61 protein-coding genes and 1 pseudogene (1 of these 62 only partly in view) are annotated in these 57,384 nt (G+C 48.5%); 15 read left to right on the plus strand and 47 right to left on the minus strand.

Going from position 1 to position 57,384, the window contains the following annotated elements; translation table 11 throughout:
* Positions 1–200: the 3' end of a YwiC-like family protein gene (locus L3V45_RS17775; protein WP_003151076.1), read on the plus strand. The gene continues 520 nt to the left of window position 1, outside the view; the window shows 200 of its 720 coding nt (coding positions 521–720); its start codon lies beyond the left edge, outside the window; the stop codon is at positions 198–200.
* A 31-nt stretch (positions 201–231) separates the two neighbouring features.
* Here the strand turns inward: L3V45_RS17775 and L3V45_RS17780 are convergent, their stop codons facing one another.
* The 4 genes from L3V45_RS17780 to L3V45_RS17795 all read right to left on the minus strand — a co-directional run bounded on the left by L3V45_RS17780 (position 232) and on the right by L3V45_RS17795 (position 4,466).
* Positions 232–948, minus strand: a complete 717-nt coding sequence (locus L3V45_RS17780; protein WP_003151075.1) for a fumarate/nitrate reduction transcriptional regulator Fnr — start codon at positions 946–948, stop codon at positions 232–234.
* A gap of 97 nt (positions 949–1,045) precedes the next feature.
* Complete coding sequence (narK, locus tag L3V45_RS17785) at positions 1,046–2,236, minus strand: nitrate transporter NarK (RefSeq protein WP_003151073.1); 1,191 nt, start codon at positions 2,234–2,236, stop codon at positions 1,046–1,048.
* A gap of 134 nt (positions 2,237–2,370) precedes the next feature.
* Entirely contained in the window at positions 2,371–4,041 is a 1,671-nt protein-coding gene (argS, locus tag L3V45_RS17790; RefSeq protein ID WP_003151071.1) for an arginine--tRNA ligase, read from the minus strand.
* Complete coding sequence (locus L3V45_RS17795) at positions 4,038–4,466, minus strand: YwiB family protein (protein WP_003151069.1); 429 nt, start codon at positions 4,464–4,466, stop codon at positions 4,038–4,040. The genes argS and L3V45_RS17795 overlap by 4 nt, the downstream gene beginning before the upstream one ends.
* A 291-nt stretch (positions 4,467–4,757) precedes the next feature.
* Here L3V45_RS17795 and L3V45_RS17800 point away from each other — a divergent pair, with 291 nt between their 5' ends.
* Together L3V45_RS17800 and L3V45_RS17805 are read left to right on the plus strand one after the other, a co-directional pair.
* Complete coding sequence (locus L3V45_RS17800; protein WP_234949492.1) at positions 4,758–5,903, plus strand: response regulator aspartate phosphatase; 1,146 nt, start codon at positions 4,758–4,760, stop codon at positions 5,901–5,903.
* Positions 5,887–6,006 carry a PhrC/PhrF family phosphatase-inhibitory pheromone gene (locus tag L3V45_RS17805; RefSeq protein WP_017418707.1) on the plus strand — a complete coding sequence of 40 codons (120 nt, stop codon included), beginning with the start codon at positions 5,887–5,889 and terminating at the stop codon, positions 6,004–6,006. The genes L3V45_RS17800 and L3V45_RS17805 overlap by 17 nt, the downstream gene beginning before the upstream one ends.
* 122 nt (positions 6,007–6,128) lie before the next feature.
* On the opposite strand, the gene speB is transcribed toward L3V45_RS17805, so the two are convergent.
* Both speB and speE read right to left on the minus strand, forming a co-directional pair.
* Positions 6,129–7,001 (minus strand): agmatinase, encoded by an 873-nt coding sequence (speB, locus tag L3V45_RS17810; RefSeq protein WP_003151054.1) that lies wholly within the window; start codon positions 6,999–7,001, stop codon positions 6,129–6,131.
* Positions 7,002–7,060: 59 nt separating this feature from the next.
* Positions 7,061–7,891: a spermidine synthase gene (gene speE / locus L3V45_RS17815; protein ID WP_003151052.1), complete on the minus strand. Its 831-nt coding sequence runs from the start codon at positions 7,889–7,891 to the stop codon at positions 7,061–7,063.
* A 199-nt stretch (positions 7,892–8,090) separates the two neighbouring features.
* Here speE and L3V45_RS17820 point away from each other — a divergent pair, with 199 nt between their 5' ends.
* Positions 8,091–10,163, plus strand: coding sequence for a transglycosylase domain-containing protein (locus tag L3V45_RS17820; protein ID WP_048367772.1), 2,073 nt, complete (start codon positions 8,091–8,093; stop codon positions 10,161–10,163).
* A gap of 23 nt (positions 10,164–10,186) precedes the next feature.
* Here L3V45_RS17820 and L3V45_RS17825 read toward each other — a convergent pair whose 3' ends face one another.
* The 3 genes from L3V45_RS17825 to L3V45_RS17835 all read right to left on the minus strand — a co-directional run bounded on the left by L3V45_RS17825 (position 10,187) and on the right by L3V45_RS17835 (position 11,952).
* Positions 10,187–10,618, minus strand: coding sequence for a hypothetical protein (locus L3V45_RS17825; RefSeq protein WP_103695198.1), 432 nt, complete (start codon positions 10,616–10,618; stop codon positions 10,187–10,189).
* Positions 10,619–10,761: 143 nt separating this feature from the next.
* Positions 10,762–11,280: a YwhD family protein gene (locus tag L3V45_RS17830; protein ID WP_003151045.1), complete on the minus strand. Its 519-nt coding sequence runs from the start codon at positions 11,278–11,280 to the stop codon at positions 10,762–10,764.
* Between the two features lie 12 nt (positions 11,281–11,292).
* Positions 11,293–11,952 carry a site-2 protease family protein gene (locus L3V45_RS17835; RefSeq protein WP_003151043.1) on the minus strand — a complete coding sequence of 220 codons (660 nt, stop codon included), beginning with the start codon at positions 11,950–11,952 and terminating at the stop codon, positions 11,293–11,295.
* A 105-nt stretch (positions 11,953–12,057) separates the two neighbouring features.
* Here L3V45_RS17835 and L3V45_RS17840 point away from each other — a divergent pair, with 105 nt between their 5' ends.
* On the plus strand, positions 12,058–12,246 hold the full coding sequence (locus tag L3V45_RS17840; RefSeq protein WP_003151042.1) for a 2-hydroxymuconate tautomerase: 189 nt from the start codon (positions 12,058–12,060) through the stop codon (positions 12,244–12,246).
* Between the two features lie 37 nt (positions 12,247–12,283).
* On the opposite strand, the gene L3V45_RS17845 is transcribed toward L3V45_RS17840, so the two are convergent.
* A complete protein-coding gene (locus tag L3V45_RS17845) occupies positions 12,284–12,703 on the minus strand; it encodes a MarR family transcriptional regulator (protein ID WP_003151040.1) in 420 nt (139 codons plus the stop codon).
* A 395-nt stretch (positions 12,704–13,098) separates the two neighbouring features.
* On the opposite strand from L3V45_RS17845, the gene L3V45_RS17850 reads away from it, so the two are divergent.
* Positions 13,099–14,478: an amino acid permease gene (locus L3V45_RS17850; RefSeq protein ID WP_003151037.1), complete on the plus strand. Its 1,380-nt coding sequence runs from the start codon at positions 13,099–13,101 to the stop codon at positions 14,476–14,478.
* 63 nt (positions 14,479–14,541) lie between these two features.
* Here L3V45_RS17850 and L3V45_RS17855 read toward each other — a convergent pair whose 3' ends face one another.
* The 3 genes from L3V45_RS17855 to L3V45_RS17865 form a co-directional block, all read right to left on the minus strand.
* On the minus strand, positions 14,542–15,042 hold the full coding sequence (locus L3V45_RS17855; RefSeq protein WP_003151036.1) for a YwgA family protein: 501 nt from the start codon (positions 15,040–15,042) through the stop codon (positions 14,542–14,544).
* Between the two features lie 39 nt (positions 15,043–15,081).
* Positions 15,082–16,383, minus strand: a complete 1,302-nt coding sequence (locus tag L3V45_RS17860; RefSeq protein ID WP_003151035.1) for an HD domain-containing protein — start codon at positions 16,381–16,383, stop codon at positions 15,082–15,084.
* 160 nt (positions 16,384–16,543) lie between these two features.
* Positions 16,544–16,768: a YuzB family protein gene (locus L3V45_RS17865; protein ID WP_003151034.1), complete on the minus strand. Its 225-nt coding sequence runs from the start codon at positions 16,766–16,768 to the stop codon at positions 16,544–16,546.
* Between the two features lie 204 nt (positions 16,769–16,972).
* Between L3V45_RS17865 and L3V45_RS17870 the strand changes: the two genes are divergently transcribed.
* The 4 genes and pseudogenes from L3V45_RS17870 to L3V45_RS17885 all read left to right on the plus strand — a co-directional run.
* Positions 16,973–17,746, plus strand: a complete 774-nt coding sequence (locus L3V45_RS17870; protein WP_139886742.1) for an RsfA family transcriptional regulator — start codon at positions 16,973–16,975, stop codon at positions 17,744–17,746.
* A gap of 261 nt (positions 17,747–18,007) precedes the next feature.
* Entirely contained in the window at positions 18,008–18,322 is a 315-nt protein-coding gene (locus tag L3V45_RS17875) for a PadR family transcriptional regulator (protein ID WP_014306027.1), read from the plus strand.
* Entirely contained in the window at positions 18,323–18,877 is a 555-nt protein-coding gene (locus tag L3V45_RS17880) for an HAAS signaling domain-containing protein (protein ID WP_069013126.1), read from the plus strand.
* A gap of 97 nt (positions 18,878–18,974) precedes the next feature.
* Positions 18,975–19,262 (plus strand): annotated as a pseudogene (locus tag L3V45_RS17885) (ATP-binding cassette domain-containing protein); the annotation flags it as partial.
* Here the strand turns inward: L3V45_RS17885 and L3V45_RS17890 are convergent.
* A complete protein-coding gene (locus L3V45_RS17890) occupies positions 19,243–20,106 on the minus strand; it encodes an octanoyl-[GcvH]:protein N-octanoyltransferase (protein ID WP_057080302.1) in 864 nt (287 codons plus the stop codon). The pseudogene L3V45_RS17885 and the gene L3V45_RS17890 sit on opposite strands and share 20 nt — an antisense overlap.
* A 46-nt stretch (positions 20,107–20,152) precedes the next feature.
* On the minus strand, positions 20,153–21,052 hold the full coding sequence (locus L3V45_RS17895; protein WP_003151014.1) for a cysJI operon transcriptional regulator CysL: 900 nt from the start codon (positions 21,050–21,052) through the stop codon (positions 20,153–20,155).
* 115 nt (positions 21,053–21,167) lie between these two features.
* Between L3V45_RS17895 and L3V45_RS17900 the strand changes: the two genes are divergently transcribed.
* Complete coding sequence (locus L3V45_RS17900; RefSeq protein WP_015387551.1) at positions 21,168–22,145, plus strand: YeiH family protein; 978 nt, start codon at positions 21,168–21,170, stop codon at positions 22,143–22,145.
* A 36-nt stretch (positions 22,146–22,181) separates the two neighbouring features.
* On the opposite strand, the gene pta is transcribed toward L3V45_RS17900, so the two are convergent.
* Positions 22,182–23,153, minus strand: a complete 972-nt coding sequence (gene pta, locus L3V45_RS17905; RefSeq protein WP_003151012.1) for a phosphate acetyltransferase — start codon at positions 23,151–23,153, stop codon at positions 22,182–22,184.
* Positions 23,154–23,415: 262 nt separating this feature from the next.
* Here pta and hemQ point away from each other — a divergent pair, with 262 nt between their 5' ends.
* Positions 23,416–24,180, plus strand: a complete 765-nt coding sequence (gene hemQ / locus L3V45_RS17910) for a hydrogen peroxide-dependent heme synthase (protein WP_236837133.1) — start codon at positions 23,416–23,418, stop codon at positions 24,178–24,180.
* A 119-nt stretch (positions 24,181–24,299) separates the two neighbouring features.
* On the plus strand, positions 24,300–25,079 hold the full coding sequence (locus tag L3V45_RS17915) for an NADPH-dependent reductase BacG (RefSeq protein ID WP_024085927.1): 780 nt from the start codon (positions 24,300–24,302) through the stop codon (positions 25,077–25,079).
* A 16-nt stretch (positions 25,080–25,095) separates the two neighbouring features.
* Here the strand turns inward: L3V45_RS17915 and L3V45_RS17920 are convergent, their stop codons facing one another.
* From L3V45_RS17920 to L3V45_RS17950, 7 genes are all read right to left on the minus strand, one after another.
* The gene (locus L3V45_RS17920; protein WP_234949493.1) at positions 25,096–26,295 is read right to left on the minus strand and encodes a transaminase BacF; all 1,200 of its coding nucleotides are present in this window, start codon (positions 26,293–26,295) and stop codon (positions 25,096–25,098) included.
* Between the two features lie 12 nt (positions 26,296–26,307).
* Positions 26,308–27,489, minus strand: a complete 1,182-nt coding sequence (locus tag L3V45_RS17925) for a bacilysin exporter BacE (RefSeq protein ID WP_003151007.1) — start codon at positions 27,487–27,489, stop codon at positions 26,308–26,310.
* Positions 27,486–28,904 (minus strand): alanine--anticapsin ligase, encoded by a 1,419-nt coding sequence (locus L3V45_RS17930; RefSeq protein ID WP_003151005.1) that lies wholly within the window; start codon positions 28,902–28,904, stop codon positions 27,486–27,488. Before L3V45_RS17930 ends, L3V45_RS17925 begins: the two co-directional genes overlap by 4 nt.
* Positions 28,905–28,921: 17 nt before the next feature.
* The gene (gene bacC, locus L3V45_RS17935) at positions 28,922–29,683 is read right to left on the minus strand and encodes a dihydroanticapsin 7-dehydrogenase (RefSeq protein ID WP_003151003.1); all 762 of its coding nucleotides are present in this window, start codon (positions 29,681–29,683) and stop codon (positions 28,922–28,924) included.
* Positions 29,680–30,390 (minus strand): 3-((4R)-4-hydroxycyclohexa-1,5-dien-1-yl)-2-oxopropanoate isomerase, encoded by a 711-nt coding sequence (locus tag L3V45_RS17940; RefSeq protein WP_003151000.1) that lies wholly within the window; start codon positions 30,388–30,390, stop codon positions 29,680–29,682. Before L3V45_RS17940 ends, bacC begins: the two co-directional genes overlap by 4 nt.
* Positions 30,380–30,994, minus strand: a complete 615-nt coding sequence (locus tag L3V45_RS17945) for a bacilysin biosynthesis protein BacA (protein WP_003150997.1) — start codon at positions 30,992–30,994, stop codon at positions 30,380–30,382. The genes L3V45_RS17940 and L3V45_RS17945 overlap by 11 nt, the downstream gene beginning before the upstream one ends.
* Before the next feature lie 161 nt (positions 30,995–31,155).
* On the minus strand, positions 31,156–32,394 hold the full coding sequence (locus L3V45_RS17950; protein ID WP_003150996.1) for an MFS transporter: 1,239 nt from the start codon (positions 32,392–32,394) through the stop codon (positions 31,156–31,158).
* Between the two features lie 222 nt (positions 32,395–32,616).
* Here L3V45_RS17950 and L3V45_RS17955 point away from each other — a divergent pair, with 222 nt between their 5' ends.
* Positions 32,617–33,819 (plus strand): multidrug effflux MFS transporter, encoded by a 1,203-nt coding sequence (locus L3V45_RS17955; protein ID WP_025853625.1) that lies wholly within the window; start codon positions 32,617–32,619, stop codon positions 33,817–33,819.
* 32 nt (positions 33,820–33,851) lie between these two features.
* Here the strand turns inward: L3V45_RS17955 and L3V45_RS17960 are convergent, their stop codons facing one another.
* The 16 genes from L3V45_RS17960 to L3V45_RS18035 all read right to left on the minus strand — a co-directional run bounded on the left by L3V45_RS17960 (position 33,852) and on the right by L3V45_RS18035 (position 51,100).
* Positions 33,852–35,267, minus strand: a complete 1,416-nt coding sequence (locus tag L3V45_RS17960; protein ID WP_236837135.1) for an amino acid permease — start codon at positions 35,265–35,267, stop codon at positions 33,852–33,854.
* A gap of 24 nt (positions 35,268–35,291) precedes the next feature.
* Positions 35,292–36,974, minus strand: a complete 1,683-nt coding sequence (locus L3V45_RS17965; RefSeq protein ID WP_043867524.1) for a M20 family metallopeptidase — start codon at positions 36,972–36,974, stop codon at positions 35,292–35,294.
* Positions 36,975–37,045: 71 nt separating this feature from the next.
* Positions 37,046–38,593 carry an L-glutamate gamma-semialdehyde dehydrogenase gene (gene pruA / locus L3V45_RS17970; RefSeq protein WP_003150992.1) on the minus strand — a complete coding sequence of 516 codons (1,548 nt, stop codon included), beginning with the start codon at positions 38,591–38,593 and terminating at the stop codon, positions 37,046–37,048.
* Positions 38,594–38,800: 207 nt separating this feature from the next.
* The gene (locus tag L3V45_RS17975) at positions 38,801–40,087 is read right to left on the minus strand and encodes a Glu/Leu/Phe/Val family dehydrogenase (RefSeq protein ID WP_003150991.1); all 1,287 of its coding nucleotides are present in this window, start codon (positions 40,085–40,087) and stop codon (positions 38,801–38,803) included.
* A 185-nt stretch (positions 40,088–40,272) separates the two neighbouring features.
* Positions 40,273–40,734: a biofilm surface layer hydrophobin BslB gene (gene bslB / locus L3V45_RS17980; protein ID WP_058906425.1), complete on the minus strand. Its 462-nt coding sequence runs from the start codon at positions 40,732–40,734 to the stop codon at positions 40,273–40,275.
* A 215-nt stretch (positions 40,735–40,949) separates the two neighbouring features.
* Positions 40,950–41,405, minus strand: coding sequence for a dTDP-4-dehydrorhamnose 3,5-epimerase family protein (locus L3V45_RS17985; protein WP_015387544.1), 456 nt, complete (start codon positions 41,403–41,405; stop codon positions 40,950–40,952).
* Positions 41,402–42,250, minus strand: coding sequence for a dTDP-4-dehydrorhamnose reductase (rfbD, locus tag L3V45_RS17990; RefSeq protein WP_160249160.1), 849 nt, complete (start codon positions 42,248–42,250; stop codon positions 41,402–41,404). The genes L3V45_RS17985 and rfbD overlap by 4 nt, the downstream gene beginning before the upstream one ends.
* Positions 42,251–42,270: 20 nt before the next feature.
* The gene (rfbB, locus tag L3V45_RS17995; protein ID WP_236837137.1) at positions 42,271–43,218 is read right to left on the minus strand and encodes a dTDP-glucose 4,6-dehydratase; all 948 of its coding nucleotides are present in this window, start codon (positions 43,216–43,218) and stop codon (positions 42,271–42,273) included.
* Positions 43,219–43,220: 2 nt separating this feature from the next.
* Entirely contained in the window at positions 43,221–43,958 is a 738-nt protein-coding gene (locus tag L3V45_RS18000; protein WP_003150981.1) for a sugar phosphate nucleotidyltransferase, read from the minus strand.
* A gap of 27 nt (positions 43,959–43,985) precedes the next feature.
* Positions 43,986–44,990 (minus strand): PseG/SpsG family protein, encoded by a 1,005-nt coding sequence (locus L3V45_RS18005; RefSeq protein WP_234949495.1) that lies wholly within the window; start codon positions 44,988–44,990, stop codon positions 43,986–43,988.
* A gap of 1 nt (position 44,991) precedes the next feature.
* Positions 44,992–45,732, minus strand: coding sequence for a cytidylyltransferase domain-containing protein (locus tag L3V45_RS18010; protein ID WP_015387540.1), 741 nt, complete (start codon positions 45,730–45,732; stop codon positions 44,992–44,994).
* Complete coding sequence (locus L3V45_RS18015; RefSeq protein WP_060387235.1) at positions 45,725–46,846, minus strand: N-acetylneuraminate synthase family protein; 1,122 nt, start codon at positions 46,844–46,846, stop codon at positions 45,725–45,727. Before L3V45_RS18015 ends, L3V45_RS18010 begins: the two co-directional genes overlap by 8 nt.
* Positions 46,846–47,709, minus strand: coding sequence for a GNAT family N-acetyltransferase (locus tag L3V45_RS18020; RefSeq protein WP_024085937.1), 864 nt, complete (start codon positions 47,707–47,709; stop codon positions 46,846–46,848). Before L3V45_RS18020 ends, L3V45_RS18015 begins: the two co-directional genes overlap by 1 nt.
* Positions 47,710–48,879 (minus strand): DegT/DnrJ/EryC1/StrS family aminotransferase, encoded by a 1,170-nt coding sequence (locus tag L3V45_RS18025; RefSeq protein WP_003150976.1) that lies wholly within the window; start codon positions 48,877–48,879, stop codon positions 47,710–47,712.
* Between the two features lie 21 nt (positions 48,880–48,900).
* Positions 48,901–50,325, minus strand: coding sequence for a capsular polysaccharide export protein, LipB/KpsS family (locus tag L3V45_RS18030; RefSeq protein ID WP_015387538.1), 1,425 nt, complete (start codon positions 50,323–50,325; stop codon positions 48,901–48,903).
* Between the two features lie 4 nt (positions 50,326–50,329).
* On the minus strand, positions 50,330–51,100 hold the full coding sequence (locus L3V45_RS18035; protein WP_024085938.1) for a glycosyltransferase family 2 protein: 771 nt from the start codon (positions 51,098–51,100) through the stop codon (positions 50,330–50,332).
* Between the two features lie 280 nt (positions 51,101–51,380).
* Between L3V45_RS18035 and gerQ the strand changes: the two genes are divergently transcribed.
* On the plus strand, positions 51,381–51,926 hold the full coding sequence (gerQ, locus tag L3V45_RS18040) for a spore coat protein GerQ (RefSeq protein WP_003150971.1): 546 nt from the start codon (positions 51,381–51,383) through the stop codon (positions 51,924–51,926).
* A 46-nt stretch (positions 51,927–51,972) separates the two neighbouring features.
* Here the strand turns inward: gerQ and L3V45_RS18045 are convergent, their stop codons facing one another.
* The 8 genes from L3V45_RS18045 to L3V45_RS18080 form a co-directional block, all read right to left on the minus strand.
* Positions 51,973–52,344: a DUF423 domain-containing protein gene (locus L3V45_RS18045; protein ID WP_003150969.1), complete on the minus strand. Its 372-nt coding sequence runs from the start codon at positions 52,342–52,344 to the stop codon at positions 51,973–51,975.
* Positions 52,345–52,407: 63 nt separating this feature from the next.
* Entirely contained in the window at positions 52,408–53,727 is a 1,320-nt protein-coding gene (locus tag L3V45_RS18050) for a purine/pyrimidine permease (RefSeq protein ID WP_069473636.1), read from the minus strand.
* Between the two features lie 18 nt (positions 53,728–53,745).
* Positions 53,746–54,168: a YwdI family protein gene (locus L3V45_RS18055; RefSeq protein ID WP_015387535.1), complete on the minus strand. Its 423-nt coding sequence runs from the start codon at positions 54,166–54,168 to the stop codon at positions 53,746–53,748.
* A gap of 58 nt (positions 54,169–54,226) precedes the next feature.
* Positions 54,227–54,910: a uracil-DNA glycosylase gene (locus L3V45_RS18060; protein ID WP_012118732.1), complete on the minus strand. Its 684-nt coding sequence runs from the start codon at positions 54,908–54,910 to the stop codon at positions 54,227–54,229.
* Positions 54,911–54,924: 14 nt separating this feature from the next.
* Positions 54,925–55,731 carry a glycosyltransferase family 2 protein gene (locus L3V45_RS18065; protein ID WP_025853634.1) on the minus strand — a complete coding sequence of 269 codons (807 nt, stop codon included), beginning with the start codon at positions 55,729–55,731 and terminating at the stop codon, positions 54,925–54,927.
* An 84-nt stretch (positions 55,732–55,815) separates the two neighbouring features.
* Complete coding sequence (locus tag L3V45_RS18070) at positions 55,816–56,343, minus strand: hypothetical protein (RefSeq protein WP_025853635.1); 528 nt, start codon at positions 56,341–56,343, stop codon at positions 55,816–55,818.
* Between the two features lie 44 nt (positions 56,344–56,387).
* A complete protein-coding gene (locus L3V45_RS18075; RefSeq protein WP_024085940.1) occupies positions 56,388–57,023 on the minus strand; it encodes a permease prefix domain 1-containing protein in 636 nt (211 codons plus the stop codon).
* Positions 57,016–57,354: a PadR family transcriptional regulator gene (locus tag L3V45_RS18080; protein WP_003150960.1), complete on the minus strand. Its 339-nt coding sequence runs from the start codon at positions 57,352–57,354 to the stop codon at positions 57,016–57,018. Before L3V45_RS18080 ends, L3V45_RS18075 begins: the two co-directional genes overlap by 8 nt.
* Positions 57,355–57,384 lie beyond the last annotated feature (30 nt).

Raw genomic sequence — 57,384 nt, forward strand, 5'->3', positions numbered from 1 at the left:
GGTCGTGGGGATATCACCTCTTGCTCCCCTTTTTATCGGCTCTTCTCGGGGCAGGCTGGGCGTTTCTCGCTTTTATCCCAAGCAGTCTGCGGGCCTGGTTTTTTCACGGAAGAGACTGGCCGGTGAAAACGATCGGCATTCTGGAAATCGTAAATGCCGGCTTCTTTTTCGCCGTCATGTGTATATGTATCACAAGCTGAAAAACAAGGACATCGGCTGCCCTTGTTTTTTTCAGTCAATATTGCAGATCTCAAGCGGACAATTTTCACACTCGATCTCGCATCGTAAATAGTCCCGCTTGTGCAAAATAATTTTTCCGGTTTCGTCTATCGAAATAACCCCTTGTTTGCGGAGGTCTCCCAGCATGCGGTTGACGCTCTCCCTTGCCGCCGCACAAAACTTAGCCAAATCCTGATTTGTCAGCACAATGTTAATCAGAATCCCGTCGCTTCGTTCCACCCCGTAGCTGTTTGATAAGCGGATAAGGGTGGAATAGAGCGCCCCTTTTTTGCCGTGAAGAAGCAGATCCCTGATCTTAGACTGGATTTTTCGCAGGTGGGTGCTCATCCATTTCATAAATTCAAACGTCAAAACACCGTTTTGGATCAATTCCTTTTCCAGCCTGTTTTTATTAATGACGAGCACCTCCCCGTCCTCTAACACTTTCGCACTGAGCATATATCTCGGCTCATCTGTGAATAGCGTCAATTCTCCGACAATATCGTGTTTTTGGCAGATTCTAAGTGTCAGGTCTTTTCCGTCAGATGTCAGCTTGCCGATTTCAATGAGTCCTGATTGAATCAGATAAAGCTCTTCTGCATCCATTCCTTCTTGAAACAAATACGTGTGTTTTTTCATTTTCCTTTTCGTACTGATCGATTCCAGCAATTCATGCAGTTCGCGGGAAAGAAGTTCTTTATCAGATTTTCGGAAAGAGAGAATATTCATGAGCTCACCTCGAAGAAAGTCACGTTGCGTATGTATATTGTAACGTGACTTGATTTGCACTCACCCAGAAAAAACTAACAATCTTGTGAATGGATCATTATGAATCAAGGCTATGACTGTTTCTCTCCGTATGTGTTTTCATTCTTTCCTGCCAATACATCCAGATCACAAGGACAAAGCTGGCTAACGCAACCTCTGAAAGCGCCATAAACCCGATCGCGTATTGGCCTGTTGCCTGAAATACACTTGCCAGAATCAGCGGAGGGAAAAAACCGCCCAGTCCGCCCATGGCAGACACAATACCGTTGGCAATCCCCGCTTGCTTCGAAAAATAGAAAGGCACCAGTTTAAATACCGTCCCGTTTCCAATCCCTGAGCAGACTGCCACCGTCAGCGATCCGAACGCATAAAGGCCGATCGCCGGGGAGAATGACAGCATGACGCCTGACAGCGTAAGCCCTGCGAAAACGAACATCAGAATGCGGAGCGGGCTCAGTTTATCTGCAAGAAACCCTCCCACAGGCCTGAGCAGCGTAGAGACCGCAATAAAGCCGGCCGTCCGCAGACCGGCGTCCGCAGGGCTCAGCCCAAAATGCTCAACCAAAAAATTCGGAAGATAGATGGTAAAGGCGACAAAGGCGCCGAACGTAATAAAATAAAACAGGCTCAACATCCACAGCACATGATTTCGGTAAACGGCTTTCATTTGTGTCTTTATGGAAACTTTGACTTTCTTCTCATGCCGGTCGCCGAACAAAACGTGCAGTAATGCGAAAACAGCCAGCAAAACAAGATACATCTGCACGGTTGCTTTCCATCCCGCGGCTTGAGCGATAACCGGCGCCGCAAAGGTAGTAACGGCGGTCCCGATGTTTCCGGCACCGTAAATCCCATTGACGACACCGTGCTTTTCTTTTGGATAATATTTCGGGAGGGACGTCACTCCGATGGAGAATACCGCTCCGCCGATCCCTAAGAAAAAGCCGCCCGTGATTAAATCAAATAAAGAATCCGCGATACTGATCCAAAATACGGGAAACAAAAGCAGGATGAAGCTGATCATAAACATCAGCCGCGCGCCATACCTGTTCGTTAAATATCCTAAAGGAATACGGAGAAGCGATCCGAGAATAACGGGAATCGCCGTCACCAATGAAATCTCGCCTTTGCTTAAATGAATATCTGATGTCATTTGAGAAATGAGCGATGAAATCAGCACCCACACCATAAACCCTGCCACTAAGCTTAATGACTGCAGCGATAATTGAATATGTTGACGATTGATCATTCGGCTTGCCCCTTTCACTGATTCAATATCAGTCTTATCATACAAAAACTCAGTGTACGGGATTGTGAATTACATCACACGCTTTATATGCAAAAAAAAGAACAAAGCCCGAAGACTTTGTCCTTTGATCATCATTACATTTTTTCCGGAGCGGATACGCCGATCAGCTGAAGCGCATTGTTCAGCGTAATTTGCGTCGCCTTCATTAAAGCGAGACGCGCGCGGCTCTTCTCTTTATTTTCCGGATCGATGACTTTCTCCGCATTGTAGAAGCTGTGCAGAGCGGAAGCCAGATCATAAATATAGTTTGTGACACGGTGAGGAATGCGTTTTTCCGCCGCTTCTGCCACTGCTTCAGGGAAGCCGCCGATTGTTTTCAGCAGGTCATATTCTTTTTCTGATTGAATATGGCTGAAATCAAGATCTGCCGCCGGTTTAAGTCCCTGCTCCTCCCCTTGGCGAAGCATGCTGCAAATACGTGCATGTGCGTATTGCGCATAATACACAGGGTTTTCATTAGATGTGGATACGGCAAGATCCAAGTCAAAATCCATATGCGTATCAGCGCTGCGCATCGCGAAGAAATAACGCACGGCATCCAAGCCGACTTCTTCAATCAAGTCGCGCATCGTTACGGCTTTCCCCGTACGTTTGCTCATCTTCATTTTTTCGCCGTTTTTGTATAAATGAACGAGCTGAATGATCTCAACTTCCAATGTGCCTTTCTTGTAACCGAGCGCTTCAATCGCCGCTTTCATACGCGGAATATACCCGTGGTGATCCGCGCCCCATACATTGATGAGCTTGTCGAATCCGCGGTCAAGTTTGTCTTTATGGTATGCGATATCCGGCAGCAGATAAGTGTATGAGCCGTCTTTTTTGATCAGCACACGGTCTTTATCGTCACCGAACGTTGTGGAGCGGAACCATGTCGCGCCGTCCTCTTCGTATACATGGCCCTTTTCGCGAAGCGCCTCGAGCGCCTGATCAATTTTTCCGTTTTCGTACAGTGACGTTTCAGAATACCATACGTCAAACGGCACGCGGAAATTTTCCAGGTCGGAGCGAAGTTTATCAAGCTCGTACTTTAAGCCGTATTCACGGAAAAACGCCTGACGTTCGCTCTCCTCTTCATGTACGAAACGGTCGCCGAAATCTTCGGCAAGCTTTTTCCCGATGGCGATAATATCCTCGCCGCGGTAACCGTCTTCCGGCATCGGTTTCTCGAGGCCGAGCGCTTCAAAATAACGGACTTCAACGGAAAGCGCCAGGTTGTTAATCTGGTTGCCAGCATCATTAATATAGTATTCACGGCTCACATCATAGCCCGCTTTAGAAAGCACGCTGCACAGCGCGTCACCTACCGCCGCGCCGCGCGCATGGCCTAAGTGAAGATCTCCCGTCGGGTTGGCCGATACGAATTCGACCTGAATCTTTTCGCCTTGTCCGATGTTTGTCTCTCCGTAATGTTCACCCGCTTCAAGCACGGACGGAATCAGTTTTGTTAAGTAGCTGTTGTTCATGTAAAAGTTGATAAAGCCGGGCCCCGCAATATCCATCTTTTCAATGGAAGCTTTGCCTTTATCAAATGACGCCACGATCTCCTCAGCGATTTGGCGCGGCGCTTTTTTTGCGATTCTCGCCAGCTGCATCGCCATGTTTGTGGAATAATCACCGTGTGTTTTGTCTTTCGGCGTTTCTAACAGTACGCTTGGAATCTGGCTTTCTTCCGCCAGGCCCGCTTTCAGAACGGCCGCTTTGATCTCTTCCTTCAGCACGTCCTTCATTTGTTCCGCAATATTCATGCCTTTGTTTCCTCCTTATATTGGATCGTCATGTTATGTACATGTTCTTGGTTTTCGCCTACAGTCATGTTATATGTCAGTTTGACGGAGCCTTCCGAACCGCCGACATCAGATTGAATGTTTTTCGTTTCCGTACGGAGCTCCATTTGTCCGAACGGCAGTTTATATTGAGTGAGTGTCGATGCCCCCGGAATGAACCGCTGTTTCATTTGGATGGCGCCCGATCTCATTACGAGAATCTCTTTTTCTGTAATCTTGACGACCGTTTTAATCTTGCCCAAATCATGCTCTTCGTGATAGGAAAGATACGTTTTGCCGTTTCTCACGTAATAGAATCCACTCGATGTAAATTCAACCGACTCTTCTTCGGAGCCGTTATGAATGAATGATTGCACATGAATGGCTACTGGTGTCTCCTGTCTCATGCTGACACTTCCTTTTCATCATCCCGCTTAACCTGAATAGTATAAGTTTTCAAGGGAAAAAGTTCAACCGCTTCCTCCTATCTTACCATCTTTGCTGATTGGTTTTGAAGATAAACATGATTTTTAAGGAAAATGAAAAAACCGGAAATCCTAGGCTGCGGGATAAATGCGGTTCCTTCGGCGGACGGCTTTGTCAAAGGGGAAAAGTTTGCGGTATTTTTGCGCTATCCTTCCGAATGAAAATGATAAAATATGTCATATACATAACGTGGAAGGGAGGGATTCGGAATAGTGGCGAGTGTTTTATCGTCTTCAGCGGTTGGAGAAAAAATCAACGAATGGTATATGTACATTCGAAGGTTCAGCATCCCGGACGCCGAGTACTTGCGGAGAGAAATCAAAGAAGAGCTTGCAGGCCTGGAAGAAGATCAGGATCTTCATCTGTACTATTCTCTCATGGAATTCCGCCACAATCTGATGCTCGAATACCTCGAACCGCTGGAATCGCAGCGGATAGAAGAACAGCCGAGACTATCGGATCTGCTCGCGGATATTGATAAAAAGCAGGCCCGGCTGACCGGACGGCTTGATTATTATTTTAATTTTTTCCGGGGGATGTATGAGCTGGAATGCCGTGAATATCTTTCAGCGATTCAGTTTTTTAAGAAAGCTGAAAGCAAACTGACGTACGTTAAAGATCATATAGAAAAAGCTGAATTTTACTTTAAAATGTCAGAAGTCTATTATTATATGAAACAAACTTATGTATCGATGGATTATGCGCGGCAGGCTTATTTAATTTATAAAGATGAAAAAAAATACAATATTAGATTAACCCAGTGCCATTCTTTATTTGGGGCTAATTATCTTGATGTAAAGCAATACGATCACGCGATTTCCCACTTTCAAAAGGCATATACGATGGCTGGATTGGAACAGCAGCCGCAATTAATGGGGAGAACACTTTTTAACATCGCTTTATGCCATAATAATCAAAACAATAAAGTCGAGGCTATTCCCCATTTAAAAGAAGCCATAGCTGTTTTTGAAAAAGCTCAAATGAGCCATTCACTTCCGCAGCCCTACTTCTTACTTACACAGATTTATTTTAAGTTAGAAAATATAGATAATGCGTACGATTATCATAAAAAAGGCATCTCAATATGTAAGGAAATAGATGATATAATTTACGAGGAAAAATTTAAATTTTTGGAATATTTATATATGCCGGATCCAAGAGATACATTAATAAACGATTGTCTGCATTTTCTTGAAAGTAAATTGATGTATGCTGATATTGAGGAATTAGCCCTTGATGTAGCTAAATATTATTACACAAAAGAAGAATATAAAAAAGCTTCTGTCTACTTTTTAAAAGTTGAAGAAGCCAGACAGCAGATCGAAGGAGGAGTGAATTTATATGAAATTGAAGTATAAATTACTTATAGTCTGTTTTGCTGTGAGTACGATATTAGTATCAGCAGGGATAATGAATAGCTTAACTCCTCATTATTATGTTTCTGAACGCGCCATGATTTGAATTTATTATGAAAGATTTCATTTTAGGTTTGCGGGGACAATCCCCTCGAGTGTTTTAATATCTATTACAAAAAACCCGGAACAAAGGCTGCTTCTGCCCTGTTATTCCGGGTTTTCTTCTTTCTATTTCACAAACCCAAGCAGCATTTCACGGATCATCTTGCTTGCCGTGTTTGCGGTTTGTTCTGAGTGGTCATAGACCGGTGCCACTTCTACGAGGTCGGCGCCTTTTACGCTGACCTCTGAGCGCGCGATTTCATGGATGGACGCGAGCAATTCTTTAGACGTGATGCCTCCCGCGTCAACCGTGCCCGTTCCCGGCGCATGAGCGGGGTCAAGAACGTCGATATCGATCGTGACATAAACCGGGCGTCCCGCAAGCTGCGGCAGCACTTTTTTCAGCGGCTCAAGCACTTCAAACTTAGAAATGTGCATGCCGTTTTCTTTCGCCCATTCAAATTCTTCCTTCATTCCGGAGCGGATGCCGAATGAAAATACGTTTTGCGGCCCGATGAGCTCGGCCGCTTTGCGGATCGGAGTAGAGTGGGAAAGCGGTTCGCCTTCATAATCCGTGCGCAGGTCGGTGTGCGCGTCAAAATGAATGATGGCAAGATCCGGAAACTTCTTATACATGGCTTTTATGACAGGCCATGATACAAGGTGCTCCCCTCCCATGCCGAGCGGGAACTTGCCTTTTTCTAGGATGCCGTCCACGTATTCTTCAATCATATCAAGGCTTCTTTGCGGATTGCCGAACGGAAGCGGAATGTCTCCGGCGTCAAAGAAATTCAAATCAGCCAAGTCACGGTCGAGGTACGGGCTGTATTCTTCAAGACCGATAGACACCTCGCGGATTCTCCCCGGGCCGAACCGTGAACCGGGACGGTAGCTGACCGTCCAATCCATCGGCATGCCGTAAAGGATGGCGTCCGCCTCTTTCCAGTCGGGGCGGCTCGCGATAAATACTTTTCCTGAATATGCTTCATCAAATCTCATCAATAATACCCTCGCTTTCCTGTAAAAAAGCGCAAGATTCGCTCCTGCGCCGTACGTTTTTATTTGATTAAGTCGCTCACAAATTTCGGAAGAACAAATGCTGCTTTGTGAAGCTCTTTCGTGTAATACTTCGTGTCGATGTCGAAGAAACGGCTGTCCTCTACTTCAAGCGGATCGTACTTTTTAGAACCGATCGTAAATGTCCACAGGCCGCTCGGGTACGTCGGGATATTAGCCGTATACAGACGGGTGATCGGGAAGATTTCTTTCACGTCACGCTGTACGTTTGTAATCAGTTCCGGTGTAAACCACGGGTTGTCCGTCTGCGCGACGAAGATGCCGTCTTCTTTTAACGCCTTGGAAATTCCGGCATAGAAGCCTTTTGAGAACAGATTGACGGCCGGTCCGACCGGTTCTGTTGAATCAACCATGATGACGTCATACTCATTTTCTGATTTCGCGATGTGCATGAAACCGTCATCGACTCTCACGTCGACGCGCGGATCATCAAGCTTGCCCGCAATGGACGGAAGGAATTTTTTAGAGTATTCAATAACCTTGCCGTCAATGTCGACAAGCGTCGCTTTTTTTACGCTTGGGTGCTTCAGAATCTCTCTGATGACACCGCCGTCTCCGCCGCCGACAACGAGAACGTTTTCCGGATTCGGGTGCGTAAATAACGGGACGTGCGCAACCATTTCATGATAGACGAATTCGTCTTTTTCAGATGTCATGACCATTCCGTCTAAGAACAGCATGTTGCCGAATTCTTCTGTCTCCACCATTTCCAGATGCTGAAATTCCGTCTGTTCCGTATGTAATGTTTGTTTCACCTTTAATGTAATGCCGAAATTCTTCGTCTGCTTCTCCGTATACCAAAGCTCGCTCAATTGTCATCTCCCTTTCAAGGCTTATTTCATTTATTGTAAGCGTCTGTATCGCTTTTATTCCGGTTAAAATCTCATTTTCACCTAAGGAAAAAGTATAGAGGATGGAGGGGAAAAAGTAAAGAAGTGTCCGGTTTGATATGTTTAAAAAACCCCCTTTTTTCACATAATAATAGAATCATGAAAAAGGGGGTTCCCAAAAGTGGATAAAGTATCTGGAAATCAGCTCAGAATCACATTCAAAATCATCCGCGCCTGCATCTTTCTGACACTGATCGGCGGAATGCTGGCCGGCGTCTGCTTCACATCCGTTCTTCTTGCAGCGAAATGGCAGGGCGCCCCCTCCGTCCGGGTTCCTCAGTCTACGATTCTTTATGCAAATGACGGCTCAAAGCTAGGTGAGACCGATTTCGGGGAAAAGCGCTACTGGGTCCGGTTAAAAGATATCAATCCGACAGCGGTGCAGGCCGCGATTGCGGTGGAGGATCAAAACTTTTACAATCACCACGGTTTTGATTACCGGCGGATGGCCGCCGCCGCGCTGGCTGACATAAAGGCAATGGCCAAGGTTCAGGGCGCCAGCACCATCACCCAGCAATACGCGAGAAATCTCTACCTTGAGCATGATAAAACATGGAAACGAAAATGGAACGAAGCATTTTACACGATCCGCCTTGAACAGAACTATTCTAAAAACGAGATTTTAGAAGGTTATGTAAATACGATATATTACGGCCACGGCGCATACGGAATTGAAGCCGCCTCCCGCCTGTATTTCGGCAAACACGCCAAAGATCTGAACGATGCGGAAGCCGTGCTTCTGGCGGGCATACCGAAAGGCCCGTCCGGCTATTCGCCATATGTCAGTGAAAAGAAGGCCAAACAGCGCCAGGAAACCATTCTCCGTCTGATGGCCGGACAAAAAATGATCTCAAAAGAAAAGGCGGAAAGGATTAAGAAAACGCCGCTTGCCTATCAGCCGCTGAAAAGCAGAACCGCGGCGAAAACGGCACCTTATTTTTACGATGATGCGATGAAAGAACTCGAGAAAAAGCTCGGCATGACGCGCGAACAGCTCGCAACGAGCGGATTGCGTGTTTATACAACGCTTGATAAGCGCATGCAGCGGATCGCGGAAAACACTGTGGCACATACGATCCGTACCGGCTCTGACATTCAGGTCGGCTTTTCCGCGATTGATCCGGCAACAGGGCGCGTGCTTGCGCTTCTCGGCGGACGTGACTACGAAAAAAGCCCGTTTGACCGGGCGACACAGGCGAAACGGCAGCCGGCTTCCACGATCAAGCCGCTTTTGTATTACAAAGCGATTCAAAGCGGCTTTACACCGGTCACGCTGATGAAAAGCGAAGCCACAGAGTTCCAGATTGACGACAACGGAGATACCTATTCTCCAAGCAATTACAACGGCTACTACGCCAATAAACCGATTACGCTGCTTCAGGCGCTTGCCTTATCAGACAACATTTATGCCGTGAAGACCCATCTCTTTCTCGGCATGAATAAGCTCGTGTCGGCGGCAAAGGAATTCGGCATCAGCGAACATTTAAAGCCCCTTCCGTCTCTGGCGCTCGGGACTGAACCCGTGCGCCCGATTGAGATGGTTAATGCCTATGCGATGCTCGCAAACGGGGGAAAACAAATCACCCCTTCCTTTATCACAAAAGTGACGGATACCGCCGGCAACATCTTGTATGAACAGCCGCGCGGACATCAGCAGACGCTTGATAAAAAAGCCGCTTTTGTGACGGCGAGCATGATGACGGGCATGTTTGATGAGGATTTAAACGGCTATACTTCCGTCACGGGACGCACCATTTCAGACCGGCTGACCCGGACGTACGGCGGGAAATCAGGCACGACCAGCGCAGACAGCTGGATGATCGGCTTTAATCCGGCTCTTGCCGCCGGTGTGTGGACAGGCTATGACAAAAGCAGCACGATTGATTCAGTAGAAGAAAAAAGCTATGCGAAGACGATTTGGGCGGACTTTATGGAGAAGGCGCTCGAAGGAGAACCGGAAATAGCGCTTAAACCGCCGAAGGGCGTCACGGGCGTCTATATTGACCCCGCTTCCGGCTACACTTCGGGACCCGGATGCGCCGCAAAGCATTACACGTATTTCATCGCAGGCACTGAGCCCGCGGATGTGTGCTACGGACCGGAACCGTCTAAAAAAGAAAAGGAACACGTCCCCGCCCGTAAAGAAGCTCCGCGCAAAAAGTGGTGGGATAAGTGGCTCGGCAAAAAAGACTGAGCCCGGTGCATTGCGCGCCGGGCTTAATCCGCGTCTTCCTCAAGCACCCATGGGAGCAAGAGTGAAAAGTCGAGATGGATAATAGGGTCAGGAAAACCCTTCGGTATAAAAAATGTTGTACTAGGCAAAGAAAACGAAAAGCGGATATCTCCCTCTCTCTCAATATGAAACTTCGGCCAGCCTTCCCTAAGCCTGCCGACAATCGGATAGCTGCCCGCATAATGATGCAGGCCGTTTTCCTTTCCATGCTCCCCCAAGTCGTGACAGACAGCCGGACGAATCCCAAACCGCGTAAACAGTCTTGTTTTCTCGGCGGGAAGGAGATTCACCGCCTCGGAAAAGTTCCGGCAGCTCCCGCAATCGCAGGGATCAGGCCATGATTTTTCATATTGCTTTCTCGTTTCCGCCGTATCTGCTTCAATGATCCAAGGCCCGATGTCAAAGACGGTGAACATGATGAAACCTCCGCGTAAACATGAAAAACCCCGAGTCTTGGTTCGGCTCGGGACTTTCCATGTCCTGATTCTGTATCAACAGTTTACTCAGTACAATTGCAAATTAGTGCAAATATTTATAAAGTTCACAAAAAGTTCACAAATTATTTTTCGTCCGGAAGCAGACCCGTTTTCAATTCATCGGATGAACGTTCCCAGAGCCCTTGGTCATGCTTCTGCAGAAATTCAGCAAGCACCTGCTTTGAGCTGGCGTCCATTTTGTCCACGATAATGCGGCGCTTCATTGATTTATCCATTAAATTCACATGCTCCGGCAATGACTTATAGCCTCTGCGGATACTTCTGTCCACGGTCATTTCACAAGCCGTCACACCCGCGTAATAAGGGCCTTCTTCTTTTCTGTCGATGGTGACCCACACGAGCCAGTACGGTTTTCCGTTCGGCACTTCATCTTTGTTCGGCAGGAATTTGATGCCTTTTTCAACGACACTGCGGGCATGCATTGCGCCGATGTCTACGAAAGCTTCCTTCTCTTCCACATCGACAAATACCGGAGAAATATTGTCAAGGCTCAGCGACCCGGCGCCAAAACCGCCATGTCCGTCGGTCGGATCACTTTTAATAATATTAAATCCGATTGTTTTCTTCTTTTTTTCTTCCATGAAAATACCCTCCTACAAAAGCGGTTGAAATATAATGGCAAATACCTTGAGAATCCAGTCTCTCCCCTCGCTTAACAGCGGCCACACGACATAGGAGCCGACCGGTGTCACAAACAGCACGAGAAACACGATAATCCCGTAGCTCTCAAACTGAGTCATTTTGGCGCGCACCCGCGGCGGCACGAGATCCTCAATAATCCGGTAGCCGTCAAGCGGAGGAAGCGGCAGCAGGTTGAATAAACACAGCGCGAGATTCAGCTGAATCCAAATAGAGAAAAAGCGGTCAAGCCCCATGCTGAATGCAGAAAGCAGCTCCATTCCGTAAGCATGCATCAACACTAGCAAAAAGAAACCGATAAAGGCAAGAAGCAGGTTGCTTACGGGCCCGGCGACGGAAACCAGCACTCCCGCCAGCCGCGGTCTTTTAAAGGCGCGGCGGTTCACCGGCACCGGACGGGCCCAGCCGAAACCCGCGACCAAAATTAGAATCGTTCCGAAAACATCAAGATGTTTAATCGGATTGAGCGTTAATCTGCCCTGTCTCGCCGCGGTATCGTCTCCGAACCGATACGCGACATACGCGTGCGCCAGTTCATGCATCGTAAATGCCACGATCAGCGTAATCACGACATAGGGCATAAGCTCCAGCGGATAATATAAAAATCTGTCCAAATGTCAAAATCCCCTTTTTTTAAAAATGCAAGATTGTCCTTCATTCAGTATACTATAAGTGATCTCTCTTCCAAAGAGAGGAAACGATAAAGGAGGATCAGCACCATGCCGCTCGTAACCGTTAAAATGCTTGAAGGCCGCACAGATGAACAAAAACGGAATCTGGTTGAAAAAGTGACAGAAGCCGTAAAAGAAACGACAGGCGCAGCCGAAGAAAAGATCATTGTCATGATTGAAGAAATGAGAAAGGATCATTACGCCGTCGCCGGCAAACGGATCAGCGATACGGAGTAATCCTTGATAATGGCCGGCGCTGCTATGTCAGGCCGGCTTATTTCACAACCTTTTCAACCAGGCTGAAAAAGATTTTCTTTTCTTCCTCTGTCAATGCTTCGAACAGTTCGTCAATGAGCAGCTGCCGGTTTTCAATCATTTGCATGGCCGCCATTTTTCCCGATTCGGAAAGCGTCATCCATACCGTGCGGCGGTCTTCATTGTTTCTCGACCTTTCCACGAATCCTTCTTTTTCTAAATGATTGAGAGCGGTTGTCGTGGCGGAAGGCGATAATGTGACCTCCTGCAATATATCTTTAATCGTGCACGTGCCGTGCCGGTAAATAATCCTCAGAATAAATCCTCTGATATTGTTTATACTCTTTGGAATTGTCGCCTCATCAAGCTTTTTCGTGCTCTTTAAATATTTCGTGAGCGCGTAATCCAGTACATTTGCTTGCAAGTTATCGTGCTTCATGCAGAAACTCCCCATTTCAAGATGCATCCATCATCATTTGTTTGTTTTTTATTACATTTTACTGATACCTTACGGAGAAAGTCAAAATTCCGGCCGGAATGCCCGCAACTTTTATCCTGCCCTGCACAGACTTTTGTCTCCCTCTTTTTTACCATATCCTTTTATGCAATGCTGGTTTTATAGACACGATTCAGGTAAAATCATTAAGGGTGACTGCGTTTGACGGAAAGGATAATCTGATCGGATGCGGCAGACAATATGATTGGAAAAGAAAAGAAAAGAAACGGAACAGACGGGGAAACAGAACACAGGATTGTCGATTACACAGAAGATGTGACACGGGTAAAAGCCAAAGAGTCCCTCTTGGCTTTTGCTTTTGGATGGAGGGATGCGTGTTGCGGAATATCCTACAAAAAAAAGACATCACCCAGCTGCTTGAACAAAGCAGAAAAAGGCAGACTGCCAAAACGATGGGTGGATTTGATTTAACATTACTGGGCATCGGCGCCGTCATCGGGACGGGCGTCATGGTTCTTACAGGCATTACAGCCGCGAAAAACGCCGGGCCTTCCGTAATCTTTTCTTTTATCATTGCAGCCGTTGTCTGCAGCCTTGCAGCATTATGTTACGCCGAAATCGCTTCTGTTCTCCCGGTTTACGGAAGCGCCTATATTTACTCTTATACCACCATGGGAGAAATTGTCGGCCATTTAATGGGCTGGACGCTCTTATCCGTTTATATGGTGACGGCGTCAGCGGTGGCAAGCGGCTGGTCAAGTTATTTTAATAATCTGTTAGCCGAAATCGGCATGCCTTTGCCGGACAGTCTGCTGCACGTGCCGAGCCAGGGGGGGATCGTCAACCTTCCTGCCATCATCATTACTCTATTAATTGCCGTCGTTCTGTCACGCGGCTCTAAAGAGAGCAAAACCTTTAATAATATAATGGTTCTCGTAAAAATCGGAATTGTTTTGCTGTTTATCATCACAGGAAGCTTTTTTGTAAAGCCGGGCAATTGGCATCCTTTTATGCCTTTTGGAATCAAAGGCGTCATTACGGGGGCTTCTGCCGTCTTTTTTGCGTTTCTCGGGTTTGACGCGATTTCGGCTTCGGCTGAAGAAGTCAAAAAACCGCAGCGCAACCTGCCGATCGGTATTATCGGTTCACTGGTGATCTGTACATTGGTATACGTCATCGTCTGTCTCGTCATGACGGGTATGGTTCCGTATTCACAGCTTAATGTGCCGGAAGCCATGTCTTATGTGCTGCAGACTGTCGGACAAAACGCGGTGGCGGGCATTATCGCTGCCGGTGCGGTGATCGGACTGATGGCCGTCGTTCTCGCTCATACCTATGCGGCGACCCGTATATCTTTTGCGATGGCAAGAGACGGAATGCTGCCGAAAGTCTTTACCATTGTCGGAAAGAAATCGGGAGCGCCAATCTTTAATACGTGGCTGATCGGACTGATCAGCGCATGCATCGCGGGTTTTGTTGATCTGAAAGAGCTGTCGGATCTCTCAAACATCGGCGCGCTATTGACATTTGCCATGGTCAGTCTGTCCGTGCTGATTCTGCGCCGCACCCATAAAGATCTGCCACGGGGATTTAAAGTGCCTTTTGTACCCGTACTGCCGATTTTGGCCATTATCTGCTGTTTGTTTTTAATGGTCAATCTGCCGCTGAAAACGTGGCTTTATTTTGCCGTCTGGCTGATCATCGGCGTCATCGTTTACTTTTTATATTCGTACAAGCACAGCAAATTGAGACAATAAACAAAACCAGGCCCGCTTCATCGCGGCCTGGTTTTTTCATAAAAAAAGACGAAAGCATCGCCTTTAACAAATGTGTTTCAGCTCTTCTATGTAGTGAAGCGCCTCATCATATTCTTCATCCGTATATTTCTGTTTGCTTTTTATCGTAAACACTTTCTCTTTCTTTTCCTCAGCTTCAAGGCCGTCAAAATACAAAATCGTAGACACCAGCTCCAGAAACCGGGATGAGCGGCTGTTGACGCTGTCGATGTACTTCTTCATATCCGGCATCTTAAGCTCCGCATGATGTAAAAACTCGGCTCCCGTCTCCGTCAGCGAGTACCGGTATTGAAAGTAGCCGCCCTTTTTTTCCTTCACCTCATCCAGAAACCCAAGATTGCACAGCTCTTCAATTCGAAGCGTCAGTTCTTCGGAATACGGGCCGTAAAAATGAAAATCATATTTTTCGTAGAAAGGATACTGCATTTTCTTCGCGATATAAATGATTTTCTGCAGCTTTTTCCGCCCGATGATTTCTCCAGAATCCGAGAACACCTTCATCAGTTTTGCATGTTCTTTCAACAAATTCCCGACATCTCCTTTTCCTTCTTTACCAAAATCCTTCTATGTCAGTCCCAGCAGCTGCCGGATTTTTAATTTTGCTTCAGGGTTTTCTGAATCGTCGCAAATGAGGTCCATCGGATAGTAGAGCTTATGGTCCGTCCGGCGTTTGCCCGAAATGGATTCGACAATGGCGGACTGCCTGGACAGCTCTTTGATCTGGCCGTTCTGCGTTAACAGATGAATCGGCAGACGCTCCTCCTCTTCACCCGGCCGGTAAAAATCATACGGCAGATCCGATGAAGAATCGACCACTAAATAGTAATTGGGATCAATTCCCGCCTCTTTAAAGAGAGCGGTCAGTTCAAAATAAGCCGACATTTCCTCATTCGGATTAAATTCGGCATATTGAAACAGCTGGCGGTTAATGAAGCGGCGGCACAAGTCGGACAGAATCGGGTCCTCTTCTTCCTCCCAAGCCTGGAAATAATATAAAATGATGGCTTCATCAAGCTTCAGATAATCCGCAAGCGTCAGCTTCCCTTCAAAAATGGAATAAAAATGAACGGGAGCATGAGTGAATATATACCCTTCTTCATGGAGCTGCTTCGCACGGTGGAGAATTTTCGTCAAAATGACTTCAGCGCTTCTCGTCACGGGATGAAAATACACCTGCCAGTACATTTGATAGCGGCTCATAATATAGTCTTCGACGGCGTGCATGCCGCTTTGCTTAATGACGATCTGGTCCTCTCGCGGACGCATGACCCTTAAAATCCGTTCCATATCAAAATGTCCGTAGCTGACGCCCGTATAGTATGCGTCCCGCTGAAGGTAATCCATCCTGTCGGCGTCAATCTGGCTCGAAATCAGGCTGACCACCTGTTTGTTTTTGTATGTTTTGGCAATGACTTCGGCAACATCCTGCGGAAATCCCGGTCCCGCCTTTCTGAGAACCTGATTCACCTCGGTGTCGCCGAGAATGATTTCCCTCGTATAGTCTTCATGATCCAGATGAAAAACCTTTTCAAAGGAATGCGAAAACGGCCCATGTCCCAAATCGTGCAAAAGCGCGGCGCTGAGACAGAGTTCGCGTTCATTGTCATCCCATTCAGGACGCCCTTTAAAAACATCATCAACCATTCGTCTGACAATCTCATAGACGCCGAGAGAATGGTTAAAACGGCTGTGTTCCGCGCCGTGAAACGTCAAATACGTCGTACCGAGCTGTTTGATCCGGCGCAGCCGCTGAAATTCACGGGTGCCGATCAAATCCCAGATCAGCTTGTCCCGCACATGAACATAGCGGTGAACGGGATCTTTAAACACTTTTTCTTCTGATAATTTTCCGTTTGGATACGCCATCGTCATTCCCTCTTTTTTTTAGCCGTGATTCTATTATATCGGCTCTGTAATTTGAAAACATCCTTGAATTTGTCCGGCGTTTTGTTCCAGTTTTCAATCATTGATTTTTTGAAGCAAAAAAGCCTGACCCATCGGGCGAGGCTGTCGTAAAAATGCACATTTACTTTTTGATCTTCTTTTTCACTTTCTCAATCAGCTCGTCCTCAGTCGGCGCCGACAGCGGGCGGTTGTTTACGAAAGCAAACGATTTCTTGCGTCCGGGCCCGCAATATGACTGACATCCGACCTCCACTTTTGCATCCGGGTCAGCTTCTTTCAAACGCGGCAGCAATGTCTTAATATTGGTGGCCTGGCAATCATCACACACTCGGAATTCATTAGCCATGATGTACGCTTCCCTTCATTCAATGTTCCTCTATGTTAAATCTTAATTTTTAAAAACGAAAAAAATCACATCACGTTTTATTGTACAAGGATTCATCTTATCCTGCAAGGCTCTGCGTATCTCTCATTCTTTCAGCCAATTTGTATAAATATTTTCCAATCTGGACATTCTAATACCATCAAAGATTATTGGGGGTTGAGAACATTGACAAAGCAAAGACAGGACGCCTGGTCGGAGGAAAATGACCTGCTGCTTGCGGAAACCGTGCTCCGGCACGTCCGGGAAGGAAGCACGCAGCTGAACGCCTTTGAAGAGGTAGGCGATAAATTAAACAGAACGTCGGCAGCGTGCGGATTCAGATGGAATGCCGTCGTGCGCCATCAATATGAAAAAGCGCTTCAGCTTGCAAAAAAACAGCGGAAACAGCGGATGCGCGCGCTCGGAAACGGCCAGCCGGCCAAGAAGAAACTATTATACCAGCCGCCTGCACCGGATGCGGACATCATTCAAGAAACCGCAGCCGAAGTGACGGTTCAAACGGAAGCGCCAAAAGAGGATCGGCAAGCCGTCATGTCCGGCGAACATATGCCTTATGTCGATGAAAGCTTCAAGGAAGAGTTAGCTAGTTTATCACATTTGCTGGCGCCTCAGCAGCCGAGCCAAAAGGCGGAGCTCACAATGGCAGACGTCATTCAATTTCTGCAGAGCTATGAAGGCAGCGGAAAGCAAACTTCCGCCCTGCAGATGGAAAATGACCGTTTAAAACGGGAAAACCAAGAACTTCAGTCTAAAACCGAGCAGCTGGAAGCGGCCGTCGAAAAGCTTGAAAAAGATCAAAAAACCATTCAGGAAGACTACGAAACCTTGGTGAAAATTATGAACAGAGCCAGAAAACTAGTTTTATTTGAAGACGACGAGCATGCGTCTCCGTCCTTTAAAATGGACCGAAACGGCAATTTAGAAAAAATGGCCGAATAACGCAAAAAACCCCTTTCTTTGTCATGGAAAAAGGGGTTTTTGCCATTTGTCAATGACGCGCATCCTGATCTATATTAATGTAAACATTGTTCAGGAGGCCTTCTTCCCGCAAGGGCTGCGCATCTCGGTCCCCGCCCGCACATAAGCATAAAGATTCAATTCCTCATCCCAAATGGTTCTTGGGAATTATTGATCGATTAGCTACTGTGCAATACACTGTATAGAGAATACAATTATTAGATATGATGGGAATGATAGTAAATGAGTAGCCAATTACGAAAAGGAGCATTGGAACTTTGTGTGTTGTCCCTGCTTCTTTATGAAGATTTATATGGTTATGAATTAATCAAGGTCATAAGTGAAACGTTCCCTGTATCGGAGGGCACCATCTACCCCATATTACGAAGACTTACGAAAAATAACTATTTAAAAACGTATACAGCAGCTTCAGATCAAGGCCCGTCACGCAAATATTACAAAGTAACAGAAGAAGGCGCCTTTTATCATCACACATTAAAATCGGAATGGCTTGACCTGTCCGAAAAAGTGAACAGCATCATTAAGGAGGGAAAATGAATGTGTAAAGACCAATATTTAAAACATCTCCGGCGGGAAATAAAAGATCTGCCGGAATTTGAGCAAAAAGAGATACTCGCCGATATCGGCGAAATATTCCAAATGGGCGTCGCTGAAGGAAAAAGCGATGAACAAATCGCCGGCAATTTAGGAAACCCCAAAACACTTGCGCGCGCCTTAAAAGCGGATATTTTCATCAGTGATGCCGAGGAGCAGAAAACATGGCGCTCCTTTTTCAAAGCATTCGGCCTGATGCTGGGTATGGGCATGTTCAACTTCATGTTTATGCTGACACCGTTTCTTTTTGCCTCTGTTGCGGTGTTAAGTTTGATGGCAATCGGCCTGATGCTGATGACCGGATCATTCTTTCTCCTCGTAAAAGTGCCGATTGTAACAGCCATTTTTAACGGATGTATGGTCCTCGGAGCGGGTATGGCGGTGTTTATGGCCGGATTTGATCTTTCGAAACTGATATTCCGCATCTTTTTGCGCTATTTCAAATGGAATGTCAGCATTGTAAGGAGGGAAACCATTGAATCGAAAAATGTGGTATAGCATTGCTCTCATTTTAATCGCTGCCGGCCTGATCGGAAGCATGTTCTTCGGTTTTGACGGCTTTTACCCTAAATCATAAGGAAGGTGTGCAAGTAGCATGAGTGAACCAGCCCTGATATTAAAAGATGTCTCTAAAACCATCAATCATACCCCTATTGTACAGTCAATTTCTTTCGATGTGAGAAAAGGCGAGATATTCGGCCTTTTAGGGCCGAACGGCTCAGGTAAAACCACTATTTTCAGAATGATCGTACAGCTTATTAAAAAAACAGAAGGAGCCATTTCATTCAGAGGCAGACCGGACAGCGACTTTGAATATTTTATGAGACATATCGGGGTTATCATTGAAACAAAAAAGCCCGGACTCAGTCCAAGCTTTCCTGCGTGCCGAACACCTTCTCATTCCGTTCCAGCATTCGGATCAGATTTTTTTCAAATACCATTTCCTCTTCCGGCGATAATTCGGCTGCATACAGGCGTCCGCTGAGTTCCTTCAGTTCAGTCAAAAGCGCCAGCATTAAGTCCTGCACGGTAATGTCCGTTTGCAGCAATTCGCTTAATGAAGCCATCGTTTCGGGCCGGATATCGGGATATACGCTTTTTGTATCGTTGCTTTTGTCTTTTAAAGCGGCTTGATAGAAACGTCTGATCAGATCGGCGCGTTCGCTTCCGCTTTTATCGGCACAGAGGTAAATCTGAACCGCGGTTCCGCCCCGCAGGCGTCTTTGTGAGATTCCCGCGAATTTTCGGCCGCCGATGCTGAGATCATAGCTGCCCGGACAGTACGATCCTTTAATTTCATATGCTTCAATTTCGGCATTGTACGGACGCAGCATCCGCCGCACCAGCTCTGTCATCGCCTCGTAGCCTCTGTCAATGTCGATGCCTTTTTTCTCATCTTCAAAAATAAGAGAAATATTCAATACGCCTTCATCGAGAACGACCGCGAGGCCCCCGGAATTGCGGACAATGACACGGTAGCCTTCGCCCTCCAGCAATTTCACGCCGTCCTCTAAAAACGGCAGGCGTGTGTCCTGAATGCCGAGCACGATCGTCCGGTGGTGCACCCAAGTGCGTGCCGTCGCAGGCGATTCCCCTTTGCCTACGGAGGCGCACAGCGTATCATCCATTGCGAATGACTGCTTCGCATCAAAATAAGGGCCGAGGCTGGATTGGTCAATGATTCTCCAGCTCGGCTGCATCAGTAAATCAATCGGTTGCTTTCCCATCTATATTAAATCCCTTTCGTCATAGGCTTTCCATGCATTTATTATATCACTCCGCTTGAGATGATTGAAATTGGCTTTTCAAAAGAGCGATGAAGATTTCTTTGTTTTTTGTGTTCTCCATAATGGAAGATTGGATGATAGACAGTTTCCGTTTTAAGGAGAATCCTTTTATCTCAAGCACGGAAATGCTGCCGTGAAGCAGATCCTTTTGCAGCACGCTTTTTGACAGAACGGAAAGACCCATTCCGCTGATCACGGCTTCCTTGACGCCCTGGTTGCTGCTGATCGTCATCATGGATTTCGGCCGCAGTCCGTTTGATTGAAGGACGTGGTCTAAATATTCCCTCGTTCCCGAACCCTTCTCCCTTGTCACCCACGCTTGATTTTGCAATTCGGCAGCCGGGATGTTTTTTCTGCCGGCGAGCGGGTGTCCGTTCGGTGCGGCAATGCACAATTCATCCTCCATAAACGGCTGAATGTCGAGCTCGTTTTTCCCCGTATGCCCTTCAATTAATCCGATATCGGCTTGAAGCATCCGAACCGCTTCGCTGACCTCCTCCGTGTTTCCGATCATGACGTCCAGGTTCAGTTCGGGATACTCGTCATGAAGCTTTGCGAGAAGCGGCGGCAGAATATATTCGCCGATGGTAAAGCTCGCGGCGATTTTGAGCTTCCCTTTGACATAATGATGGTGGGCGTAAATTTCAGATTTCGCCTGTTCGTACAAAAAGACCATCTGCTTGGCGCGCTGATAGAGAATGTCCCCCGTCGGCGTAGTCGTAAAGTGCTTCGGAGAGCGGTTCAGCAAAGCGGTTTGAAATTCTTTCTCCAGGTTTTTAATGTGAAGGCTGACGCTTGGCTGAGAAATCATCAGCTTCTGCGCCGCCTTTGTAAAGTTTTTTTCTTCCACGACGGCAATGAATGTTTTCAGTTCCCCATAATACAAAAAGCATCGCCCCTAATCATTATTTTTCCTAATCGTTTAGATCATATAAATATATTTTACTAATGATTAAGACCGCAGTAAAGTGGAGTTATCAAGATAATGGGAAGTGACTGAGATGAAGATGATAAAGGGTATTTCAGTTACCGCAGGAATTGCGTTTGCGGCTTTCTATGTCAGCCGCCTGCCGTTTTTGCATATGCTCGGAATGCTTGTCCTTGCCATGCTGATCGGCATGCTCTGGCGCGCCGTATTCGGACAGCGGGCGGCATTAGAGCCGGGGATCGCGTTCTCAAGCAAATACTTGCTGAAAGCAGGCATCATCCTGCTTGGCATGAGACTGAATCTGGCGGATATCTATCATGCGGGCTGGCACGTATTTGCAATTGCCGTCTGCTGTATGATGTTTGCGGGTGCCGTTGTATACGGACTGTCCCGGCTGTTCCGTATAGATCAGACACTCAGCACGCTGACAGCCTGCGGCACAGCGATCTGCGGAGCGGCTGCCATTGCCGCGATCGCGCCGCAGATCAGATCAAATGAAAATGCAGCCGCCATCAGCGCGGCCGCCGTTTCGTTATTAGGAACCGTTTTTACTGTTGTATATTCTCTTGCTTATCATGGATTAGGCTTTTCTCCTGCGGCTTACGGAGCCTTTTGCGGGGCAACGCTTCACGAAGTGGCGCATGCGGCGGCGGCCGGCAGCGCCGGAGGAAAAGCAGCCGTCGAGATGGCGGTGATCGTCAAACTGACCCGGGTCGCGCTGCTCGTCCCGGCCGCATTCATGCTCGGAATGCGGGCGCGCCGCAGCGGAAAGTCAAAGACGGCTTCTGCCGCTTCGCTCCCCATCCCTTGGTTTATCTTCGGATTTCTCGGAATGAGCGCCATCCATACATCAGGCGTTATTTCAGCTTCGTTTTCCGCATTTCTTGTTCAAGTGTCTTATGTTTTAATCGGCATGGCGATGGCGGGTCTCGGTTTGAAAGTCCATATATCGGCGTTTCGTCATAGCGGCTGGCGGGCGCTCGCAGCAGGCTTGATCGGTTCTCTCTGTTTGTCCCTGTTCGGCTGGGCCGCAGTGACATTCTTTCTATAAAAAAAGCCGGTCCTCGTAAAGACCGGCTTTTGCGGATTACAGCGCTTGAGCAGCCGTAATTAACGCAAGATTGTAGACGTCTTCCGCATTACATCCTCTGGAAAGATCGTTTACAGGCATATTCAATCCTTGCAGAATCGGTCCGACCGCTTCAAAGCCGCCTAAGCGCTGAGCGATTTTGTAGCCGATGTTTCCTGCTTCAAGGCTTGGGAATACAAATACATTCGCGTCTCCTTTAATGTCGGAGTCCGGCGCTTTTTTCTCCGCGACAGACGGCACAAATGCAGCGTCGAATTGGAATTCGCCGTCAAGCGTAAGCTCAGGCGCTTTTTCCTTCGCAATTTTCACGGCTTCAGCCACTTTGTCCGTCTCGTCTGATTTCGCCGATCCTTTTGTAGAGAAGCTGAGCATGGCAACGCGCGGGTCAATGTCAAACATTTGAGCCGTATTGGCGCTTTCAATGGCGATTTCGGCAAGGTCCTGGCTGTCAGGAGCAATGTTGATCGCGCAATCAGCGAACACATACTGCTCGTCACCGCGGGCCATGATGAAGACGCCTGATGTTTTTTTCACGCCTTCTTTTGTTTTGATGATTTGCAGTGCAGGGCGCACCGTATCGGCTGTAGAATGTGCGGCTCCGCTGACAAGTCCGTCTGCGAGACCTTTGTACACAAGCATCGTGCCGAAATAGTTTTCGTCCAGCAAAGCTTTGCGGGCCTGTTCTTCCGTCGCTTTGCCTTTGCGGCGTTCTACGAAAGCCTGAACGAGTTCTTCCATGCCTTCATATGTATGCGGGTCAAAAATGTCCACGCCGTCAAGCGTAAGATTTAATTCTTTCGCTTTTGCTTGAATGTCTTCTTTATTGCCGACTACGATCGGCTTTAATACCTTGTTGCCCGCCAAGTTATTGACCGCAACCAGGATACGTTCGTCCAACCCTTCAGGAAATACGATTTTCACATCTTTTCCTGCGACTTTTTCTTGTACTTTTGTAAATAAATCTGCCACGATATTCCCTCCTCTATGTTGACAAAAAACGCTTACTTTTACAGCATACTCTTCTTCCAGCTAAATTCAAATAACCAACTTCTATTATAGCGCTTTCAAAAAGAAATCTTATTTTTCTAACTAATTTAATTGACGGTTTGTTTCACGGCTTAGTTTCTGACACAAGGCTTCGGATTATTCAAGGTTTCTCCACAGCCGAAACGGTTAAACTGTGATATAGTGAAGACATCAATGTAATGAAAAGATATAGGAGTGAAGATACATGAGTGAGCAGCAAAAAACGAACGAAGCCGCCCAAACACTTGACGGCTGGTACGCGCTTCACGATTTCCGCACAATGGACTGGACGTCATGGAAGATGTTATCCAGCGATGAGCGCCTGTCGATTATTCACGAATTTACGGGACTGCTTGAAAAATGGGGCGTCGCCCAAAAAGAAGGCAAAGGCTCGCAAACCATCTACAGCATCGTCGGACAGAAAGCTGATTTCATGCTGATGATTCTTCGCCCGACAATGGAAGAGCTGAACGAAATCGAGCTTGAATTTAACAAATCAAAGCTTGCTGAATTTACGATCCCGGCTTACTCTTACGTGTCCGTGGTTGAGCTGAGCAACTACCTCGCAAGCGGAGAAGGCGATCCGTATGAAAACCCGCATGTCCGCGCACGCCTGTATCCTGAGCTGCCGGAAGCGAAATACGTCTGCTTCTATCCGATGGATAAAAGAAGAAGCGGCAATGACAACTGGTACATGCTTTCTATGGATGAACGCAGAAACCTGATGAGAAGCCACGGCTTGATCGGACGGAGCTATGCCGGCAAAGTCAAACAGATTATCACGGGATCTGTCGGTTTTGACGATTACGAATGGGGCGTCACGCTCTTCAGCGATGATGTGCTTCAGTTCAAAAAACTTGTTTACGAAATGCGCTTTGATGAAGTCAGCGCGCGCTACGGCGAATTCGGTTCATTTTTTGTCGGAAACCGCTTGTCTCTCGACACGCTTCCGAAGTTTTTGCACATGTAACACCCACCCGCCTGTCCGGCGGGTTTTTTCTTTGTCAGAATTTAAATAAAATTTGCTATTTTTATCATTTTTTTTTACGATGTAAAGGAGATTCCATTTTGGTAAAGGGGTGCAGACAGTTGTCAAAACGAACCGCATTTATTATGGGAGCCAGCCAGGGGATCGGCAAAGCGATCGCTCTGAAACTGGCGGACAATGGCTTTTATACCGTCATTAATTCACGAGTTCCCGAAAATATCGAATCGGTAAAAGAAGAGATCCTCGCCAAACATCCGGATGCGGGCGTCACCGTTCTGGCCGGCGATATGTCGGACCAGAAGGCGAGAGCCGGCATTTTTGAAGAGATCAGATCACAATGCGGACGGCTTGATGTATTGATCAACAACATTCCGGGCGGCTCGCCGGATACCTTTGAAAGCTGCGATATAGAGGATATGACAAATACCTTTACGAATAAAACGATCGCCTATATCGACTCTATGAAAACGGCCGCAGCGATCATGAAACAGCACGAATTCGGCAGAATCATTAATATCGTCGGAAACCTATGGAAAGAACCCGGCGCCAATATGTTTACCAACAGCATGATGAACGCCGCTTTAATTAATGCCAGCAAAAACATCGCCATTCAGCTTGCGCCTTTTCACATTACTGTCAACTGTCTGAATCCCGGATTTATCGCCACAGACCGTTATCACCAATTCGTAAAGAATGTCATGAAGCAAAACGGCATTTCTAAAGCGGAAGCGGAGGAACGGATTGCCTCAGGCGTCCCGATGAAGCGTGTCGGAACTGCGGAAGAAACCGCGGCGCTGGCTGCCTTTCTTGCCTCTGAAGAAGCCTCCTATATTACCGGACAGCAAGTGTCAGCCGACGGCGGCAGCATGAAAAGCATATAATAAAAACATCCCGCTCTCAGCGGGATGCTTCTTGTAATGAAGGAAAGGACAAACCTAGCTTTTGAATCCGCAGCACGAATTCCCTTAAATCGCCCTGTTTTGCCACCATTGATATTCTGACATAACGCTTTCCGCCGCTGCCGAAAATCTCGCCGGGCGTCACGACAACATGGGCATGCTCCAGCAGATAGTCTGAAAACTGGTGTGAAGACTCGAATTCATTCGGAATTTCAGCCCAGACATAAAAAGTCCCTTTCGGTTTTTCAATGCTCCAGCCTAATTCCTTTTCACATAACGCCGTGAAAAAATCAATCCGTTCTTTATATGTGCGCTTCAGACGCTCCGTATGCTCAGGATTTCCTGACAGCGCCGCCGCTGCCGCCTGCTGAAGACCGCCGAACATGCCGACGAAGACGTGATCCTGAAACTCATTGACCGCCTGAATGATTTTCTCATTCCCCACGGCAAATGCCATTCTCCAGCCTGCCATATTGAAGGTTTTCGAAAATGAATAAAGCTCCGCGCCGACCGTTTTCGCTTCTTTCGCCTGAAGAAAGCTGGCCGGGTTCTGATCAAATTCGAACGCGCCGTATGCAAAATCGTGAATAAGATGGATGTCATGTTTTTTTGCAAACGCAGCCGCTTTTTCATAAAACGCCTGATCCGCAGTCGCGCCCGTCGGGTTATTCGGGTAATTCAAAAACATCAGCTTGGCTTTTTTCAGGACGGCGGGATCAATCCGCTCAAAATCCGGCAGATAGCCGTTTTCCGGATGAAGCGGCATCTCATGCAGCTCCGCTCTGGCCATTGTGATTCCCGATAAATACTCAGGGTAGCCGGGGTTCGGGACTAAGGCGATATCGCCGGGGTTCAGCAGGCATTGCGTCAAAACGTACAAACCTGCTTTCCCTCCGCCGAACAGCGCGACTTCTGTCTCCGGATTGACCGATACCCCGTACTCTCTCTCATAAAATTCCGCGATGGCTTCTTTCAGAAACAAATAGCCTCTGAACGGGCCGTATCCGTGATACGAAGGATTCAGCGCAGCTTCCCGCAATGCTTCAACGATATGCGGCGGAGTGGGGAGATCGGGATTCCCCTGGCCGAGATTAATAATCTGGGCTCCCGTTTTCTCCATCTCTTTTACCTTTTGAAAAACGAGCGAAAATTCCTGTTTCGGAAGTGTCTTGATGACATCGGACGGTATGATTTCCATCTGAAAGGCTCCTTATAAATGGATTTGCTCTGATTCGTTATTCCGTTCTGAAAAGGATTTATTGACCAGTTTTGTATGCAGAAACAGCCCGCTGACCAAAAGGACGATAAACGCCATGATGACTGCCGCGTCTACAATGTTGATCAGCATGGAACCGGCGGCGATGCACAATCCGATGGACGCCTCCGCCACCGAAAAGATCCGGCCCTGAATCTGGTTCGCCGCGTTCTCCTGAACTTTGACCTTTGCCAGCACTTCACCGTATTCCATTGCGATAAAGAAAAGAATGGCGGCAATGACTGACACGGCGAAAATCGGGGTAAACAAAAACAGCGCAAGCGAGACGATCGATAACACTGTAAAATACATCAGCCCTTTATTGTTGTTAAAGCCCCATTTGCTGACAAGAGCGGCGCCGATAAAGCCGCCGAAGCCGATACAGAACGTCAGGATGAAATTGCCGATTTCCCCGTCGCCTAAAAAGCGGCTGACAATCGGGAAATAGCTGTAGACGACACCCCACAAAAGCGCCATCGTAATCATCGTGAACATGGCGTTTAACACAAAAGCATTTGTTTTGATTTCCTTCAGGCCTTCTTTAAACGACTGAAAAGCTTCTCTTACGTTTTCTGACTGAATCGGCACGTATTGAAGCTTAATGCGGCTGATGAAAAACGCGGAGACAAGATAGGTCACCCCGTTAAACGCGACGGCAAGCTCCACAGAACCGCCTAACAGAAAAAGTCCGCCGGCTGCAGCGCCGACAATAATCGAAATCGTCGTGGCTTTTGCAAACAAAGTGTTGATATTTTTAATATCCGCTTCTAAAGACGACATGACCGCGAGACGTGCCGGGTTAAAAAACACGCCGCTTCCGTATGAGACAAACAGCAGCGCCAGAAAAAGCAGCGGATATTCGCCTTTCGGGAGAAATGTCAGCCCCAAAAAGATGACACCTCTGATCACATCCGTCCACAGCATGATTTTCACCCTGTCGAGCCTGTCCACGAGCACGCCTAAAAACGGCTGAAACACCATCGGAATGCTGCGGACCGCGATAACGCCGGACGTCACCCAGTAGTCATGATAGTATGTAGACAAAATGAGCAGGGCCGGGAGAACGCAATAGTCTCCCATAAACGAAAGCGCCTGCCCGAAAAGCAAATACTTCGAGTTCGGTTTCAGCTGTTTCATACCGGTAACGCATACTTTGCAGTCAGCTTCGCCTGCTGCTGAATTTGTTTGATTGATTCGGCCACGTCACCCGAATTGCTTCCTTTCAGCTCAAACGCCGCAATGCTGTTAAACGCTTCGAACAGCCGCAGATCCACGGATGTACCCGCCTCGGCAGCCGAGAAAGAAACGAGTTCGGTGTCTCCCTTTAAGACGCCGTCGGGAATGTCAATGCTTTCAATGACGAAATCGACAGCTGTCTCAGGCAGCTGGCCGTTCTCTTTGAAATGCTGAGGATACAAGTGGCAGTCGGCGACATAACATGGCTCCTGCTCCAATAATCCTTTCGGCAGATCGGCTTCTTTTCCGAAACAGAGAACATCCAATAACAGTTGCGCCATATCGACGCCGAAGACCTTTTTAATATTCGGAATCATGTTCCAGCCCGCAAATCGCGCCGCTGATTCAATCAGTCCGGCTTCCCGGTTTTTCATTAATTTAATTTCTGTATGTGTCGCGCAGTTTTCGAGGCCGAGTCCTTCATTCGCCTTTTTGGCAGCTTCGATAATTTTCCGCTTTGCGTCATCATCCAGGATGGACGGCGTAATATGCGATGTCTCCGTGAATCCGATTTGCGGTGTTTTATCATGAATCGCCACAGGGAAGTATTCCCCGTCGGCCATGATGCCTTCTATGCTGATATAGTCGGAATAACCGCTTGTTTCATACCAGTCGTCATACTCGCCCTGCAAAAATTCTTCCGCGATAAAAGGCGCTTCAAACGTGACCGCTTTCGGTACGTTAATCGACTTCAGGTATTCATTGACTCTGTTAAATTCTGCTTCTGCCGTTTCCCTCTCTTTGATGAGCGTCACGCCGATGGAGCTCGCCAGATATGTAGGCTTCAGAATAAGCGGCGTTCCGATTTCCTGAAGCGCGGCGCGGAAATCTTCCAGCGTCGTCACCCGTTTATTTTTGATAGACTTGACGCCGGCCCGGTTGAAGGCGGCTCTCATTTTGTTTTTATCTCTGGCATTTTCAGCGGCCTGTACGCCCGCTCCCCGCAGGCCGAGACGTTCACACGCTTTTGCCATCGGAGCGATAAACAGTTCATTGTTGGTCGTAATGGCGTCAACCGCGAACATGTCAGCCACCTTGACGATTTCTTCGACGACTTCTTCCTCAGGTTTGTCATGATCTTCATGAGCCCAGTAAATCGAATCGGGATGCTCAAAATCAGCCAGACTCTTAAAATAGTCTTTATCTTTAATGACCGCAATCGAGTATTTTTCAATTAATGCCGCATGAGAGGCTGTAATTGCAAAAGGTCTCGGAATAAAGCTGACGAGGTTGTATTTTTCGGCTGCGCTTTTGTAAAACATATGCGGCGGGCATCCCCCAAGGTCAGCGATAACCAATACTGTTTTTCTCTCCATATGTAAACACTCCTTCTCTATTGTGCGGTGTATCCACCGTCTGCGGTGATCGCGCTTCCGGTCATATAGCTTGATAAATCCGAAGCGAGAAACAGCATGACGTTCGCTATTTCTTCAGGCTTGCCGAGTCTCAGCAGCGGATTGACTTTCGCTTTTTCTTTTTTGATTTCTTCAAGCGTGCCTTCGTTGTTTTCAAGGAACGACTTTTCATTCAAAGGTGTGTCAATGATTCCCGGGCACACGCAATTGACGCGGATGTTGTGTTTGGCGTAATCGACGGCCATCGAACGCGTCAGCTGCAATACGCCGCCTTTAGAGGCGTTATACGCGGGAATGTCGGGCCATGCGACGACTCCTCCGACGGAGCACGTGTTAATGATATTGCCCTTGCCGCTTTTGAGCATATACTTGAGCGCGTGCTTGCTCATAAGAAACATGCCCGTCAGATTGACGTTGAGCACTTTGTCCCAATCGCTCAGCTCCATCTCATGAATCGGGGCGACAATTTCGATGCCGGCGTTATTGATTAACACATCCAATCCGCCGAACTTGTCAACCGCTGACCGGATGGCATTTTGACAGGCCGGTTCATCTGTAATATCCGTCTGCACAAAATGCAGCCTGTCATTGTTTTCTTTCCGGATCATCGCTTCTCCCTGCGCCTCATCAATATCCGCGACGACCACATTCGCCTCTTGATTCAGAAACGCCTGAACCGCGGCATAACCGATGCCTGATGCGCCCCCTGTGATGAGGACGGTTTTATCCGTCAGGTTCATGACTCTTTCGCCTCTAATTTTTTCGCTTTTGCTCTGTTATAGCGCGGAGGGAAAAAGATATTGACTGATTTTGAATCTTTTTCAAATCTGTTGATGGCGCCGTGATCTTCTCTCGGATCGCAGAAATAAGCTGTGCCGAATGTCATATCCACTTTGCAGCCTTCAATGGTCATATCATAGCCGCCGCCGATGCAGATGCCGATCTGTTCATTGCGGTGTTTATGGAACGGCATTTCTCCTCCGTTGCCCGGAATGTTGGCAAGCATGATTTCCACCCAGTCTTCCACGAAGAACGTGACTTCCATCCCAGGCAATAAGTCTCTCGTTTTAAAAATATTCAAAAAATAATCCTCAGGGCTTGTATAGGTTTCACCGGCTTTCAGGCGTTTAATATCAATGGCGATCACTTCTTGATCCGTCTCATTTCTTGCGCCGTGAGGCACGTTAGGAGGCGCGATATAGGCTGATTCCAGCGCTGTCATCTTTCTTGTGACATCTCCGACAGTCATGGACAGCTCGCCGGAAACGACAAGGCCGATTTGGACTTCCTTATGCTGATGCGGTTCCACGTTTGTATGCGGCGGAACGTAAGAAAGCAGAACTTCCGTATCGCCTCTGACGGACGAATATTGTCTTACTCCGTTATCCCATTCTATTAATTTAGGCGTCGGGAAATAAAGTTCCTGCAAATCTTGTTCAGTTTTCATCATGAATCTCTCCTTTTCCGAATAATGACCAGCTCATGGGAATGCTTTTAAATGTTTTGACAAAGTGAAGGCCGTACTTTTGTCTGGCCAGCTCATTTGTCAGCGCGATGTCGGACAAACCGTCCTTCACTCTTTTCGCGGCTGCGCTCGTTGAGTTCACCAGATCAAACGTGACATCTTTACGGGTAAAATACTTAATCAAATTGATAGGAGACGGGTGGGATACGATGACAGTCTTATCAAGCATGTCATCCGTATATTCAAAACCGGGCCGGACAGCCAGGCCGTACATCGGGGTGTCGCACCTGAAAATTTGCAGAAGCTGCAGATCCGGTCTCATGTAGAAGTGCTTAATGCCGTCATACGCGTGAGGCACAATTGTGTATTCCAGCGGACTTTGAAGCGTTTTTTCAATGCACGATTCAAATGTATCATGCAATGATAATTTGCTGTTCACCCCTTGGAGAAGGGTGAAATTGGTGATGAAGTTTTTTGCTGCGTACTCACTGCTTGTCCCTTCAGGACCGAGCGTGTTGATCGTAATCAGTTTAGATATTGAATAAGCCTTGCTTTTTGTTTGAATGCTATTATCCAATATAATCATGAGCACCAACCAATCTGTTAAATTTTAAGTAAATATTATCCATAGACGTTCAAGCTGTCAATATTATTTGAAAATATTGATAATTATTCCTATATATTAGAAAACGCCTTATGATATAAGGTGTTAAAAATTTACATTTACAAAATTATAGAAACTTTATTTTACCGATACAATGATTGGTCGGTCTTATGCTCATATTTTCCATACCTTCTGTATGCCAAAACGCTGAGGACAAAGCCGATGAGGGTGACGGCCGCACAGATAAATCCGACAGCTGCATATCCGTATCCGACATAGACCGGACCCATGACAGCAGAACCCAAGGTGACGGCCAAATTGGACGCCAGACTGTAAAATGCCATGATTTTGCCCCGGCGGCTCTGTGAGCAATCACTTAAAATAGTGCTGAGCAAGGTCACCGTCAGGCTTTGCATCAATCCCCAGACGAATAACCCGATGACCAAAAACGGCATTGATGTTGGCGCATAGGCGAGACAGGAAAGCCATATGCTGATCACGGCCAATGCCGCGATCAAAGAGCGCATTTTCCCCGCCTTATCTGCGATTTTTCCGGTGAACACGCTCATGGAAAAACCGATTCCGTACACCATGATCAGCAGCCCTGAAGCTGTATTCCCACCCGGCATCACGCGGTGAAGATATGTACCGAGAAAGGAATACATGCCGTAAAAACCGATCATGTTGCAAAAAGTGATCGTGAGATATACAGGGACACGGGGCACCTTCAGCGCATCCCGGAAAGTGCCTGCCTGCCGTCCGTTTTCCTCTTCTGTTTTATTCCCATCCGCCGTGCTGCGGCGCGCCTCAATGAAAATGAGCGAAGCAACGAGGACAGACATGAGGGCGAAAATCCAAAACGTCCACCGCCAATTCAAAACGCCGCCGATAAAAGAGCCGATCGGAACGCCGAAAATCAAAGCGAGCGACCAGCTTGACACGATCAGACCCATCACCTTGCCGCGGTACGCATAAGGCACACGGTCGCCGACCACCGCATATGCTGTCGGCACAAACGCACCCGCTGCAAGCCCGGAAAGCGCCCTGCCCAGAAAGAAGAAAAAGAGATTGTGCGCCAGCGCGCAGATCACCGTGCCGGCCGTAAATATAAGCAGTCCCGCCAGCAGACTGAGTTCCCGGGAATATTTATCTCCCAGCGGAACGAGAAGCGGCGCCCCGATAAAAATCATCACTCCGTAAATACTGATGGAAAGCGCCAGCACACTGACATCCGAGCTGAAAGCCCGCGCTAAATCCGGAAGCAGCGGAGAAATCACCAGCTCTTCAGAACCCGCGGCAAATACCCCTAATGTCAAAGCAAGCGCGAGACAGACCGGAAATCGGCGTTTCGTTTCGATGTGATCGGTTTGTTTGCTGTTCATGCTCTTTGAACACCTCTTCCGTAAAACTTTTCTACCTTTTGTTGTTTTATAGTTTAGCATCCTTATATTTCATTTTACATTTCACATGAAAACTAATTCTGATTTTTTATTTACATTCAGATTTTAAATAAAATATTTAGTTTATATTCAATAAATGATATAAAATACGCCGTCTGGTTATGCTATAGTGATAGAATCATTTGTTAAGGTGGGGGTCATGAAATGAATAACGCTGATTCAAAGGCCGCCCGCGCAGGCCTCGGCATGGTACTGATTCTCGGGACGCTCGCTTCATTCGGGCCGCTTTCGCTCGATATGTATCTGCCCGCTTTGCCTGAGGTGGCGGCCGATCTTCATACGACAGCGTCACTTGCGCAGCTGAGCCTGACGTTTTGTCTTTTGGGGCTGGCTGTCGGGCAGATCGTTGTCGGGCCGCTCAGTGATATGATCGGGCGCCGGAAGCCGCTGATTCTGTCATTGCTGCTTTATACGCTGTCTTCTTTATTATGCGCCTTCAGCCCTTCTGTTTCGTTTTTAATTGTCATGAGGTTTATTCAAGGATTCACCGGGGCGGCCGGAATCGTCATCGCACGGGCTTCCGCACGCGATATGTATTCCGGAAAAGAATTGACGGCTTTTTTCTCATTACTGATGCTCGTCAATGGGGCGGCGCCGATTTTAGCGCCGATTACAGGGGGATTTATCCTTCAGTTCGCCGGCTGGAAAATCGTATTTATCGTGCTGGCGGTAATCGGCTGTATCATTTCTGCCGCCGTGCTTACGGCGTTGCCTGAATCACTCCCGCCGGAAAAGCGGACAAGCGGCGGACTCCGGGAGACGCTGATGACGTTTCGCGGCCTGCTTGGCGACCGGATGTTTATGGGATTTGCGCTCAGCCAGGCATTTGTGATGACCGGCATGTTCGCATATATTGCCGGGTCGCCGTTTATACTGCAAAACATCTACGGCGTATCGGCGCAAATGTTCAGCCTGCTGTTCGCCGTAAACGGTGCGGGAATCATATGCGCCACCCAAATCACCGGACGGATGGCCAAAACACATGATGAACGGAAGCTGTTTGTCTCCGGTCTGATGATTGCCGTCATCGGGAGCATCGCTTTGCTTTTATCACTTGCGTTTGGTTTAGGCCTGGCGGCAGTCTGCATTTCTTTATTCATCATTGTTTCTTCTGTCGGGATCGTCACGACGACGGGATTTTCTTTGGCTATGCAGAAACAGGAGAAAGGCGCGGGAAGCGCTGCGGCTCTTCTCGGACTCCTGCCCTTTATCGGCGGTGCGGCTGCCGCTCCCCTTGTCGGTATTGCCGGAGAAGAAAATGCCTGGCCGATGGCCGTCAGCATTTTCGGTTTTCAGTTCTGTGCCGTTCTATCCTATGTTCTGTCGGCCAAACGAAACACAAAGTAAAGCCCGCCGCTTTAAGCGAAGGGCTTTTTTTCTTATCCGGCAGCGCCTTTTTCCGAAGAAGCCGGCTCACGCTTCAGGCGTTTTTTGATACCGAAGTGATAATACGCGTAACAGATGATCATCAGCGGGACACCGCAGTACAGACCGATACGCTGGTCGGGGATAAAGATGAGACTGATTAAGATAAGACCGTAAACCGAAAATCCGAGAATCGGCACGATCGGATAAAGAGGCGTTTTAAATGCCAGGTCCTTCAGATTTCCTCCTTCAGCGAGAAAGCGTCTCCGGAAAACGAATTGTGAAGCGCAGATTGACATCCACGCGACGACGGTAATCATACCGGAGATGGAAATGAGCCACACATACACCGTTTCAGCCGCGACTACACTTGTCAGCAGGGATAAACCGGAGATGGCGATGGTGATGAAAAGAGCTTTCAGAGGCACGCCTTTTTTCGTCAGTTTCGTTAAGGAAGCGGGGCCCATCTTAGTTTTTGACAGGGACCACATCATTCTGGACGAAGCGTACAGCCCGGAATTCGCCACCGACAGCATGGCGGTCAGAATGACAAAGTTCATGATATCAGCCGCATAAGGAACGCCGATTTTATCCAGCACAGCCACAAACGGGCTTTCGATGACGCCTGCCGTTTGATACGGCAAAATGGACACGAGAACAAACATCGCCAGCACGAAGAAAAAAAGCGTCCGCCATATGACGTTTCGGATCGAGCGGGGAAGCGTCTTTTCCGGATTTTCGCTTTCTCCCGAGGCGATTCCGACCAGTTCGGTACCCTGGAATGAAAAATTCACCATAACAAGGGTAAACAGCACGGCTTGGGCGCCGTTCGGAAAAAGCCCTTTGTCCGTCGTAAAGTTTGACAGATACGGAGCCGTCTGCCCGCCGTTAAAACCGACAAAGCCGAATACCGCAGCGCAGCCGAGAATAATAAACAATACAATGGCCATGACCTTAATGCTGGAAAACCAAAATTCCATTTCCGCAAAACTCCGCGCAGACAGCGCGTTAATGGAAAAAATGACGCCGAATACCAGGCACCACACCCAAATCGGAACGGCCGGAAACCATCGCTGCATTAAAATCCCCGCCGACGTCAGCTCAAGCCCCACTGTATTGGCCCAGCTGAATGCGTACATCCATCCGATCGTAAATCCCGTCGACGGCCCGAGAAACTTTGCGGCATACGCCTGAAATGATCCTGCGACCGGCATGGCAACCGCGAGCTCCCCCAAACAAAGCATCACCAGGTACATTAAAAATCCGCCGATCACATAAGCCAATATCGCGCCGATCGGTCCCGCTTCACTGATCGTAAAACCGGAGCCCAGAAAAAGCCCCGTCCCGATCACGCCGCCGAGGGCGATCATAAACAAATGCCGGCCCTTCATCGTGCGCTTCAATTCAGTTTGGTTCGTATCTCCCTGCATATACATCCCCCTTATTCCGTAATGTCAGCCATTTGTGCGTATGTCTAATCGGCAGCTGTGCAAAAGGTGCATTGTCGTCTGCTGAATGAGTTCCGGCAGCACATGGAATGTGTACGGTTTGTACACGCGTTCCGTCCATTTATGGCCGTCCTTTCCGTATACCCCTATATTGACCGACGGAATATTCAATTCCCTGATTTCATTAAAAGGAATCGTCCCGATGACATCCCAGCCCGGAAAATTATCGGTAAAGGCGGAGACCTCCTCATCTGTTTCATGCAGCGATAAAAAGCTTCCGTCCGCTAAATAAGGGAAAAACTTTTTAAAGACGAATGTTTCTCCGGTTGATGCCGCTGTTTTATCGACCGCTTCTTGAATGACATGCTGCAAAAGCCGGTCCCGTGTGCTTTCTTCCTTCAGATAATTGTGCGGAAGGTAAGGCGGCGCATAGAAAATAATGACCTTGGCTCCCTGCTCAGGATCGAGTTTTTGCAGTTCTTCGACGGCTTTAAAACATCTCATCCGCAGTTCAAGATGTTCATATGTTTTAAATGCCTGCCCGATACACTGTGCAGGGTCTATCCCGCGGCTTCTCAGCCTTTTCAGGTAATCTTCCAGACTGTACACTTGAACGTTCCATGACATCTCTTTTTTCGGCAGGCTCGTTCTCTTACAGTATTCGTCGTAATAATCAGATAATTTTTGTTCTGTCTCTTTGCAGGCTTCGTCAGCCACGGCGGTCAGCTGATCCATGACTTCTTTGGCGGTTTTCTCGTAAATAAAATAATTAAAATAGACATAACTGCTGACGGCAGTCTGCACGTTATACGCTTCCTTATTGTCACGCTGGTAGAGGCAGGTCGGCGGAAGGACAAGCTCCCCTTCAATGTTTTCCGCCATATGAATATTGTTGTGAATTCTTCTGGTGATTTCTGACGCGATCAAATTCGGATCGATGCCGGACAGCGTATCTCCGACATGCACCTCCCGCCCGTAAATCGCAAAGCAAGGCAAAAGCTTCCCTGCCGCACCCGTGTATATGTACCTTGTCGTGTCACCCTCATACAGCGGCGTGATAAAATCGTTATTAATCGCTGCTAAATAACGAATCTGCTTTTCTTGTTTCAGCCGTTTTAATTCAGAAATGCTGGTTAAAATGCCGGAATGCTGGCTTTCTTCATCCGGGTTTGCCATGAACAGAATATGGCCCGGCAGCTGATCGCGCCGTTCAGAAAAGTGAAGCAGATTGGCGAGATGAACGGCAATACCGCTCTGCATATCAACCGAACCCCTTCCGAACATCCACTCGCCTGAGCGGGCGTCCCGCTGCACATCCCGATCAAATTCATAGTTTGAGAAATATTCCGCGAGACGGTCGGAATCAAAAGCGATATCTTTTAAAGGGCCGAAATCCTCGATGCCGACCGTATCAAGATGAGCGTGATAAATGACCGTATTCAGGCTTTCGCCGTTTCCCTCAATAAATGCGAAAATATTTTTGCGGCCGTAAGGGTCCTCAGGAATCGCCTGCTCCCACACATGTGACGGATTCTCCTGAAAGTAGGGAAAGCTCTTGATCATATCTTTGATATAGTCGGCTTTTTTTCCTTCTCCCAATGTGCCGTTGATGCTGTTTAAGGCCACCAGTGATTTCGTAATGGCTTCTATTTTCTCCTCCGGAAGCATTTTGCTGAGCTGCTGATACATATTCCATCCTCCTTACCCTCATATAGAGAAAATAGCGCGACTCTCTTTTTCATCGCGCTATTTCCGAAAGATTAATAGGCTTCAGACGTTGTTTTTGCCTGCATATGAAGAATCAGATAGTCAGGTCCTCCGGCTTTCGAATCGGTTCCTGACATATTGAAGCCGCCGAACGGCTGGTATCCGACAATCGCTCCCGTACAGCCGCGGTTGAAGTATAGATTTCCGACGTGAAAATCTTCGCGGGCGCGTTCAATGTGCGCGCGGGTTTTCGATAACAGAGCGCCCGTCAGTCCGTAATCGGTATTATTGGCAATCTCAAGCATATGGTCGAAATCACGGGCTTTTGAGATCGCGACGACCGGCCCGAAAATTTCCTCCTGCATCAGGCGGGCGTTTTCATCAACATCCGCAAAAATGGTCGGCTGAATAAAGTATCCTTTTGAATCATCACCTTCGCCTCCCGTCAGGAGTTTTCCTTCTGTTTTGCCGATTTCGATATAACTCATGACTTTATTATAAGATGCTTCGTGGATGACTGGCCCCATGTATGTATCAAAATCTTCCGGACTTCCGACGGTGAGTGATTTTGTTAAAGCGACGGCTTTTTCAACAACTTCATCATAGACGTCCTGATGAATGACCGCACGCGAACCGGCTGAACATTTTTGGCCTGAGAATCCGAAGGCGGAATACACGATTGAGGAAGCGGCAAGATCAAGATCAGCATCTCTGTCTACAAGCACCGTATCTTTCCCTCCCATTTCGGCAATGACCCGTTTCAGCCACTTTTGGCCCGGCTGTACTTTTGCGGCGCGTTCATAGATGCGGCATCCGACCGCGCGGGAGCCTGTAAACGACACAAATCTCGTCTTCGGATGCTCAACCAGATAGTCGCCGATTTCTCCTCCGTCGCCCGGTATGAATTGGAGCACGCCGTCCGGCAGACCCGCTTCTTTCATCACTTCTACGAATTTCGCCGCCACGACAGGCGCCGCATCCGCCGGTTTCAGCAGTATCGTGTTGCCTGTTACGATGGCGGCTGCCGCCGTTCCGGCCATAATCGCAAGCGGGAAGTTGAATGGAGAAATGACAATTCCCACCCCAAGCGGCTCATAGTGATACTGATTATATTCTCCGTCACGGCTCTTTACAGGAGAACCGTCTTTCAGCTTCAGCATCTGACGGGCGTAATACTCTAAAAAGTCGATCGCTTCCGCCGTATCCGCATCCGCTTCCTTCCACGGTTTCCCCGCTTCTTTCACCAGGTACGCGGAGAATTCGTGCTTTCTTCTGCGGATGATCGCCGCCGCCTTAAACAGCACATTCGCGCGGTGTTCCGGCCGTACTTTTTTCCATGTTTGAAATGCCTGCAGCGCAGCCTGCATGGCCTTTTCCGCAAGTTCTTTTCCGGCTGCCGATACAGAACCGATCACTTCTTTTTTATCTGCCGGATTGACGGAAATGATCTTTTTATCCGTTTCAATCGCTTCACCGTTGATGATAAGCGGATAATGCTTGCCGAGCTGTGAATTCACATAAGCCAGCGCTTCCTGAAACGATTGTTTATTTGTCTCTTCCTGAAAATTTGTAAATGGTTCGTGTGCGTATGAAACTGTCATTAGAATTCCTCCCCGTATTTTGTAATGTGTGCTCACGCTTAATGAAGATGCAAGAAGCATACCAGCATAGCAATTTGTGATAAAAATAGGAAAATCTTTGCCGAAAGCGGACGAAGCTTGTCCGAACCTGTCAGCTGCAATCTGAAAACGCAAAGAAATTTTGCGATCCGCTATATAACTGATGCAAAATCTCTTTGCGGATAACACTTATACCCAACCGCGGAACCGGGCCGCTTCAGCCGACTTTCTGATGCCCGTCATATAGGCGGCCAAACGCATATCCACTTTGTGGGTATGCGCTGTCTGATAAATGGATTCAAACGAATTCACCATGACGCTGCGCAGTTTTCCGGCGACTTCTTCCTCAGACCAGTAAAAGCCTTGATTATTTTGCACCCATTCAAAATAAGACACCGTCACGCCGCCGGCGCTTGCCAAAATATCCGGCACGAGAAGCACGCCTCTTTCATTCAGGATTTTCGTGGCGTCTATCGTTGTCGGGCCGTTCGCCGCCTCCACAATGATTGAGGCTTTAATGTGATGGGCGTTTTCAGCCGTTATCTGATTGGAGATTGCGGCAGGCACGAGAATATCACAGTCCTTTTCCAGCAGCTCCCGGTTCGTTATGACATCAGAGAAGAGATTCGTCACCGTGCCGAAGCTGTCCCGCTTATCCAGCAGGTAATCAATGTCAAGGCCGTCAGGGTCATACAAAGCCCCGTGGGCGTCTGAGATGCCGATCACCTTGGCGCCGGCGTCATGCATAAATTTAGCGAGAAAGCTCCCCGCATTTCCGAACCCCTGAATGATGATCCGCGCATTTTCCAATGGAATCCCTTTTTTCTTAACGGCTTCCTCAATACAAATCGTGACACCTTGCGCGGTCGCCGTCTCCCGCCCCTGTGAACCGCCGAGAACAATCGGTTTGCCCGTAATGAATCCCGGTGAATCAAATTCTCTCAGGCGGCTGTATTCGTCCATCATCCATGCCATAATCTGCGAGTTGGTATATACGTCGGGAGCCGGAATATCCTTTGTCGGGCCGACGATCTGGCTGATCGCGCGCACATATCCGCGGCTCAGCCGTTCCAGCTCTCCGAATGACATCGTCCGCGGATCACAGATGATGCCGCCTTTTCCGCCCCCGTAAGGAAGATTTGTGATGCCGCATTTTAAAGTCATCCAGATGGAAAGCGCCTTAACCTCTTCTTCACTGACTTCCGGGTGAAACCGCACGCCCCCTTTTGTCGGGCCGACTGCGTCATTATGCTGTGAGCGGTAGCCCGTGAAAACCTGTACTGAGCCATTGTCCATTTTGACGGGAATGCGTACGGTCAAAAGCCGCATCGGCTCTTTCATCAGTTCATACATATTGTCAGGATAGCCCAGTTTGCGCAGGGCTTCTTTTATGATCGATTGTGTGGACAAGAACAAATTAAGAACTTCTTTTTCTTCATCTTTCTGATTGCTTTTAGAAAGCGGGTTGGCTGACATGTTTTATCACCTCATCGTATTATACGTGTAAGCTTCAATTACCGGCAGAACGAAATGTAAGCGCTTTTACACCAAAACCCATCAATCCCTTTCACTTTGTCGTTACACCCCTTTTTATATGCAAGATTCATGCCAGGATTTTGCGCATAAAAAAAGAGGCTGTTGTCAGCCTCTTTCATCCCGGATTAACGCGGGTCAATAACCAGCTTTGTTTCGGCGTAGAGACTGCCGGCCCCCAAACCGTTTACGTAATCGCCTTTAATTGTATACGTGCCCGCGCGCGGAAGGTTTTTACGCACCAGGACGAGATTGTATTCAGACGCGCCCAATAAGTCAAGGGTAAGCGGAAGTCTGACCGTTTTTCCGTAGTTGAGAATTTGCGTTTCTTTCAGTGTTCTTCCGTTTACAGAGTCCCTCACAGTGGCGTTGAACCCGTCAGGAAATTGAAATTCAACGGCACCGACGGCAAGCAGCGCATTCGGCTTGTATGTGACTTCAATATCAGACGTCGCGTATTCTTTCGTACTATTGACGGTTTTCGCTTCAATAACGGCAGATTGGGCGTTCGCATGAAAAGATGGCAAGAACACAGCTGAAAATACCGTAGCACTGATGAGAAAGGCAGAAAATGATTTTCTTTTTAACATCATGAATTCCTCCAGATCATATAGGATTCAGAGCGTCCTCTGCCGGAAAAGCGTGTCTGATGATTCCATTCGCGAATTGGGTTTCTCTTTTCCTGAGAATAATCTACCACCTTTATCCATGGAAGTAAATTATTTTTTGGAATATTCAATCATTTATTTTTCACGAGATGAACCAGCACAAAAAACGAAGACATCCGCTGTCTTCGTCTTGTGCGCTACCGATGAGCCGTCTGCCAGTCAAATCCGATGCTCTCATCATTCCACGGGATTCTTTTTTCGTCAGGCTGATCCGGATTGTAGGACATTGTCGTGAAATAAATAATGGTCAGCGGGGTTTCGCCCAGCACTCTGTACCCGTGTGCGACGCCTTTGGGAATGAGAAGGAGCATCGGATTGTCTTCTCCCATGTAGTAGACATCCGTTTCTCCCTTGGTTGCCGACTCTTCGCGAAGGTCATGCAGCACGACCTGGGCGTGGCCCGTCGGGAAAAACCACAGGTCATCCTGTTTCTCATGATAGTGAAACGCTTTAATGACGCCGGGATAGCTTTTGGACCAGGAAGCCTGCCCGAAACGCTCTAAGAGATGTTCATCGTCACGGACGAGTTCTGAGAAAAAACCCCGGTCATCGCTGTGTTTGATCAGCTTTTTAATTTTTACGCCTTCGATCACTTGCACTGTCCCTCCCTTTGTAAATAATCCTGCAGCGCTTCCCGCCAATGCCTCATGCCGAGCCCCTGCCGTTCAATCGACTCAAGGCTCAACACCGAGTAAGCGGGGCGCGGCGTCTCATTTCCGTATTCCTCCGTCGTGACGGGCAGCACGGCGGCGGTTCTGCCGCTTTCTTCAAAAATAGCCTTGGCAAATTCATACCAGCTGCACACTCCGCTGTTTGCGGCGTGGTACAAGCCCGGCGGCCTGTCAAACAGACCGATCACCGTTTCGGCTAAATCTTTTGTATACGTCGGCGCTCCGACTTGATCGTTAACGACACGAACCTGATCATGTGTATCCGCAAGTTTCAGCATCGTATTGACAAAGTTGTGCCCGCGGCTGCCGTACACCCACGACGTTCTGATAATGGTGTGGTTTTTTCCCGTTAACCGGATCAGTTCTTCGCCGAGTTTTTTGCTTTTTCCGTAAATCGTGCCCGGATCTGCGGGATCATCGGTCTGGTATGGCCGTGTTCCTTTGCCGCTGAAGACGTAATCGGTGCTGATGTGAATGAATTTCGCGCCGGTGTTTTCAGCCTCAAGCGCGGCATAATAAGCGCCGATTCCGTTTATTAAATACGCTTTGTCGAGCTCCGTTTCACATTTGTCAACGGAGGTGTATGCCGCCGTATTGACGACGATATCCGGCTTGTAATGGCTGAACGAGTGCCGCACCGAACGCTGGTCGGATATGTTCATCATCGCTTTTGTCAAGGCGATCACTTCATACCCTTCCCGCTTCAGCTGGCGGCATAACTCCCGCCCCAGCTGACCGGCCGCTCCGGTTACTAATACCTTCGTCAATCGGATCCCCTTCTTTCCGATTAGTCTTGGCTGTCTGTATACCAGCGAATGGTTCTTCTCATTCCTTCTTCAAATGTGACGTCCTGCCGCCATCCCAGCTCATTTTTCAGCTTTGAAGCATTGATGGCGTAACGGCGGTCATGCCCTTTTCTGTCTTCGACATGAGCAAACCGTTCCTCGACACCGAGCTCCTTCATGATAAATGACGCAAGCTCTTTATTCGTCCGTTCATTTCCTCCGCCGATATTGTAAATTTCGCCTAGTGTTCCTTTTTCCAGCACGAGCTTAATGGCGCGGCAATGATCTTCGGCAAACAGCCAGTCTCTGATCTGCATCCCGTCGCCGTACAGCGGAACCGGCGTGCCGTTTACGGCATGCCTGATAATGGTCGGAATCATTTTCTCGTGGTGCTGGTACGGCCCGTAATTGTTGCTGCATCTCGTAATGATGGCAGGAAGCTTATGGGTTTTCACATAAGACATGACAAGCAGGTCTGAGCTTGCCTTGCTGGCGGAATACGGATTGTTCGGAGAAAGCGGCGTCGTCTCTGTAAAAGCGGGATCATCCGGTGCCAAATCTCCGTACACCTCATCTGTGGAAATGTGAATCAGCCTGCCGGCTTTTCCCTGTAACACCGCGTCGGCCAGTCGGTATGTGCCCATCACATTTGTTGTGATGAACGGCTCTACCTGATTTATGCTTCTGTCCACATGGGATTCAGCCGCAAAATGAATGACAGCGTCATACATTTGGGAAAAGACTTTGTCAATGTCCTCTTTTTCAGAAATGTCACCTTTGATAAAACGGAAACGGCTGTTCTTTTTTAAGGCTTCTATTTCAAGCGGCCTGCTTGCATACGTGAGATTATCCAGGACGGTAATCTGCGCATCTGTTTCTTTCAGCATCATCTTTGTGAAGGTAAGGCCGATAAATCCGGCGCCCCCTGTAATTAAATATGATTTTGGCATGATTAATGCTCCTGTCCTTTCTGTAATGCCTGATGCGCCAGGCTTCCGGCGAGGTAGAGCGATTCATGCGTGCCCGCATCCACCCACCAGCCCGTTAACACATCATACGTCAGCTCACTGTGTTCAATGTATAAATTATTGACATCCGTAATTTCCAGTTCGCCGCGTTTTGAAGGGGAAATTTGTTCAATATAAGAAAACACTTCTGCATCGTACATGTAGATCCCTGTGACGCATAGTCTGGTCGGCGGCTGCTCCGGCTTTTCAATGATCGACTTGATCCGTTTGTTTTCCTCATCAATCTCTGCGATGCCGAAGCGCTCCGGATCGTCCACTTCTTTCAGCAGCACTTTCGCTCCTTTTCCCTGCTTTGCGAAACGCTCCGTATAAGGTTTTAATGAATCTTCAAAAATATTATCTCCCAAAAGCAGAACGAACGGATCGCGCCCGGTAAACCGCTTTGCGTATGATAAACCGTCGGAAATGCCGGATGCGGCTGGCTGAACCTGATATGTGATTGAGACGCCGAGCTCTTCTCCGGTTTCGAGAAGTTTATGAAATTGCGGAATATATTCTTTTTGCGTAATCAGCAAGATATCCGTAATCCCCGCTTCTTCCAGCTTCATGATCGACCAGTAAATCATCGGATATGGACCGACAGGGAGTAAATGCTTATTGACCGCTTTTGTCAGCGGCATAAGGCGTGAGCCGGTGCCTCCGGCTAAGATAACACCTTTCACATGAACACTTCCTTACGTGTGGTTTTATCACAAATCATAAAGAATCGCCGCCGCCCGTTTAATGCCCCTGCCGTCAACCAGCGGCTTTCCGTTCTGATGAAGCCCGAGCCGTCTCGGATAATCAGCAGCCAGCTCAGACATATGCCGAGCGAGCAAGTCCGCCGCGGTGTGTTCTCCCAGTCCGAGATGAACGGCGGCCTCCCGTGCGGCGAATTTTTCCGCCGTCTCAGTTTGATGCTCCACTTGAGAAAGAACGATGCAGGGCACACCTGTACAAATGGTCTCATATAAAGTGATCCCGCCGGACACGATGGCCATATCAGCCCTCGTGAGAAGCGCGGCCATGTCATTTGTCTGCCTTACCATCTCGGCATAAGGCATTTGTGTGAGATGCGCGCGCACGTCATCAACATGAGGCGCCGCGCCGCCCATGACGATGATCACTCGTTTCCGCTGAATGTCGGGGATGCGGCGGCATGCTTCCATCACTTTAAAGACAAGCTTCTTCGGGTCGCTTCCTCCTAATGAGACCAATATGGTCCGGCATTCTTTATTCAGCTGATAAAGCTGTTTGGCTTTTTCAAAACCCGGATGAAGAATCATATAATCCGGGCCTTCATATACCGCGGCGCTGCCCATTTGAACCGTCCGGCTTTTCAGCCCGCCGTAAATGCCGTTTATAACGGCATCGCATAAATGAATGACATGTTCCCTCTTTTCTTCAAATAAGACGATACGAGCCGATGAATGCTTTTTGATTTCCTCCAGCCAGTCACACGGCATATCGAGCAGATCGAATATGAGAAGGTCGGGAGCCCGCCTGTTTATTTCCCGGACAATAAATTCCTTCTGTCCCTTGTCAGGCTTGATGATCACTTCCCATTGATCAGATGACAGATAAGAAGAAGCCTCTTTATTTGTATAGAACGTTATTGAGCAGTTGTTCTTAATCGCACCGGCAAGCAGCTTCATCCGAACCGCGTGCCCCATGCCGATGTCACGGCCCCCGTCCGCGAAAATCAAAACCCGCACGCTAATCAGCCTCTTTTTGCCGGATCATTTGATTAATGGCCCTGAGCTCCGGATCACGATTCAGCAGATGGATCAATTCTTTTGCCGGAATATCAGGACGCGAGCCCGCTTTTACGTACAGCTCGCGGGCCAGCCTGTAGTCCTCTTCTGTATCGACGGTCATCCGCAAGTGAGGAGCCCGGAGTTCCTGCGGGGGCTCAGGAAAGAGAAGCCGGTACCTCTCAGGGGATTCTCTTATCAAAAGGGTGACATGCTCCTGATATTTGTCCGCCAGCGTTTTGTCCGCATTGATCTCCGTTAAAAGGCGCGCGTTCACCGCCTCGCCGCCGATCCCGAGCGGTGTACCGCAGATATACGTGTAGTCTGCGTGCTGATCTAAATGCGATTGAATCAGAAAATCAAGCAGCGAAGGGTCGACAAACGGGTTATCCCCCGTCAGTCTGACTGCGATGTCCGGTTTTACTTGTTCGATGACTTGTGCAAACCGGTCAAGCACACGCTGTTCGCTGCCGCGGTGGACACGGTAGCGGTTGCTGAGGCAGTGCGCAGACAGAATGTCGTCGGTCTTGCTGTCAGACGCGGCGACGATCAGATTATCCCGTGATTGATCGTAAAACGCACTTTGACGAACCCTTTTGACAATCATATCGAGGATCGTATACCCGCCGATCGGTTTCAGCACTTTGCCGGGAAGACGCCCGCTTCCCATCCGCGCCTGAATGATAAACAAAATGTCAGTCATCATATGGGCTGCCTTTCGTCAAAAGGTCATCCCAAGTGATGCCCGTGTCGGCGGGGATATCCCTGACCGCACGCGCGCCGTCAGTTAAAAGCTCAAAATATCTCGGGTGAAGCCCCTGCGGTTTTTGGCCGGGACGAAGGACGGCAAGGTTTTCCGCCGTAAAATATTCGCCTTTTTGAATCGGCGCTGTTGAAAAAATGCCTCTGTAAGCAAACCTTCTGATATCCCCTTCAATCGGTGTCGTCGTTTTATGGGAGCTTCCCGACAGCACTTCCGGCACCGGAGCGTGATGCCCCTGCCGCAGCTCCGCTTCAACTGAGCGGATCGCCGCAACCATTTCTTTTAATTCATCCGGATTGAGGGCGAAGGAGTGATCAGCACCGGGCAGGTTTTTATCGATCGTAAAATGCTTTTCAATCAGTTTCGCTCCGAGCCTGACAGCCGCGCACGGCACATCATACGGATGGGCGCTGTGATCGGAGAAACCGATCACTGCATCCGGGAATGCGGCGGCAAGCATGGGAATGACGCTTAGATTGCTGTATTCAGGCGGCGCGGGATATTTCGCCACACAATGCATGATCGCAATTTCTTTGTTCCCCTCGCCGGTAATGGTTTGGTAAGCCTCCTGAATATCTGAAATATCAGCGCCCGCGGTGGAAAAGATAATCGGGGTCTTCAGCCCCGCGACATATTTCAATAACGGCAGATGGTTCAGCTCGTAGGAGGCGATTTTAAAAGCTGAAGGGGAAGTCGCATACAGTAAGTCGGCAGAGCCTTCGTCACATACCGTGCTTAAAAACAGCACGCCTTTTTTCTTACAATATTCAAGCAGCGGTTCGATCCACTCAGCGGGCATTTCCATTGATTGCACCAAAGAAAAAATAGAGACGTTTTTTCCCGCAGCGGTTTTGTACAAGCCGGGGTCTTTCTGATACATTTTGTCAGCCTGAAACATTTGGAACTTGACCGCGTCCGCGCCGGCCTCACTGGCCGCATCTATCAATTCAAACGCCTGGCTCAGTTTTCCGTCATGATTAATTCCGGCTTCGGCGATGATGAATACGGGCGAACCTTCGCCGATTGACTTCGTTCCGATTTTGCATGATGCCATCAGTCCGCCTCCTTCCCGGGCCACACATGATAGTAATAATAGGACGCATCCGCTTTAAATCCCATTCTTTCATACAGGCGGATGGCTCTTACATTGTGGAGCTGCGTTCCCGCTGATACAGTCTTATGCTGAAAGCGCAATGATTGTTCAATCACGTGCGCCGCTAAATGGAATCCCGCTCCTTTTCCTTCAAATCCCGGCTTTACCGCCATCAGATCAAGGACGAATTCATCGCCTTTAGACAGCCCCTGAACAAAGCCCGCGGTCTCTCCCTTATATTTGGCGAGGAATTGTAACGAAGCTCTTCCTTCCGCGTTATTCCGCGCCCACTCTTCAAACAGGCGGTTTGCACTTTCATAGCTGAGACGGGGGTCCTGATAATACCTGCTTTTTGTAAAGGCGTCGCGGGCCAGCCGGCTGATCGCTTCCGTGTCGCCGGGTCCGGCTTCTGTAATCTCAAACGGCGGCGTGCTGTTATATACACGCACCGGACTGACGAGCTTGAGAAGACTCCCTACAAAATAAGCGTTCGGAAGCGACTGCACGACCTGCATCGCGCCGATATCTTCAGCCGGTATTTTAATAAATATAAAATCAGTGCCGTCCGCCCGCCTTGCTGCGTAAAATTCCTGAAACAGCCTTTTGAGCTGTCCGGTGCTGTTTGCGGCTGCAAGCTTCACATTGATGATATTTTTTCGGAACAATTGACTTTCCCACGAAGAGTTTTCATATAAAATCACGCCTTGAAGGCTGTTTTCTTCCAATAAACAGAGCGACGATTCATAAGCTTCCGGCTGAATGCCCTTCTGATGCAGGAAGGCATGAATCATGTCCTGTGCAAGATTTTCTCTCAGTCTGTACACCTAATCAGCCCCTTTGACGATATCCGTAACGGCTGCAATGACGTATTCAACGTCATCATCTGTCATTGACGGATAAAGAGGGAGTGATACGGTGCGGTGATAATACGCGGCCGCGGCCGGAAAATCAGTTTCCTTATATCCGTACGTTTTTTGATAATACGGATGGAACGGAACCGGAATAAAATGAACACTTGTGCCGATATTATATTGGTCTTTCAAAGCGGAAATCAGATCGTTCCGGCTGATCCCGGCCTCCTGCTCCTCTATTTGAAGAACATACAGATGCCATGCATGCCGCCCGTCATCACTGACATATGGGACGGTGAGCCCTTTCATGTCTCTGAAAGCGTCCTGGTAGCGGCTAGCAATTTCAGCCCTTCTTTGCTGCATGCTGTCAATCCGTTTAAGCTGATGAAGCCCAAGCGCCGCCTGAAGATCAAACATATTCATTTTATAGCCGGGCGTTTCGACCTCGTAGTACCAGCTTCCGTTTGAAGAATAGCGGTTCCACGCGCCTTTGCTCATGCCGTGAAGGCTGAGCACCCTGATCTGATCGGCAAGCCCGTCATCGTCCGTCGTCAGCATGCCGCCTTCACCGGTTGCCAGGTTTTTTGTCGCGTAGAAGCTGAATGCCGTCGCATCACCGATTGATCCGATCATTTTCTGTTTATAAGTGGTATACACGGCATGTGCGGCATCCTCTAAGACAAATAACTGATGCTTTTCGGCAATGGCCAGAATCTGATCCATATCACACGACTGGCCGGCGAAATGAACGGGTACAATCGCTTTTGTCCGCGGGGTGACGGCCGCCTCAATTTTTTCAGGGTCTGCATTCAGCGTAAGCGGATCGATGTCAGCAAACACCGGAACGGCGCCTGTGTGCACGATTGTATTGGCTGTTGAACTGAACGTCACGGCAGACGTGATGACCTCGTCGCCGGGACCGATCCCTTTCGCTTTCAGGGCCAAAAACAAAGCGGCGGTACATGAGTTCAGCGCGATCGCGTGCTTTGCCCCCGTCCAGGCGGCAAAGGCTTTTTCAAACGCCTCTACTTTCGGTCCCTTTGAAAGCCAGCCCGATTCAAGCGTATCAATAACCTCCTGAATTTCGTCCTTCCCGATCATGGGCAATGAATAGGGAAGAAAAGCTGATCTTTTTTGCACCATTTTTTTGCGCTCCTATCTTTTTTATGAAGGGTCAACCCGTCTGAAGCTGACTCCGGTTTTTTCCTGAAGCACTTGGCATAAAGCGGCAAGCGAATCCTGTACCGGGTAGTTCGCGGCGACAAAAGCACGGCGCGCCTGTTCCGCTTTTTGATATTCTGCGGGGCTTTCGCATATCCGGATTAATTCCTGAGCGAGTGCCTGCGGGTCCTCAAAAACAAATTCTCCAAGTGAATGATAATAAGGGTATCGGCGGGTTCCCGCTGATTTTCCGATCAGCACGGGCTTTTGAAACAGCATCGCTTCAAGACCGACCGTTGATGTCTGTGTCACCGCAGCGTCAACAAACGGGAGAATATCATACAGCTCCATCTCTTTTTTGATGATTTTGCCTGCTTTATATTTCCGCAGCACCTGATTATAAGCATCCAGCTTGTTTTTGCCGATTTCCCACGGATGCGGTTTAATAATGAGCTGCATGTTCTTTTGGCCGGCAAGCTCTTCAAGCACTCCCGTATAAAATTCATCAGAAAACGGCTGCGTGGCGATCAGCACCGTCCGCTGTGACGGGAGAAAAGAAAGTTTGCGGTAAAACGTGTCCCGATCTATCGGCTCTCTTGAGAAAATCTCGTCGAAACGGGGATGCCCCGTGATGATGATTTGTTCCTCCCTGCAGCCTTTTGCTTTATACCACTCCGCTTCATAAGCCCCGAATACAGCCTGATAGTCCGTAAATACGGGCAGAAACGCTTCATCTCCCATGAGCGCCCCGTGCTGAAGACAGATGCTGACGGCGTTTTTTTTCGCGGACATCAGCGCCAGCACACGGCTGTAAATATCCTCCGTCGTGCCGACTACAACGGCGGAAATCTTCTCGGCCGTAAACAAAATATCAACGGCGTCAATCGCTTCAATAAATAACGGGATGTCTTTATACAGTCGTTCCTGAAATTCTCTGTTTCCGAAAGCGGGATGGCTGTGAAGCTCTTTCAAAATGGAATGGGCTTTTTCAATATAAGGGACGGGGTTCCCTTTTTGCCCCATTCCCGTCAGCTCCAATTTGCAGATAACGGGCAGCCCATGATGGTCAGGCAGACTCCATCTGGCCAGTACCGCTGTTTTTGCCGGATCAAACTGCCGGTAATTTCCCTCGGTGAACCGAAGATGATCGAAATGCAGAATGACTTTTCCGTTTACCGGTTTCTCATCTGTTTTCTTAATGTTTTGCCTTTTTTGATCATAATAAGGCTGAATACCGGCTTCAGGAATATGCTGATCCGCCGGACCGAAAAGCTCCGGGTTCTGCTCCATGCTCTCCCGAAGCGCCGGACTGATATATTGATAAAAATTACTGATCAATGCGAGCGGGATGTCTTTGTAGCGAAGTGACTGAAAAAGGTCAATATACTGCCGGTACAGCACCCAATAGTTCGCTAAGTATGCCGACAAGCCCTCACCCCTTTCCAAGCTTTTTTAATGATTCCCTCAGCTCCCGGCACGTGGTCTGCTGCGGAAGGCTGTTCACAAACTCGTTTTTCTCCGCCGCGAAAAGCTGATAATGGATGGATTGATCGGTAATATAATTGATATCAAGCTCCTCAGAAATCGGGTAAAACGGATAAAAATGATTCACTCTCCAGAAAAAACGGGCGTCACCGATACGGTAAAACGCGGGGCTTTCATCCCAATAGGAACCGAATGCCGATTTGACCTGTTCCAGCACGGAAAACCGGTGCATGACCGAACAATGGTCAATGGCGCACGGCGCGTTCCACACGATCCGTTCGGCGGGCCTGGCCGTCTCCTTCACCGTCTCTTTCCGCTGATTCAGATGATAGGTTTTGGAACTTGAATACACGACGGCTTTTTCCGGGTCTTCATCAAGCTCTTTCACCATTTTCTCAAGCCGTTCCGGCACATACGTGTTGTCGTCGGTCGCATACGTCACGTACTCGCCCTCCGCCATTTCTATTGCCTGATTAATCAAGGCGGCGTAGCGTGTTTTTTCCGTTCTTTCTTTGACGCCCGATACATCGCTTTGATAAAACCGGACGCGGTCATCCGTGAGAAAAGGACGTATTTCCGCCAATGTCTCTTCATTTGAGTTGTCATCCATAATGAACAGCTCAAAGTCCGTAAACGTCTGAGACAGAATACTTTTAATAGAGCGGGCCACATAGTCACTTTTGTTATAGCTCGTCATGATCACTGACACTTTAGGCAACTCGTCACCCCCTTTTCGCACCTGAAACTACCGCTATCATATGTTCCTTATGCGGAAGATGCGCTAGGGATACAGACTATTATGTGAAAAGTCAGCATTGCGCGCACAAAAAAAGCCGGCTCTGATATCCGGAAACATTGGATCGTATTTTCTTTTTTCGCATAAATCTTTCTTTGGGCTCATATGGTGGAATAGATAAAAACAGCAGCCGCTCTGTCGGCTGTCTGATACTTGTCAGGAGGTTTCAGCATCAAGAGGTTTTCATCAAAGGAGGAACAATATGAAACCGAAAAAGAATCAATATCAGCAAATGCAGGGGATGGGGATGGGAATGGATATGCAGGGATTCCAGCCGCAGCTCGGGCCTAATCCTTATCCGCAGCCTCAGGGCCAAGGATCACAAATGATGCCGATGCAGCAGCAAATGACAATGCCGATGCAGCAAGGCCAGCAGGGCTTCGGCGGGGGGTTCCCCGGCCAGCCGCAGCAGCAGGGCGGCGGCAGCTTTCAAATCCCGTCAGGTCCATCATCGTCACAAAACGTTCCCGGCATGCTGCCGATTGAAGAGTCATACATTGAAAATATTCTGCGGTTGAACCGGGGCAAAACGGCGACGATTTATATGACATTCGAAAACAGCAAAGAATGGAATTCAAAGATTTTCCGCGGTGTGATTGAGGCGGCGGGACGTGACCATATCATCATCAGCGATCCGAAAACGGGCACCCGCTATCTGCTTCTGACCATTTACCTTGATTACATCACATTTGATGAGGAAATCGCTTATACTTATCCGTACTCCATGTCTTCTTATTCTCCGAGATAAATCAAAAAGCCAATCGCTCACTTGACAGAGGATTGGCTTTTTTTCTTTATAAATATTTGACGGCCGCGACGATAATCATAATCCAAGAGATGATAAACGCCACGCCGCCGAGCGGTGTAATCGCGCCGAGAATGGAAATCTGCGTCACGCTCAATACGTACAGGCTTCCTGAAAACAGAACGATGCCCGCAAACATCAGCCAGCCCGCAACAGAAACACTGCCTGCGCCAGAGAGCTTTTCAGCCAAAAACGCGACAGCCAGAAGACCGAGCGCGTGATACATATGATATTGCACGCCTGTGTGCCACACCTGCAAATATTTATCGGGGATTTTCCCTTCAAGCCCATGCGCGCCGAAAGCGCCCAGCGCCACGGCCAATAAAGCGTTAATCGCACCAAGAATAATAAACACTTTCATCTATTTTTCTCCCGCCTTTTCGTTAAAGTTTCCAATTCAATCATAACCCAACATCGGCAAAATTCAACGTCCGTCATCCGATGACACGAGATTGTCGGATTTTTTCTTTTTGATAAGCTGGATTCGGTCAATCGCTATCGCCAGCAGCGTTCCGAGCACAAGGCCGTTGCTTAAGAGCGAAATCAGGATCGGATGCATCCCTGATAACGCGCTCTCCGGCACAAACATTACGCCGACCCCCGTGAGGAGCGCCAGACCGATAATGGAACGGATTCGTTTTTGCTCCGCTTTCTCATAAGAGTCAAACTCCGTAAAGGCAAGACCCGCCATCGTGGAGAAAACGACGAAGTTTACCGCAAAGCCGACCGGTGAGGGCAGACTCGCAAACGCATTCATAAATAGCGGGATCATACTGATGATCATGACAAATACACTTCCCAAAAGAAACGGCTTTTTCGAAGGAAGCTTCGTCGTCTCAATAAAACCGGCCGCCCCTGAAATCGGCACAGGCGCAATGCCCCCTGACAGCCCGCTCAAAAGGTGGCTGATCGAAGCCGCAAACCCTGCCGGACGCTCACGCCGTTTCCCAGCGGTGCCGCCGAATTTTTTCACCGCCGCTTCTACAACCCGGATGCTCGCGAGCATGTTGACAATCAAAAGCACGGTAATGAAGAGTGACGTAATGATCAGGCCGCTGTCAAACACGGGTTTTCCAAACGGAAAAAGAACCGGCAGCTGAATCACGCGATCCGGTATTTGAATCGGTTTGGCAGCGCCGAAGACGGCGAATAAGATCCATCCGCCGGCAAGCGAAAGGAGAATCGCATACTGTCTTAAGAACGTAACATTCGATCGGGACATGATGAACATCGCCGCCGTCACAACCATGGCGAGCCCGAATACAAGGCCGTCGACGCTGTTTTTTAAATAGCCGATGCCCAAAAGGCCTTTCACAATCGGCTGACTCAGCTGCATGACCAACAGCAGCAGATACACACCGGTCACAACCGGCGTAAACAGCACGGCCAGCCGTTCAATCACTTTAAAAAGGCTGAACAAAAAGAAAAAGACAGCGCTTAATAACAGCGCCCCCTGCAGCGCCCGCAGCGTCTCGCCGAATGTCGCAAACACCGTGCCCGTCAGTCCGCCGTAAATCGTGTATACGCCCCACCATAAGCCTGCCGGGCTTTCATTAATCGGCAGACGATGTCCCTGGAGACATTGGATGACCGCAGCGACGCCAAGCACAAAAAATGTGCTCTGAATCAATGCGGCAGAATCGGCATGGTTCAAGTGAAATGATTGTGCGATGGCGACAGGAACTACAATCGCAGCCGCAATCATAAATGCCGTCCATTGCAAACCCCCGAGTATCAGTTTCAAGTCAATCAACCTCTCCTGTTAAAAATCGAAAATGGAATCCCCGTTTCCGTCTTCCTCACGTTCGTCTTTCGCTTTTTTCTGATATTGGTTCAGCCCGGCGCTGCCCATCATTTTTTCAAGCAGCAGCGGGTCTGTCGAAGGAGACGCGGAAGGTTTCGGCGCCGCTTTCGGAATCGGATTCTGCACAGGCGCCGGAGCGGTGTGCGTCTGAGTGCCGAGCACGACATCACACAGAGAGCGGATGGCGGCCGCGTGCATTTTGACCTCCTCGGTGCGGGTCGCCGTTTTCGCCTGCCTCAGTTCTTCTTCCATCTTCTGAATTAAAGCAGAGATATGTATGTTCATGAGTAAATCCTCCAGCAGTAATTTGTCTTCTTCCTGCATTTTATCAAATTTCTGAGCGAATCGCAGAATTGAGTTTGTTATTTTTTCTGACGGCATACCGCCCGGAACATCAAAAAAGACGCTTCCGCCGGGCGGAAGCGCCTCAAAAAACCGTTTATTGCGGCAGGTCGGGGATGCACCAATCGATCGGCTGCTCCCCCATTTTTTCAAGGGCGGCGTTTGTACGGGAAAACGGTCTGCTCCCGAAAAAACCGTTCCTTGCCGAAAACGGGCTCGGATGAGTCGATTCAATAATAATGTGTTTCGATGTGTCAATGCGCTCTTTTTTCATCTGCGCGTGACGCCCCCACAGGATAAAGACAATCGGCTTCTCTCTTTCATTCACCACATCAATGATGCGGTCAGTGAGCCGCTCCCACCCCTTGCCTTTGTGGGAATTGGCCTGACCGCGGCGAACCGTAAGCACTGTGTTTAACAAAAGCACTCCCTGCTTCGCCCAGCTGACGAGCGATCCGTGGTTCGGTACGGAGCAGCCGATATCGTCCTGAAGCTCTATGAAAATATTTTTCAAAGACGGCGGCTGTCTGACCCCGGGCTGAACGGAAAAACTAAGCCCGTGCGCCTGTCCTGGGCCATGATACGGGTCCTGTCCGAGAATGACCGCTTTTACATCCTCATAGGGCGTATAATGCAAGGCGTTAAAAATATCATGGCTGTCAGGATAAATCGTTTGGCTGCTGTATTCTTGTTTCAGCATCTCTCTCAGCTCTTGATAATACGGTTTGTCAAATTCATCTTTCAGCTGATTCCACCAGCTGTCTTTTAAAAGCTGTTTCAAACTGTCCGTCCCCCTTATGAACTGTGCAGTCTTGAATGGACGGGCTTTCCGTCCCACACAATGTCAGTCGGCGCCTCCCGCCTCTTCATGTCCGGCTCTTCTAGAAGAACCGCGAAGTTTTTCGTCGGGAGCTCCCCAAGCCCGTGCTTTTCGCTTAACCGGTCTAAGTACCGCTTCCGTTTGCCGCCGAGATCCGCGGACTGATTGCCGCCTCCCTCAAAAAACGCATATATGACGCTCGCGCAAGGAACACGCTTCACACGGTGCTGTTTCGCGGCGCGCAAATAAAAGTCCCAGTCCCAATAATTATGGACATCCGGATCAAAATACCCTAACGTGTCATGCAGAGAACGTCTGTACATGCTGCCTGACGGAACGTACGTGGAAAATACCCGCATATCCGCAAAATCCGCCGTATAGGCGAACGGCTTTCGTGACACCGGGTATCTCGTGCCGCCCCGTTCTTCAAATGACACAATTTCCGCGTCAGAATGGACAAAATCCGCATCAGCAAGTGCAGCCGTCATTCTTTCCAAATGGCCCGGCGTAATGAAATCATCATCATCGCACAGCATGATATAATCACCCGACGCTTTTTTCACACCTGCGTTCCGCGCTTCCACATGTCCGGCATTCTGTTCTAAATCAATAATCTGAATCGGCAGATCGCTGTACAGCTGCTTCGCTTGTTCGACCGATTCCCCGGCATCATTTACGATGATCACTTCATAAGGCTTTATGGTCTGCCTGGAAATCGACTCCAGCAGCTCACACAAAGCCGGAATCCGATTATACGTGACTATGACAATTGATATATTCATGACCCGCTCCTTCTGCTTTTTCTCATGTTCTATTAAAACATAAAGCGGCGGAGAGATCAGGGGGGATTTTTGATTTCGGCCCATTCAGAAACAAATCCACGTCATCCCCGCCAGCAAAACCAGAATGATCAGAAGGTCTCCCCAAACAGTGCATACCGCCTTGGCATTAAGTCTGCCCGCCTCCATGGCATTCCACAGTTTTGATTGATAAACAGGCACCAACACCATCGCATAGCATGTGCACAAGCAGACAAAAGCCGGCGGGACAAGCGCACATCCATCCTCATGCCAATCATGAATCAGTTCCGGTATACTCACCCCGCTGTCAATGTACAAGTATAATATACCCGCCAGCGGAATGAGCGAGCTGACCTGCAGCTCGAAAAGTTTCACCTTCCACTCACGCGCAAACGAAACAGCCCAAATCCATCCCAGCGCATAAAACAATAGAAGAAGCAAAATACTGAAAACAACAAAAATAGCGTCTTGCATCCCATTCAGAACCATAATAAAAAGACTCACAACGGGCAAGGCAAGAACCAAGCCGCAGACGGTAAATACGGTAACGGCTATTTGGGCGCACGCGCCGTACATCCACGAACCTAATCTCATATAAACACTCCTATATAGATACTCTATGTATATAGTAAAAAAGATCAGGCAAGTCTCTGCCTGCCTGCGTAAAAACCCATTTTGCCGCAAAACGGAAAACATACCGTCACAACGGCGCATACTGCCGCAAAACTCGGTGTGACCGCCGAAGGAAACAGCCCAGCCGGAACCAGATTGAACAAAAAGACAAACATAAAACATAGATTCGGCACCATTGAAGCCCATACCGTCCGCTCTGCAAGCTTTTTGCCGCCAGCCCCGAACTCTTTGCCAGCTTGATAGCCGATTTGGAACCAATACAGCACATAACCGATCATAATCAGCCATACTGACACGGAAATCCCTTTCCACAGCGCGTCAACTGCGGGATGAATCCTCCACGCGTGCATCATCGTAATCATCGCCCCCATCACAAAAAGAGCGCAGTTGCAGAACAGATAAAAGAGCATAAAAGTCCGCGCGGGCACCGCCGAAGCTTTTTGAAAAGCAGAGATAATTTCAGACGGAGTCCCCACTTCCCGCAGAATAAGCTCCATCGCTTCGCTTTCGGTTTTGCCTTTTTCCAGATGAACACAAATGGCATGATGAATATGGCTTTCGATTTCCTTTAATAATTCACGGCTTCCGGCCTTGCCTTCCAGCCCTTTTCTGATTTCGTGCACATAAAGGTCTTTATCCATTCTGCCCGCCCCGCTTCAGCATCCGGTCCATCAGAGCGGAGAACAGATTCCATTCCTTCGTCCGTTCGGCTAGAATGTTTTTTCCTTCATCGGTGATCCGGTAATATTTTCGGTCGGGCCCTTTGGTCTGCTTTTCCCAGTAAGAAGAAATATAGCTTTGGCGTTCAAGCTTATGAAGCGATGGGTACAGCGTGCCTTCCTTCATTTGCAGTTCATTCCCGCTTCTTTTCTCCATTTCTTTCACAAGTTCATACCCGTACATGGGCCGTTCATTCAGCAGCGTCAGCACCAGAATGACCGTGCTTCCCTTTACAAGCTCCCTGTTGAGCATTTATTTTCTCTCCCTTACCTAGTAATCTTA

Origin of the sequence: Bacillus sp. R45, assembly GCF_021729365.1 — a bacterium.
In the GTDB taxonomy this organism is placed as follows: domain Bacteria; phylum Bacillota; class Bacilli; order Bacillales; family Bacillaceae; genus Bacillus; species Bacillus velezensis.

What these genes read in the sequence shown, in the direction of transcription:
- L3V45_RS17780 (WP_003151075.1), bottom strand. Translation starts at nt 948, where the DNA reads ATGAATATTCTCTCTTTCCGAAAATCTGATAAAGAACTTCTTTCCCGC.
- narK (WP_003151073.1), bottom strand. Translation starts at nt 2,236, where the DNA reads ATGATCAATCGTCAACATATTCAATTATCGCTGCAGTCATTAAGCTTA.
- argS (WP_003151071.1), bottom strand. Translation starts at nt 4,041, where the DNA reads ATGAATATTGCGGAACAAATGAAGGACGTGCTGAAGGAAGAGATCAAA.
- L3V45_RS17795 (WP_003151069.1), bottom strand. Translation starts at nt 4,466, where the DNA reads ATGAGACAGGAGACACCAGTAGCCATTCATGTGCAATCATTCATTCAT.
- L3V45_RS17805 (WP_017418707.1), top strand. Translation starts at nt 5,887, where the DNA reads ATGAAATTGAAGTATAAATTACTTATAGTCTGTTTTGCTGTGAGTACG.
- speB (WP_003151054.1), bottom strand. Translation starts at nt 7,001, where the DNA reads ATGAGATTTGATGAAGCATATTCAGGAAAAGTATTTATCGCGAGCCGC.
- L3V45_RS17825 (WP_103695198.1), bottom strand. Translation starts at nt 10,618, where the DNA reads ATGTTCACCGTCTTTGACATCGGGCCTTGGATCATTGAAGCAGATACG.
- L3V45_RS17830 (WP_003151045.1), bottom strand. Translation starts at nt 11,280, where the DNA reads ATGGAAGAAAAAAAGAAGAAAACAATCGGATTTAATATTATTAAAAGT.
- L3V45_RS17840 (WP_003151042.1), top strand. Translation starts at nt 12,058, where the DNA reads ATGCCGCTCGTAACCGTTAAAATGCTTGAAGGCCGCACAGATGAACAA.
- L3V45_RS17845 (WP_003151040.1), bottom strand. Translation starts at nt 12,703, where the DNA reads ATGAAGCACGATAACTTGCAAGCAAATGTACTGGATTACGCGCTCACG.
- L3V45_RS17860 (WP_003151035.1), bottom strand. Translation starts at nt 16,383, where the DNA reads ATGGCGTATCCAAACGGAAAATTATCAGAAGAAAAAGTGTTTAAAGAT.
- L3V45_RS17865 (WP_003151034.1), bottom strand. Translation starts at nt 16,768, where the DNA reads ATGGCTAATGAATTCCGAGTGTGTGATGATTGCCAGGCCACCAATATT.
- L3V45_RS17875 (WP_014306027.1), top strand. Translation starts at nt 18,008, where the DNA reads ATGAGTAGCCAATTACGAAAAGGAGCATTGGAACTTTGTGTGTTGTCC.
- L3V45_RS17880 (WP_069013126.1), top strand. Translation starts at nt 18,323, where the DNA reads ATGTGTAAAGACCAATATTTAAAACATCTCCGGCGGGAAATAAAAGAT.
- L3V45_RS17890 (WP_057080302.1), bottom strand. Translation starts at nt 20,106, where the DNA reads ATGGGAAAGCAACCGATTGATTTACTGATGCAGCCGAGCTGGAGAATC.
- L3V45_RS17900 (WP_015387551.1), top strand. Translation starts at nt 21,168, where the DNA reads ATGAAGATGATAAAGGGTATTTCAGTTACCGCAGGAATTGCGTTTGCG.
- hemQ (WP_236837133.1), top strand. Translation starts at nt 23,416, where the DNA reads ATGAGTGAGCAGCAAAAAACGAACGAAGCCGCCCAAACACTTGACGGC.
- L3V45_RS17920 (WP_234949493.1), bottom strand. Translation starts at nt 26,295, where the DNA reads ATGGAAATCATACCGTCCGATGTCATCAAGACACTTCCGAAACAGGAA.
- L3V45_RS17925 (WP_003151007.1), bottom strand. Translation starts at nt 27,489, where the DNA reads ATGAAACAGCTGAAACCGAACTCGAAGTATTTGCTTTTCGGGCAGGCG.
- L3V45_RS17930 (WP_003151005.1), bottom strand. Translation starts at nt 28,904, where the DNA reads ATGGAGAGAAAAACAGTATTGGTTATCGCTGACCTTGGGGGATGCCCG.
- bacC (WP_003151003.1), bottom strand. Translation starts at nt 29,683, where the DNA reads ATGAACCTGACGGATAAAACCGTCCTCATCACAGGGGGCGCATCAGGC.
- L3V45_RS17940 (WP_003151000.1), bottom strand. Translation starts at nt 30,390, where the DNA reads ATGAAAACTGAACAAGATTTGCAGGAACTTTATTTCCCGACGCCTAAA.
- L3V45_RS17945 (WP_003150997.1), bottom strand. Translation starts at nt 30,994, where the DNA reads ATGATTATATTGGATAATAGCATTCAAACAAAAAGCAAGGCTTATTCA.
- L3V45_RS17950 (WP_003150996.1), bottom strand. Translation starts at nt 32,394, where the DNA reads ATGAACAGCAAACAAACCGATCACATCGAAACGAAACGCCGATTTCCG.
- L3V45_RS17955 (WP_025853625.1), top strand. Translation starts at nt 32,617, where the DNA reads ATGAATAACGCTGATTCAAAGGCCGCCCGCGCAGGCCTCGGCATGGTA.
- L3V45_RS17960 (WP_236837135.1), bottom strand. Translation starts at nt 35,267, where the DNA reads ATGCAGGGAGATACGAACCAAACTGAATTGAAGCGCACGATGAAGGGC.
- L3V45_RS17965 (WP_043867524.1), bottom strand. Translation starts at nt 36,974, where the DNA reads ATGTATCAGCAGCTCAGCAAAATGCTTCCGGAGGAGAAAATAGAAGCC.
- pruA (WP_003150992.1), bottom strand. Translation starts at nt 38,593, where the DNA reads ATGACAGTTTCATACGCACACGAACCATTTACAAATTTTCAGGAAGAG.
- L3V45_RS17975 (WP_003150991.1), bottom strand. Translation starts at nt 40,087, where the DNA reads ATGTCAGCCAACCCGCTTTCTAAAAGCAATCAGAAAGATGAAGAAAAA.
- bslB (WP_058906425.1), bottom strand. Translation starts at nt 40,734, where the DNA reads ATGTTAAAAAGAAAATCATTTTCTGCCTTTCTCATCAGTGCTACGGTA.
- rfbB (WP_236837137.1), bottom strand. Translation starts at nt 43,218, where the DNA reads ATGCCAAAATCATATTTAATTACAGGGGGCGCCGGATTTATCGGCCTT.
- L3V45_RS18010 (WP_015387540.1), bottom strand. Translation starts at nt 45,732, where the DNA reads ATGACTGACATTTTGTTTATCATTCAGGCGCGGATGGGAAGCGGGCGT.
- L3V45_RS18015 (WP_060387235.1), bottom strand. Translation starts at nt 46,846, where the DNA reads ATGGCATCATGCAAAATCGGAACGAAGTCAATCGGCGAAGGTTCGCCC.
- L3V45_RS18025 (WP_003150976.1), bottom strand. Translation starts at nt 48,879, where the DNA reads ATGGTGCAAAAAAGATCAGCTTTTCTTCCCTATTCATTGCCCATGATC.
- gerQ (WP_003150971.1), top strand. Translation starts at nt 51,381, where the DNA reads ATGAAACCGAAAAAGAATCAATATCAGCAAATGCAGGGGATGGGGATG.
- L3V45_RS18045 (WP_003150969.1), bottom strand. Translation starts at nt 52,344, where the DNA reads ATGAAAGTGTTTATTATTCTTGGTGCGATTAACGCTTTATTGGCCGTG.
- L3V45_RS18055 (WP_015387535.1), bottom strand. Translation starts at nt 54,168, where the DNA reads ATGCCGTCAGAAAAAATAACAAACTCAATTCTGCGATTCGCTCAGAAA.
- L3V45_RS18065 (WP_025853634.1), bottom strand. Translation starts at nt 55,731, where the DNA reads ATGAATATATCAATTGTCATAGTCACGTATAATCGGATTCCGGCTTTG.
- L3V45_RS18070 (WP_025853635.1), bottom strand. Translation starts at nt 56,343, where the DNA reads ATGAGATTAGGTTCGTGGATGTACGGCGCGTGCGCCCAAATAGCCGTT.
- L3V45_RS18075 (WP_024085940.1), bottom strand. Translation starts at nt 57,023, where the DNA reads ATGGATAAAGACCTTTATGTGCACGAAATCAGAAAAGGGCTGGAAGGC.
- L3V45_RS18080 (WP_003150960.1), bottom strand. Translation starts at nt 57,354, where the DNA reads ATGCTCAACAGGGAGCTTGTAAAGGGAAGCACGGTCATTCTGGTGCTG.